General features: G+C 64.9%; 27 protein-coding genes, 1 tRNA gene and 1 pseudogene. 4 read left to right on the top strand and 25 right to left on the bottom strand.

Annotated elements, in window-relative coordinates:
- The coding region (locus BM372_RS20135; RefSeq protein WP_143111526.1) for an AAA family ATPase at positions 1–945 on the top strand (945 nt) is incomplete at its 5' end.
- Positions 946–1,949: 1,004 nt separating this feature from the next.
- Here the strand turns inward: BM372_RS20135 and BM372_RS21320 are convergent.
- From BM372_RS21320 to BM372_RS20095, 8 genes and pseudogenes are all read right to left on the bottom strand, one after another.
- Positions 1,950–2,276 (bottom strand): annotated as a pseudogene (locus tag BM372_RS21320) (ParA family protein); the annotation flags it as partial.
- A 27-nt stretch (positions 2,277–2,303) separates the two neighbouring features.
- Positions 2,304–2,549: a helix-turn-helix domain-containing protein gene (locus BM372_RS20125; RefSeq protein WP_218160900.1), complete on the bottom strand. Its 246-nt coding sequence runs from the start codon at positions 2,547–2,549 to the stop codon at positions 2,304–2,306.
- Positions 2,550–3,151: 602 nt separating this feature from the next.
- Positions 3,152–4,969 carry a glycoside hydrolase family 15 protein gene (locus tag BM372_RS20120; RefSeq protein ID WP_371261770.1) on the bottom strand — a complete coding sequence of 606 codons (1,818 nt, stop codon included), beginning with the start codon at positions 4,967–4,969 and terminating at the stop codon, positions 3,152–3,154.
- 1,022 nt (positions 4,970–5,991) lie between these two features.
- Positions 5,992–7,947, bottom strand: coding sequence for a hypothetical protein (locus tag BM372_RS20115; RefSeq protein ID WP_090957219.1), 1,956 nt, complete (start codon positions 7,945–7,947; stop codon positions 5,992–5,994).
- 36 nt (positions 7,948–7,983) lie between these two features.
- Positions 7,984–9,969 (bottom strand): P-loop NTPase family protein, encoded by a 1,986-nt coding sequence (locus BM372_RS20110; protein ID WP_090957218.1) that lies wholly within the window; start codon positions 9,967–9,969, stop codon positions 7,984–7,986.
- Positions 9,966–10,655 (bottom strand): hypothetical protein, encoded by a 690-nt coding sequence (locus BM372_RS20105; protein WP_090957217.1) that lies wholly within the window; start codon positions 10,653–10,655, stop codon positions 9,966–9,968. Before BM372_RS20105 ends, BM372_RS20110 begins: the two co-directional genes overlap by 4 nt.
- Before the next feature lie 561 nt (positions 10,656–11,216).
- Entirely contained in the window at positions 11,217–12,002 is a 786-nt protein-coding gene (locus BM372_RS20100; RefSeq protein ID WP_090957216.1) for a hypothetical protein, read from the bottom strand.
- Entirely contained in the window at positions 11,999–12,754 is a 756-nt protein-coding gene (locus BM372_RS20095; protein WP_090957215.1) for a hypothetical protein, read from the bottom strand. The genes BM372_RS20100 and BM372_RS20095 overlap by 4 nt, the downstream gene beginning before the upstream one ends.
- A gap of 698 nt (positions 12,755–13,452) precedes the next feature.
- Between BM372_RS20095 and BM372_RS20090 the strand changes: the two genes are divergently transcribed.
- A complete protein-coding gene (locus BM372_RS20090; protein WP_143111524.1) occupies positions 13,453–14,163 on the top strand; it encodes a hypothetical protein in 711 nt (236 codons plus the stop codon).
- A 485-nt stretch (positions 14,164–14,648) separates the two neighbouring features.
- Here BM372_RS20090 and BM372_RS20085 read toward each other — a convergent pair whose 3' ends face one another.
- The 5 genes from BM372_RS20085 to BM372_RS20065 all read right to left on the bottom strand — a co-directional run bounded on the left by BM372_RS20085 (position 14,649) and on the right by BM372_RS20065 (position 22,988).
- Positions 14,649–15,638 (bottom strand): hypothetical protein, encoded by a 990-nt coding sequence (locus BM372_RS20085; RefSeq protein WP_090957213.1) that lies wholly within the window; start codon positions 15,636–15,638, stop codon positions 14,649–14,651.
- Positions 15,635–18,490, bottom strand: coding sequence for a type I-G CRISPR-associated helicase/endonuclease Cas3g (gene cas3u / locus BM372_RS20080; protein ID WP_090957212.1), 2,856 nt, complete (start codon positions 18,488–18,490; stop codon positions 15,635–15,637). Before cas3u ends, BM372_RS20085 begins: the two co-directional genes overlap by 4 nt.
- The gene (gene csb2, locus BM372_RS20075; protein WP_090957211.1) at positions 18,487–20,058 is read right to left on the bottom strand and encodes a type I-G CRISPR-associated protein Csb2; all 1,572 of its coding nucleotides are present in this window, start codon (positions 20,056–20,058) and stop codon (positions 18,487–18,489) included. Before csb2 ends, cas3u begins: the two co-directional genes overlap by 4 nt.
- A gap of 4 nt (positions 20,059–20,062) precedes the next feature.
- Positions 20,063–21,277 carry a type I-G CRISPR-associated RAMP protein Csb1/Cas7g gene (cas7u, locus tag BM372_RS20070; RefSeq protein ID WP_218160898.1) on the bottom strand — a complete coding sequence of 405 codons (1,215 nt, stop codon included), beginning with the start codon at positions 21,275–21,277 and terminating at the stop codon, positions 20,063–20,065.
- 1,629 nt (positions 21,278–22,906) lie between these two features.
- Positions 22,907–22,988 (bottom strand) — tRNA-Leu (locus BM372_RS20065).
- Positions 22,989–23,193: 205 nt separating this feature from the next.
- On the opposite strand from BM372_RS20065, the gene BM372_RS20060 reads away from it, so the two are divergent.
- Positions 23,194–23,799, top strand: coding sequence for an ANTAR domain-containing response regulator (locus BM372_RS20060; RefSeq protein WP_090957209.1), 606 nt, complete (start codon positions 23,194–23,196; stop codon positions 23,797–23,799).
- 103 nt (positions 23,800–23,902) lie between these two features.
- Here BM372_RS20060 and pyk read toward each other — a convergent pair whose 3' ends face one another.
- The 11 genes from pyk to hisI all read right to left on the bottom strand — a co-directional run bounded on the left by pyk (position 23,903) and on the right by hisI (position 39,592).
- On the bottom strand, positions 23,903–25,402 hold the full coding sequence (gene pyk / locus BM372_RS20055) for a pyruvate kinase (RefSeq protein ID WP_090957208.1): 1,500 nt from the start codon (positions 25,400–25,402) through the stop codon (positions 23,903–23,905).
- A gap of 117 nt (positions 25,403–25,519) precedes the next feature.
- Positions 25,520–26,977 carry a glutamate synthase subunit beta gene (locus BM372_RS20050; protein WP_090957207.1) on the bottom strand — a complete coding sequence of 486 codons (1,458 nt, stop codon included), beginning with the start codon at positions 26,975–26,977 and terminating at the stop codon, positions 25,520–25,522.
- Positions 26,970–31,586 carry a glutamate synthase large subunit gene (gltB, locus tag BM372_RS20045; RefSeq protein WP_090957206.1) on the bottom strand — a complete coding sequence of 1,539 codons (4,617 nt, stop codon included), beginning with the start codon at positions 31,584–31,586 and terminating at the stop codon, positions 26,970–26,972. Before gltB ends, BM372_RS20050 begins: the two co-directional genes overlap by 8 nt.
- Positions 31,587–31,851: 265 nt before the next feature.
- Positions 31,852–33,159, bottom strand: coding sequence for a prolipoprotein diacylglyceryl transferase (gene lgt, locus BM372_RS20040; protein WP_090957205.1), 1,308 nt, complete (start codon positions 33,157–33,159; stop codon positions 31,852–31,854).
- 3 nt (positions 33,160–33,162) lie between these two features.
- Positions 33,163–34,017, bottom strand: coding sequence for a tryptophan synthase subunit alpha (gene trpA / locus BM372_RS20035; protein WP_090957204.1), 855 nt, complete (start codon positions 34,015–34,017; stop codon positions 33,163–33,165).
- Entirely contained in the window at positions 34,014–35,387 is a 1,374-nt protein-coding gene (trpB, locus tag BM372_RS20030) for a tryptophan synthase subunit beta (RefSeq protein ID WP_090957203.1), read from the bottom strand. The genes trpA and trpB overlap by 4 nt, the downstream gene beginning before the upstream one ends.
- Positions 35,388–35,511: 124 nt before the next feature.
- A complete protein-coding gene (gene trpC, locus BM372_RS20025; RefSeq protein ID WP_090957202.1) occupies positions 35,512–36,330 on the bottom strand; it encodes an indole-3-glycerol phosphate synthase TrpC in 819 nt (272 codons plus the stop codon).
- A gap of 2 nt (positions 36,331–36,332) precedes the next feature.
- On the bottom strand, positions 36,333–36,620 hold the full coding sequence (locus BM372_RS20020) for an HGxxPAAW family protein (RefSeq protein WP_090957201.1): 288 nt from the start codon (positions 36,618–36,620) through the stop codon (positions 36,333–36,335).
- 85 nt (positions 36,621–36,705) lie between these two features.
- Positions 36,706–37,350 carry a Trp biosynthesis-associated membrane protein gene (locus tag BM372_RS20015; RefSeq protein WP_090957200.1) on the bottom strand — a complete coding sequence of 215 codons (645 nt, stop codon included), beginning with the start codon at positions 37,348–37,350 and terminating at the stop codon, positions 36,706–36,708.
- Positions 37,350–38,927, bottom strand: a complete 1,578-nt coding sequence (locus tag BM372_RS20010) for an anthranilate synthase component I (protein ID WP_090957199.1) — start codon at positions 38,925–38,927, stop codon at positions 37,350–37,352. Before BM372_RS20010 ends, BM372_RS20015 begins: the two co-directional genes overlap by 1 nt.
- 152 nt (positions 38,928–39,079) lie before the next feature.
- Positions 39,080–39,592, bottom strand: a complete 513-nt coding sequence (gene hisI, locus BM372_RS20005; protein ID WP_090957198.1) for a phosphoribosyl-AMP cyclohydrolase — start codon at positions 39,590–39,592, stop codon at positions 39,080–39,082.
- Positions 39,593–39,738: 146 nt separating this feature from the next.
- On the opposite strand from hisI, the gene BM372_RS20000 reads away from it, so the two are divergent.
- Positions 39,739–40,383 (top strand): TIGR03085 family metal-binding protein, encoded by a 645-nt coding sequence (locus BM372_RS20000; RefSeq protein ID WP_090957197.1) that lies wholly within the window; start codon positions 39,739–39,741, stop codon positions 40,381–40,383.
- An 85-nt stretch (positions 40,384–40,468) separates the two neighbouring features.
- Here the strand turns inward: BM372_RS20000 and BM372_RS19995 are convergent.
- Positions 40,469–40,781, bottom strand: a 313-nt coding sequence (locus BM372_RS19995; protein WP_143111523.1) for an IS30 family transposase, incomplete at its 5' end; no start/stop codon positions are given.

Raw genomic sequence — 40,781 nt, 5'->3', positions numbered from 1 at the left:
GTCGGCCAGGACGAGGCCATCAAGGCCCTGTCCCAGGCGATCCGGCGCACCCGTGCAGGGCTGAAGGACCCCAAGCGTCCCGGCGGCTCGTTCATCTTCGCCGGCCCCACCGGCGTCGGCAAGACCGAGCTGGCCAAGGCACTCGCGGAGTTCCTGTTCGGCGAGGAAGATGCGCTGATCACGCTGGATATGTCCGAGTACTCGGAGAAGCACACCGTGTCGCGGCTCTTCGGCGCCCCTCCGGGCTACGTGGGCTACGAGGAGGGCGGGCAGCTGACCGAAAAGGTCCGCCGTCGTCCGTTCTCGGTGGTCCTGTTCGACGAGGTGGAGAAGGCACACGCCGACCTCTTCAACTCGCTGCTGCAGATCCTCGAAGACGGCCGCCTGACCGACTCCCAGGGCCGCGTGGTCGACTTCAAGAACACCGTGATCATCATGACCACCAACCTTGGCACCCGGGACATCTCCAAGAGCGTTGCCACCGGCTTCCAGTCGGGCACGGACACGAAGACCGGCTACAGCCGGATGCGCGCCCGCGTCACCGAGGAGCTCAAGCAGCACTTCCGCCCCGAGTTCCTCAACCGTGTTGACGACGTCGTGGTGTTCCCGCAGCTGACCCAGGACGAGATCATCGAGATCGTGGACATGTTCGTCGGCCGGCTCGAGAAGCGCCTCAAGGACAAGGACATGGGCATCGAGCTCACCCCGGCGGCCAAGGTGCTCCTGGCGACCCGCGGCTACGACCCCGCCATGGGCGCCCGCCCGCTGCGCCGCACCATCCAGCGCGAGATCGAGGACCAGCTCTCCGAGAAGATCCTCTTCGGTGAGCTGCACTCCGGAGACATCGTGGTGGTGGACGTCGACGGTGAGGGCGTTATCGCGAAGTTCACCTTCGCCGGCAACACCAAGCCGCGCATCCCGGACGCACTGCCCGCCGCGGGCTGAAACATCGACGACAGGTCGAAAACGCGCAACTGGGTATCCATGGCGAGTCACTTGGCTGTCAGGTTGTCCCTGACACTCTGCCCATCTCCTTCTAATCGCACTTCGAGTCGCGGGGTCTTGCGAGCAGACCTCCTGGGACGGCTTAGCGATACTAGTCAGTTGTCCTTGAGCCGGCGGCCCGCGACCCGCGGGAAGATTTTCACCCAGAACGGGTACATCGCACCCTCGTTGTGTTCGGCTTCGCGGCGAACCGTCTCGGCTTCAATGGCTTCGCCACGAAGTGACTCCAGGTGTTATCGCCTTCGGCGTAGCTGGTAGCCCGGTACGCGGCCCGCGCCCGATTCCGCAGCGGGGCGGGGATACTCACCGTCATATTCGCTGTTTCGGTTTCTTTGGGTTCTGCCCTCTTTGGCGTCTCCGGCCGGTGTCCGGGGAGCATCCGTGCCAGCGGCGCCTCGGCGGACGGCGCTGCAGTGCGTCGCGGGGGCAATCCGAGTGCGGGTCGGCTGGGTGTCGGTTCGGCGCTCACGCGTTGACCCCCTGAGATTCTGCCGTGGAGGTCTTCGGCCACGCTGGAAGCAGACTTTGGTCCGGCAATTGCCGGCCTTCGCTTCACCGCGCAGGACCTCCCACCCTTTCGGTCCCTTGCTGAGCTCCCGTTCGAGCTCGTGGGCCAGCAATCCACGCTCACGGCACGCTTGGGCCGTGGCCTCCGAGTGGCGGATGCTCATCGGAAACAACACTTCGTCTATGCCAAAATCTGCGGTGAGGTGGTCACGGGTGACCTTATGAACCTGCTTGGAATTGGTACCGGTACCGACAAGGACGACACCCAGCAGGTTCAGGGAGGGAATGAGGCCGATGATGCTGTCCACGCGTGCCGCGACGGCGGCGACACCCTTACGGCTGGACATATCTGTCTTCAGCGGCACCGGTGCGTAGCGGGCAGCAGCTACCGCGGCAGCCTGCAGAGGCTCATTTCCGGGCGGCAGTCTCCAGCAGGACTAGATCGTACTCCCCCGCCACACCGGCAAGCAGTTTGCCCAGGGCCAGCTGCGCAGCGTCACGGTCCTTCTGGGCCTTGCCTCCAAGAAATGCCGCAGCATCGTCAAGATGAGGGCGGCCGGCAATGACATCAAGGTGGCTCGGACGCCGGTCAGCAGGTCGGGTTCTCCCCCGAAACATAGCGAAGCGGCCAGACTTCTGCCGCCGTCTCCCTGGTCGGCGTAGCCGAGGTCCTCGGCTAAGTTTCCTTGAGGGTCGAGATCTACGAGAAGCGCACTCGATCCGCCCTCGGCGAGGAGTCCACCTACGTTGGCCACCAAGCTGGTCTTGAAGACCCCTACTCTCCGTGTTGCCTATATGAGGTATCGGTAGACCGTGGCGCGGGAGACTCCGAGCATCTTGCCGATGTCGGAGGCGCTTATTCCTTTTCCTTTGAGTTCTTTGGCCCTGGCAGCGGCAGCGTCGTCTATTTTGCGGGGCCTTCCGCCGTGGCGGTTATGGGCTGCGGCCGCGGCGAGTCCTGCTCTGGTGCGTTCGACCATGGTGTCGCGCTCCAGCTGCGCGAATGCGGCCATGATCGTCAGCATGGCCGTGCCCATGGGTCCGGTTGTGTCCAGTCCTCGAAGCCCGTGGCCGAAGGACCAGGGCCTCTCAGTAATTGATCCTTTTGAGAGCAATGTCAAACATGGACACCCGTCACGGACGGATGGCACGTAGAAACAGTAGAACCCGGGGTGGCTTGTGAATTCGTCGAATATCCGGCGCCAAGGCTTCGAAGCCTCCCGTCAACGATCGTGCGCAGGACAGCCCGTCGTGGTTTTTCCCTGTGCCCGGGGGACTCCTGCATGGGCGATGCATCGACCCGGTCCCTCGCAAGAAGCGAAAACGGCCATGGCCAAACCACGAAGAACTGGACCGGCACTATAAACGCCTGGTCAAAACCATCGGCTCTGAAGGCTTCACCGACGCCCCAGCATCACTGTGTCCGTAACCCAATCGAATGCGGATTTCATCAGTGCCATTCGGGGTCTGAGGAGGATCGGTACGGAAATTCACGTTTAGGGGTCACGGCTGTTGAATTAGTGGCATGGCGGCCGATTTCCTAAGCGATGAGCAGGCGCTGGGGTGACAGGAGGGCAGCGCAGTGCTGAAGCAGCAGGCCGGGCCGCGTCACGGTTCGCCCGGTCGGGAGCTTCAGCTATCAGGTGGTGCGGTGTGCCGGGGTGAACTGCGTCGCGCGGTCGGCCTCTTCGGCGCGGATGAGGTGCACGAGCGCGTTGATGAGGGCGAGGTGGGTGAACGCCTGTGGGAAGTTGCCGAGGTGACGGCCGCTCCCCGGATCCAGCTCCTCGGCGTACAGCCCCAAGGGACTGGCGTGGGACAGCAGACGTTCGCACAGTGCCTTGGCGCGTACCACCTCTCCAATCTCGACGAGGGCTGAGACGAGCCAGAAAGAGCAGGTCGTGAAGGTCCCCTCGTCGCCGGCGAGGCCGTCGTCGGTCTGCTCAGGGCGGTAGCGCAGGACGAGCCCGTCCTGCGTGAGTTCATCGGCGATCGCCAGGACGGTGGAACGCACGCGTTGATCGTTGGCGGGCAGGAACCGGACGAGCGGGACAAGCAGAAGCGAGGCATCGAGGTTCGTCGTGCCGTAGGACTGGACGAACACACCACGGTCGTCGAGACCGTTGCGGCAGATGTCCTCGTGGATCTCCTCGGCGATCATGTCCCATTTCCGGGCGTCATCGACCTCACCGTGCAGGCGCGCCAGCCGGGCACCACGATCCAGAGCGACCCAGCACATGAGCTTGGAGGAGGTGAAGTGCCGCGGTTCGCCGCGGACCTCCCAGATGCCGCGGTCGGGTTCCCGCCAGTGGGCGACGGCCTGTTCGACCTGGCGGAGCAGGACGGGCCCCAGCGGCTCGGGGAGCTGGTCACGGGACTTGGTGTGGAGGTAGACGGAGTCCAGCATGGTGCCCCAGACATCGTGCTGCCGCTGGTGGGCGGCAGCGTTGCCGATCCGGACGGGGCGGGCCCCGTCGTAGCCGCCGAGCCCCTCGACAATGGACTCGGGAAGGTCCCTTTCGCCACCGATGCCGTACATGATCTGCAGGTCGTCCTCGGCGGCGACGTCGCGGATGAAGGCAAAGAAGTCATCGGCCTCCCGGTCCAGCCCGAGGGTGTACAGGGCCCAGAGCGCGAACGTGGAATCGCGCACCCAGGTGTACCGGTAGTCCCAGTTCCGCTCTCCCCCCGGCGTCTCGGGCAGCGACGTGGTGGACGCCGCGACCAGAGCCCCAGTCGGCGCGTAGGTGAGGCCCTTCAACGTCAGCGCGCTGCGCTGCAGCGCCTCCCGCCACGGATGGTCGGGGAATTCGCCCACGGTGATCCACTGCCGCCAGAACTCGGTGGTCTGCCACTGCTTGTCCGTCGCTTCCTCCCACGTGCGCGGCGGGGGCAGCGACCCCCAGGAGAGCGCGACAAAAGCCTGCTCACCCTCGATCATTCTGCTGCGGAGGACCGCGATGGAGTCCTCGATGCCCAGCCGGCGGTCGGTGCTCAGACGCAGCACCGGATCCCCCTCGCCGCCGCTGACGGTCACGAGCTCCCCGTAGCCGGGACTGGAGAACTCCCACTTCGCCCGCCGCGCGCCGTAACCGAAGACCGGCTCGCACAGCACGGACAGCTCAACCGCGCCGCTGACGCAGCGGACGGTGCGCAGCAGGCAATGCTCTGCCTCGTAGTTCGTCGGCGGGCGGCGGTATCGGCCGGCCCTCTCTTCGGTGTGATGCCACGGACCCATCACCAGGGCATCCCTCACGATCAGCCAGCCCGTCCTGGTCTGCCAAGTGGTCTCCAGAATCAGGCTCCCGGGGAGATAGCGTCGTGCAGTGGGCTCCCGGACGCCGTACGGCGCCACCTTGAAGCCACCCGCGGCGCGGTCCAGCAAAGTGGAGAACACGCTCGGCGAGTCGTGACGCGGCACGCACATCCACTCCACCTGCCCGCTCGATGCGATCAAGCAGTTGGCCTCACAGTCAGACAAAAACCCATAGTCGGCGATCGGCGGGAACGGGCTCGTGCGTGCCCCGGTTCCCCGCCCCTGGGGCACTGATCCGGAGTCGGTCCTCACTACCCCAGTATGCTCCACGGCACCGCAGATGGCATTCCCTCGGACGGTTGTGTTGCTGCCCCGTTCCAGCCAGGCGAGCCCGCCGGGGTGACCGTCATGTCAGTCGCTCATGGTGCACCAATCCTGCGACCGATCTCTTCAGCACGAGGTCCTCGAAACAGCGTCCAATCAAAGTCACCGGGACGTAGTTGCCCTTCGCCTGGATTGAAGGGAAGGATCCTGAAACCTCCCACCTCAGGATCCACTACCCGTCCATGAGCCGCATCCCAGACACCGGACGCGGCCCCTGCCACCCTCAATAAAGCGGATATAAGTGTGGACAATGTCCACACCCTCTTTGGCTGGACAAACACAGGTACAGGGCTTCTCGAACGGTCCCCCGAACCCTTGCCCGGAAGCCATGCGTCGACATCGCTATGGTCATGTCGTCCCTGCTCTCCCGGCCCATGAATAGGTGTAGGCCGCCAACGGCCCACCCAACAAAACCGGAACGAGGAAGCGCAAGAACAGTCACAGCAGGCGGAGGGCCCACAAGCCAGGGACTTGAACCCGTCACCCCACACACCTGAATAGGCCGCCGCGGCGGCCAGGCCACAGCCCGCGAACCAGCCGTCAGATCGACGCGACCACAAGCTTTGTCAACACGTCAAAGCAGAACCGCCTCTGACGAGGGAATCTGTTGTGCCCGAGGTGGGACTCGAACGCGATTCCCGGCCTTGTCATTGCTGGTAAGTGGCGAAAACATGCGGAATCCGCGCCCGTCCGGCGGCTGTACGGGCCAGTCCGGAGCCAAAGGTGTGCACATTGTGCACACTATCTTTTGGCCGCCCTTCGAATCGCCATGAGTTCTCCTCTCGGCAAGCAGGAGAACTCATGGCCCAAAACAGTGGCAAGGTCAAACCAATGGCAAGTCACTTCATCCTGCTTGGGCTCGGTCTGTTCCCGCGCACAACGGCGATGACTGCGCTGGCGATCGCCTGACCTGCGCCATCGCGGCGGTGCGTCACCCAGATCGAATCTCTGATGTTCGGAGTCCCGGATGTGTGATCCGTGAGATCAAGCACAAGAAGTTGCCCAAGCGGTTCGTTGGTGGACTGGTACTCGACGGCCTGAGCAAGATAAGAGTTCTCAAGACTCCGCCTACTTGCGTCCTTAAGTTCCCTCTTGACTTCAGTCACGTAGCGCCGACCGCCGTCAAGAGTGGTGATGACGTCTGCACGACCTCCGGCAATGTTCGAATGCTCCATGCCGACTCGACCTGCAAGTTCCGATGCAGAGAGGAACTGGTGAAAGTGCTTCTGGATGTCCGCTTCCAAAGGGACAGTTTCACCCTCGGAGATAAATTTGGTGTAGGGCTGTGCGTTGTCGCCGATGTAGACGAGGAAGCGCACGGTTTGTCGAACAAGGAATGAGAAGTCCGATTTGGCCATGCCAACAAACGAAGTGTTCTCACCGAGTTCTTGAACAAGGCTCGCCGTCAGCCGATCGATCATGTCATTGGCCGGCCCGACACCAGCAAAACTACCAACAAATGTCTGCTCGGCAGCCTCTTCCAACCTTGCGAGGTCGGTGCCGTGTAATTCACTCAGCACAGCCGATGACGGGCCAAGCAACGCTCGCAGGAAGAAAGGTTCTCTAGGAGATGACTCCTCGGGGGCATCGCTTGGTTGGCGCTGCGCTGCACGGGTGCGATGAACGAGGTCTAACAGCTCGTAGATCTCGGGCGGCAACTCCGGCCGGACTCGCTGCTTGTCGATGTTGATGGCGCGCTCAAGTTGGTGCGCCATGGCCTGACGCTGGGCAATCTCATTCATAAGCCTAGGGCGAATGATCGTCGTGACTGTCTCAAGATTCGTAAACTGGCGGTCCGCCTCGTAGACCTTCATGATCGAGTCGACCGCAACCCAGGTGTCGAGGAAGGCGTCCTCTCCGATCTCAATAGCGGCCACATCCAGTTGCCACGCGAGAGAAACCCACGCAAGCTGCGCCGCTTGGCGCGCAGTAGCCTGGTGCCGACCATGCATGTTTCTGGTAAGAAGAGCCCTGCGATCAGCGATGGTCCGAGCCGCATGCGCCGACGTAGACAGAGCCGTCTTGTCAAGTTCATCGAAGGCAATCAGAGCTGTGCAAGCCTGTGCGAACGCAGCAGCGTCCTCGCGTCCGTCGCCTTGGCGAGAAACCTCGTCGAACCTGTCTCGGGCCTCGCGGACTCCACGAAGGAGCTCGTCCTTGTTCGTCTCCACAAGCGCCACCCGGAGCTGCTGAACGGCGCATTCATAAGCCGCATCCTCACTCCCTCGCTCAGCCAACTCCGCCAACGTAACAGCGAAGCGCCTTCGATCCGCTGGGGTGGTCCAAACGTCCGCCGCAAAGCCAACCGCCCGGGCTAACGGGTCATCGAAGTCCTCCGGATAGTCCCGTATGGGTGCCGTGAGCAGAGCCAGCAACCGGTACGGAGCAACCGTAGTTCGGGCCGCTACTTCGAGGGCAATATCGAGCTGCAGCCCAGCGAGTAGCGGGCGCGACGAGATGGTCGCGGCCTCCGGCAGCAACGCGTCGTGGAGGGTGGCGGCAACGAGCCCCAGGACCCGCTCGTCGTCAAGTAGGACGTCTGCTGTTTCTCGCAGGGCAAGATAACTGTGCTGCTGTCTTAGACCCGCGGTGAAGTCTAGTAACGTAGAGGTGTGCTGATCGGTCCAGACCCCGTTTCGCAGTTCAGAGCTGAAGGCGTAGGCGACGTATGGTGCAACCGGGGCGGCGGCCAATGCGGTTGCCTCTTCGACTATCTCGGCGAAGCTGCCTAGCATTCCCAAGGTTAACGCATTGGGATCGCTCGTCCCTTGAGCGAGGCGCTCGGCGATTGACATCTCCACCTCCCGGAGCGCCGAACATTCGGCGGAGTTCTAAAAAATCGTGGTTCGGTTGGGCCTTGGCTCGATCGTGCCAGCCACCCCTGACACAGATGCCGCCAAGGACCTATCCGCCGTCGTTACAAGGATCTGAAGACCCGGTTCTTCAGCAGCGGCGGTCACCAGGCCTTTGAGGAGTGTCCGGGCATGATCTTCTTGCACTTCCTCGGCTTTCAGGCTGTCCAGCAGGAGTAGTCCAGGATGCCCTGCGATTCCACGTGAGCGCGCCGTGCGCAGCAACGCGACTACCAGGGCGTATCGAAGGCGAAGACGTTCACCAGGACTCTGTGCGCTGAAGCTTGAACGCGCACCTCCACCTTTCGTCACATCCATGGTGCCATTTGCCTTGATTTTGATGCGCTCCAACTCACCGATTCCAAAGGAATGGGCGAGGTCGCGAGTGGCGTCACTCAGGTCTGAATAAAGATCTGCGCTCACTTGTGCAATGTCGTCCTTGAGAATGTCTCCTGCGGCATTGAGCACGGCAACGGACAGCGGCTGTTCGGCTTCCTCTGGTGCCATCGCCCGTAGCGCTTCGACGACAGCGGCGGCTGCCGCAAGCTCGTGTTCCGCTTCTACCCGGTCCGCCATCTGGCGCGCTACCTGAGCCTGAGCGATCCGGTCGTCGACCGAGTTCAGATCCTTCTGTGCTCTATCTAAATCAATGTCCGCCTTACTCCGTGCCGCATCCAAGGCTTTCTCGGCAGCACGAGTCGCCGCAAGAGCTTCGGCGGCCTGAGCTTCACGATCGGCATAGTCGTCTTCAGCGTCACCTTGAAGGTCGGTGTCGCAGACAGCACAGTGATGGTCGTCGTGCTCTCGTAAGCGTCGTTGCGCGCTGATGGCGGTCTCGCATCGCGGGCAGGATTGGGGATCCAAGCCGTGGAAGAGGGCGCTCGCCGCCTTCGACTCGCGGAGACTGTTGAGGGCTTTTTCGTCAGCGACCCGTGCACTTTGGGCCTCACTGAAGGCAACGGCAGCTGCCGCGGCCGCCTTTCTTGCGGCTGCAACGCGAGTGCCCGCGGCAACAGCGAGACTTGTCAGGTGCTTCAGGTTCTCGGCTGGTACCTGATTATTGAGACTCTGGAGACGCGCTTCGGCGTTGGCGTGTCGTACTTGAGCCTCTTGAACTTGTCTGGCAATGGCCGCGTTCGTGTTTCGACCGCGCCGCTGTTCCGATCTGAACTCACTATCGAGACGTTGAGCGAGTGCTCGAACCCGCATCGTGCGAGTCGCCTCAGGCATGTCCAAGAAAACCTGCATCAGCTTGACAGGAAGTTGGTCACCTGCAGTACTGCCGAGAAGCACGGTGTCGGCGCCTGAGGGCGGGTACAGGACCCCGAAGTAGGACGGCCAGCCATGTGACTTGATGGTGCCGGCTTCTTCCTCGCTTCGGGCACGGTTGAAGACCTGCATCTCGTCCAGCCCGAACTGAGTCATGATGAACGTACCGACAAGATCGGCCCATTCGTCACTGCTCTCGGCAATCGCCAGTTCGGTAACGCCTGCTGCGATCGAGTCGTCGCTTACCTTCAGATCGGCGATCGTGGCGGTGAAGATGCGTCCTGTAGTGATGGCGGAAGCTTCGAGCGAGAGACGAAATCCGATTGGCTGGCCGTTGATGTGTACGTCAAGGGAGATCTCCTTGAGCCAGGACAGGACGTCGGCTTGCAGGTTGCGTGGCTCGCCTCTGAGCACGAAAGTAACCAGCTCTAGAATGCTTGTCTTACCTCGCAAGTTGTCGGCTGCAATTACTGTGACGCCGAGGTCAAATACGAATGTCTCATCGAATGAACCGGATTCGACTTCTCCGCCCTTCTCGCCACGAACGCGAAGACGATCAAGCCGGATACTACGATGTCGTCGATTGCTGGTCGCTAAGTTCAACCCGTAATCGTTCAGGATCTGCTCAACAACTTCTTGTGAACAGCCAACCTTGGCAGCAATCCGCTCCAGGATATTGGCGCTTCTGTCGCTCACTGCTGTTCTCCGTGTCCTGTGCTGACCAGCGCGTCCTTCAGTCGGCTTCTCGCGCGGTCCGCGATTCCGGCGATATGAGTTCCGAGGGCGGCGTCCGCATACTCGACTTGAAGGTATTGAATGTCGCGTAGTGCGCTGCCCCGCCGCCCCCCGGCCAGGTCAACCACAAGTCGCGCTCGCTCGACGTAGTACGCAAGATCCGGCACCGTCTCGACTATTGCCCGAGCTGCAGACCGTCCGGCGGCGGTGAGGTAGTAGTCATGCTGACTGGTATGCGCTGCCTTGCCTTGCCTGCGCCGGACCACAAGCCCTGGCGTGCGCAAGACTGCGAGCGCTTCGTCGAGCGGCTCGTAAGCGCCAAAAAGATGGCGCAGCATCTGGTACGAACGGACTTCGGGCTCCTCGCTTTCCAATATCTGGCGAGCAAGGTCCAGGTCATCTGCGTTGCCATCACGTTCAAAGCGGGAGATCAGTTCATCAGCCAGGTAATCCGGGTTTCGAAGCCAGAAGTCGAGCTTCTGGAGCAGGACCTGAGATCGCAAAACGGCTACCGCATTGGCAGGCGCCCCTTCCGGAATTGGGCCCGAGAGATCCTCCGCCGCCGCGTTGATGAGCAGCAGAAGGCGGACTGCGTCTTGATAGACGCTTGTTGTACGACCTGCCGCTACAGTTGCAAAATCCCCCATAAAAGCAATGCTATAGGCCGGTGCCGTGCCAACGAGGAAGGCACCGATTAGGTCGAGTCGTGGCGAACGAGGCCGAGCCACCAAGTTAGGCGTCTTAGGGGTGTATTGAGCAGAAGGGCAGATCACTCGAGCCCGCCGTTGACCAAAGCAATGCAGTGCGGCAAGGACAGCTGTGGATGTTCGGAGGGAATCACCGACCGGAGCTAGCGCGATGGCACGCCGTCGACGCCGCGCCGCGCGTGTTACCAATCGCTCCTGAATAGTCCGACTCGCGTTCCGCACGGCAGCCGAGACGTGGTCCTTGTATCGATCTGATGATGTGCCACATGCCTTCATCCCCTGGCACTCCCTGAGCGTGCGGGACCACCGCCCGGGGCAGCTCGGTACCACGGCCATCAAGCATTGTGCCCAACAAGGCAGAAGCCCGGGCACCGGCGATACCACGCGACACCCAGCCCGGCCTGTTCGTGCATACGGCCTGTGAGCTCGTCGCGCACGCTCTGAGGCGCTTCGGACGTAAAAGAGGCGCCAGAACTCCGACGACCTCTCAGAAATGACTAACTATTCCGACACCGCGTCAGGCTCTGACTTCTTAGCTCTAACCCTGCGCGACGGAGGGGACGCCGCCGCCTGCTCTTTTTCGAGCTCGCGCTTAAGCTCTTGATACTCCCAGAGTTCCCTTTCGTCCTTCGCCTCGCCACTTCGTGTATAGACACTGAGGCTGCCTCCAGCATTCTCAGTCCACTTTTCCTGATTCTTGCGAATTCCTTGGACAGCTTTCGCTAGGTCATGCACTCCATACTCCACCATCCGGAGCCTCGACTTATAGATAGACCAATCGAGGATCGCTTTGGAAGAGATTTGCTTTTTGTAAATATCCTTCTCGCCGAAGTAGGTGATCGTTCCTTCGTGCCTGTCGGGCAGGGTCGAACTGTATCTGTCACTAGCTGAGTCCCAGTGGGTGCGCCATTCTTGTCCGGGAGCCATCACCGGAATCACCTCCGGAAGGTGAACAACCTCCGCACCGTCCTGAGACCTCGTCGGTGCTGGGTTGAGTAGCACCCTCACGTCATAAGCGGCTGTCTGCCCATAGTTTTTGATGACTAGGTCAATGAACTGGGGACTGATGCTCTCTTGCATGGTCATGACGACGTACGGCTGGGATTTATCGAGCTCCAGCTTCTTCGCCTGTATCAACTGAAAGAGTGCAATCGCAGCAGCAATGGCCGCGATCACGAGCGTCGCAGCTGTCGAAACTGCTGAAATCCAGTCAGTGATGCTAGGCGCGTCGTCTTTTACTGCCTCGATAAGCTGCCGAGCAAGGGCCAACCACTCGTCCTCTGTCACTTCGTGCGCTCTCTTACGCCATCAGTTACTTCTACTTCTTCTTCCCGGAAGACTTCTCGCCCAGAGACGTGGCGCCAGATAATGTGGTCGAGTCGCTGCGGTTGGGTCGGGTAAAGCTCAGCTACCTTCTTAATCAGGTCCGCCGCGTCTTTGGGAGTCAGACGCCGTCCACCGAGGTCAGCATGTTCTTCGATAAAGCGGATCACCATGCGGTCGGGCTTCACGGACTGGAAGCCGGCCAGGATGAGCAGGTAGTTGTAGGTGACGCCTGACTGCTGACTCGGCAGATTATGCCACGCTTTTTTCAGCTTGGTGAGGTGTTCATCTGTTGCGTATGCCCGGTGGAGGTCTTCCCTGGTGGTGTAGCCCAGCTTCTTGAGGCCCTCAGCGGCCTGTCGGATCACCTCCGCCTTTAGCGGCGCATTCTTCTTGGTATGTGCCGGCTTGCGGTTATTGACCACTTTGTCAGCCCAGACAGCAGCGCTATCGCCGAAGTCTGCGAAGGTCGCCAGCAGCTCCTCCGCGCCATCCTGCTCTGCGTCACCGCCCTCGGCACGTCGGTACTCGCGGTATTCATTCACCACGTTGATGACGCTGGTGTAGTGAGAACCTGTGGAGAAGATTGAATCAATGATGCAGAGCGCTAAGCTGCCGGGATATCCGTCGGCCGCTATCCATTTGCTTTGATCACCGAAGATGCCCCGGCATATCTCTGTCGACTTTTCCGCTTTGGCGATGAAGTCCGTCGTCATCCTCGGACTGTAGCAAGGAATCGTCGTGGAGGGCGCTGGAGTCCAGGTACCTGTACCGTCGCAGCTCGTCCACCGTCCTCGCGTTCAGGCCGAAGCGTGCTTCTGGATTGACGGAGCAATGCGGTTCACTTCCCCGTGATTCGATTGATGGCGCTCCCCCATCTATCGGACGCGGGTAACGATTCTCCATGTCACTCCTTGGCTATGTCAGATTATGAGGTCGACTTCGACGCTTCTGCCGGGCCGGTGACCGACAGGCTAACAAAGCCATCCACCGCGTGGTCCTCGTCACGATGCGCTACGACAGCCGAACCCGCACCTACGTAGCCAGACGACGTCAAGAAGGAAAAAGCACCAAGAAGGGCGATCTGCGCCGATGGCCGCCGTTCGGCACCCTCTGACCAATGCCAGGTTCAGCAAGCCGACGGGATTGTCCGAGGCGCAACTGCCGATCCCCCAACCTCTGAGATAGTTGTGGCATGTCAGATACAGCAGTGCCGCCCGCAGTCACCTGTAGAAACCAGGCTAACTGCGGCGTACGGGTACACGTTGCGGGCAGTGTAGCTCACGTGAAATGCCTCCAGGCAGTGCTAGGAGCAAGACGAAGCAATACATCCATAGCCAGACTACGGACCCACAGAGAGCGAAACTTCGGCCATGACGCCACGAAGGTGGGGAGCAACAATGCCCTTGCGAAGTTGGTGCTCATCGAAATTTTCGATGCACGCTGCGTGATCTGCGGTGGCTTTCTTGGGGCGTCGCGCCGCACGAGCGAGAGCTCGATCGAGCAGTTGATCAAATCGGCAAGCGCCACATCGATCCCAATCGGCACAATCAACCTCGACCATATGCGTCCGGCTTCAACCGATGGCCCCGACCACCTACTGAACTACGCCCCGGCGCACGAATCCTGCAACAAAGGCCGGGGCAACCGACCTCCAACGGCTGAGCATGAGGCGCGCTTTCGGGACGCCTGGCTCGGCTACGAGTCGAACGGACACGCACAGGTCCTGAGCCGAATGATCGTCGCCGCCCGGGACGTCGAGCTTACTCCCGCCCGCCACGTCTACATGAGCGCAGATACCGAGGAAGACCGTAGTGCAGTGGTGGCAGAACTTGCCGATGACCAGATAACGCTGAGATTCGAGGTCCGACCATGTTCGCGCGGCCACAACTTCCACGTTCACCCCAACGATCCAGACTTCTGCATCAAGCGCGGCCAGGAACACGAGTGTCAGATCGACACCTGCCGTTTCTTCTCGCGAGCAGACCACTGCTGGCTGGAGGGTGGGATGAGGCGCGACTCTACCTATCCCTTCACAGTGTTCGTAGATGGATTCGGACGCGGTCACTCTCTTGAGCTCGCTCGGTTCCTGGAAGCCTTCGTCGCCATCGACGACGAAGCGTAGACTCGCCGACCACGCCGTTTCCCTGAGACTTCCCGTGGCCCCTGAACGGGCAACCCCGAGGCTACTTGCCCCTGCGCCCATTCTTGGCCGCCTATGGATGGCCGCTAACACTCGAACTTTCCCCGGCTTTTGGTTGGCGGAATCCGCAGGCAGCGCAGGCTTCAACGTCGCCTCAGGTCATCTGAGCGCGGAGGGCTCGGCCGCACGCCCCATCGGTACGACCACATGCCACCTCAATGAAGGGCACCGGCCGAAGCCGGTGCCGGCGCTCGGCCCACATCCCGGCCGACGAGGCGTATCTTCCTCAATGAAGGGCCCCGGCCGAAGCCGGAACCGGACAAATTTGGCCAGCTGGAGGAAACCCCACTGGACGGGCCTCAATGAAGGGCACCGGCCGAAGCCGGCGCCGGCCTGGACATTCACTGATTAGGGCAGAACTCCTCGTGGGTGACGAGGATGATCGAAGCCCACGCCTGTTAGCTCTCTCATGACCCCACCATGATAAGGTTTCCGCGCTGCGCCCAGCGCTCCGGGGCGGACTCGTTGGATGAACGGAACACTGGGAACACCGCGACTGCGAACACCCCTTGCTCGCGGAGCCACGCCGACGCGCCGCGGTCCTCAACCATGGCGGCCTGCCGTAGCTGGTCCGAGTAGAGGATCGAGCGCAACCGTGTAAGCGGCAACGGGACCGCCATAACGGGCAGGTAGAACGAGCCCCTTAGGTATGAGCCGAAGTGTCCGGCCGTTCCGGAAAGCGTGATCGGGGACTGGCTGCGATGTGCAACGGCTGTCAGCGACAGCCCCCAAAGTGCACACCAGGCTCGTGCTTTGTCTGCAGGGCCGGGAGCCATAAGGCCCGTGGGGGTCCGGTCGGCACTTGGGCTGGCGTCTTCGCTGAAGATGCCGTCTCCTCGGAGCCCGCGGGCGATGGTCTCGACGTCACGCTGTGCGACGCTGCCGGCGAGCAACCGCAAGCGGTTTCCGACGAACTCCTCGCCCCGGTTCCGAGCCTTCATCTCCCATCGTGATGCACCGTGGTCCGGACGGGAATCGCCGCGGTCCGCCGTCCAGTACGCGGGTTCTCCGAGTGCACCGATGAACTCGAGATCGAGACGCTGCTCGGGTTCGATGCGGTCGATCGCGGCGTACCGCAGTCCATACCATTGGCTGATCTCGGGTTCCCGCATGGTCTTGACACGCGGGCTAAACAGCGCAGTGGGGCGGCCGCCGTTGTCGGCGTTCTGCTGGACCCAGGAGTCTGGTTGCGTAGCTGAGTCCGCATGGGCCTTCACGGCCCGTGCCGCCTGTTCCCAGGGCAAGGCTCGCTCCAACCGGGGGTTGGAGTCGAGGTAATCGTTCCACGCGATGCGCGGAGATGCTGCGCCCGAGCGTTCGAGGATCGCTGCCAGCCCGTACGCCGCGAGGTGGTCAAATGCGGTGTTGATCTCTCCGGGCAGCTGGAGCGTCGTCATGAGCCCCTCCTCGAAACGGTGACATCAGCCGCGCGCACGATCGCCTCCAGATACGCGGTGCCCCAGTAGCCCCAGTGCAGGTGGGTCCGGTCGATCAGTTCGTCCCACTCGGCTTCGCCGTAGAGCTCGTGTGCTGCCGCGGAGCGCGATTCGCCAACATCGTGAACTAGGGACGACTCGCCGTCGTCGAACAGCGGGCGACCGTGGCCGTGGCTGGTGCCCGTGAGGCGGGTGACAAGGTCACGGTGTTCCAGTGACGGGTGGTCGCGCAGCCTCTGCCACGCGATCGCGGCCGAGAGCTGCTCATGACGCCACCCTGGGGACAGACCGGACGCCGCACGGGCGCGACGGACGAGGCCCAGATCGTGCATACCGCTCTTGGCGAGCGTCACGCCGGGCGAGGCGTTGCCGTGGGGGCGCAGTGCCCGCTGGAATCGCGGATCGGCCTTTCCTTCATCATGAAGTTTTCCCGCCGCGTTCACCGCGTCGATCATGAACGGCTTGAGGCCCACGACCTCGGCAAGACGAGCGGCCGAGTTACCGACGGCGTGTTGATGCGCGTCGAGCGGGACCGCGCGCCGGGGGGAGGACAGCTGCCGCAGCTCGTCATCAGATGCGAGCCGTGCCGTGGCCGACACGATCAGCCAGAAGTCAGCTGGCTCGGTACCACCCGGGGCGATCGAGACTTGGAGTTTGTCATTCGGCCACCTCTCGATGAGTTCGTGGAACAGCTCCCAGCGCGCCCCGCCCGCGGCTATCGCGGCCTGCGCACGCAGATGTTGCAAGACCGAGGCGGAAACATCTTCGGGGTCTGCTGCACTCGCGACGATCACGCGGAGGTCTTCGATGAAGGTCGTGCCGTTGGGCAGCTCGCGTACGAGCGGGGTTTCAGGGCCGAAACGGAAATCCACACGGCCCGCCTCGCCGCTGCCCGGGAGTTCGGCGACATCGGATGCCAGGTCCGAACCCTCCGGGTCGAAGACGTGCCCGGTGAAGGTCGGCGTGTCGGCGCCGAACAGCACCACGTCCCCGGGCCGAAGCGCGCGGTGCTGGCGGCGATCATCGTCCGTGGCATTCGATGCTGCCAGTTCGCCGTTCCAATGGAACGCCTCATCGCCGCGGATCACGTAGGCGACCGCGAGACGATCGAGCACCTTTTTGGCGTCGCTCAGTGTTGCCGGGAACAGCTCGTGCGGGCGTGGCGGAGCGTCTCGCAGTTGCTGGATTGCGGACGGCACCTCGTGCGGCAGCCCCTGGCGAATGACGACCGAGACGCTCTGGTCGGCATCGAGGTCGTCTTGCAGCCACAGGTCGAGGTTGATCGGGGCGAAGAGCGCCTGCGAGGTGCGTGCCCAGAGGTCAATGTTCCACCATTCCGGCCGGTGGAGGACGGGGCGGTGCAGGCCCGCGGGCGGCGGAGTCGCGCCGCCGCCGCGAGGGTGGAGCGTCCAGGGTGCCAGGCCCGTCGCATCGTCGGCACGCTCGTGCAGCCATCCGCGTGCAGCTTCGAGGTCGTCCCATCGATAAGGGGCGATGCCTTTCGATTTCGCGTCGAGCGTCGCCTCCGGCGCGATGACCACGCAGGGTGCGCTCGGCCGCCTGCCGGAGCGGTTAAGTCGGCCCGCACGCTGTGCGATCGCGCTGCCAGGCGCGAGCTCGGTGATCAGCCCCCCGAAGTCCATGTCGAGACCGACCTCGATGGTCTGCGTCGCGACGAGTACGTCGATCTCGGGATCGCCGTCCTGCTGGAACAGTCGTGGATGTTCATGCCGGATTCGGGCAACGTCATAGGAGCGCATGCGTCCGACGAGTTGCAGCACAGTCGGCCGCGCTCCGCCCCTGACCGCGTGGGATTCAGGCAGTGTCGCGGACTTGAGCCGCTCAGTGATCGCGACTGCGAGCCGCACGGTGTTTATGACGCACCCGATCGTGCCGTCGACCTCGGTCGCCATGGTGAGGATCTCTTCGACGAACACCTCGGCTGCAGCCCGAACGTTAGCGGCCGTGGAAGTGGCGGGAAGCGCTGGGGTCTCATGTATGAGCACGGGTTTCGGCCGGGTGAGGCGTCCGGTGAGCACCGGATCGGCGTCGATGTCCCCGGCGGTCACGCCCACGGCCACCTTGTCCTGGCTGCCTAATGATGTAGCCGACATCTCAACGACCTGCAGCGGCGCGAGGCCCAGGGCAAGCGCGTGCGCCGCGACGTGGTCGTGAACACGCCGCGCAGTCGTCAGGAGCTGGCGGTTCAGGTGCGCCTCGTCGAGGACCGCGACGCTGTCGTAGGCGAGCAGGCCAGCCTCCCGTGGCCGGGCCGCATCGGTGCTGCCGTATCCGCGGAAGAGCAGACGGCTGCCCCACATCTGCGGGGTCGTCGCGATGACCTGACACGCTGCGGGGTCGTCGAGCCAGTCACGGCTCGGCTTCCGGCCTCCGTGGAGCACGCCGACGACAAACGGTGGGGCTTCCCCGGGCTCGTCGACCGGGCACCACGAGCGGAGTGAGCGCAGCGCCGCCCCGACCTCGGCCAGGATGCCGTTACTTGCTTCGCCCAGTGCGTTCGCGATGGCCCCCGCGTGCTCGTGATGGCGATCGACCAGCGCCCGGCGGTCTACCGTCATGACGAGGCGCCGCGGGACGCGTTCTCCGCCGGTCGCCATCGCCGCGACGGCGAAGACGTGCACGTCAACGACGCTGCTCTTGCCCGAGCCGGTGGGAGCATCGATGACATCGGGCCATCGTCCGGAGAACATGACCTGTTCGCACAAGCGGGCTTGCCAGGCAAAGGGGGCATGTCCCTCATTGAGTGCGGTGAAGAACTCGGCGAAGCGCTCCACGGTCAGGTGTATGGTCATTCCCGGACTCCTTCCTGCGGGCGGCCGTCAATAGGTGTGAGCAGGCCGCCGCCGAGGTGTCGGGACTGTCCGATGGCGATGAAGGCGCGACCGCCACCGGGGAGCACACCGAGATCGAGTTCCGCGGTATACGGGGTGACGACGACCCCGGGCTGGGTGCGGTGCACGTAAAGTTCGGGGCGTGGGGGTGCCAGTCGGCGTGCGGCGAGCACGTCGATGCCGCCCACCTTGACGACGGTGGCCGCGAGCGACCGCACGCGCTGATCCCAGTTCAGGCCCTCCATGGTGACATTCAGGTGGTCTCTGAACACGAGCGCGACCGAGTACTTGGCCGCGTCTGATAGCGTCCATGAACCGCCTCGTGGATTGCGGCCGTCGGGGACGGCGGCCGTCGCCGCCCAGGTCCGGCGCGCGTCACTAACGGGCGCAGACCAGAATCGTGTCGTGTCGATTTCGACGGCTCTCCCAAGCTTCAGACTCCGCGTGCCGTGTCTCGTCACTCGGCGAAGCTGGTCGACCGCTCTCGCGATGACCTCGACCTCGCGGGGGTCGGCGTCGCCGGGAACCGCGACCACGAACGCCTGCCCGCCGTCAAGCGCGTTCTTAACTCCGGGTGCCATAGCGTCGTGGGCATCCACGAGCTGTATCGCGACTCGGTTGGCTGGGCGGCGTACTCCGTCGGCATAGGCGCCGGTGAGCAGCAGTGGCACGTCGTCACCGCGGATGCTGATGAGGGCGCGATGTGCGGCAACGCACCATCCGACTCGTTCCTCTTCGCACACCTTCCGGTATTCGGGGACGATCGGGAGGATCCACGCGAGCGTCCACGGAGATCGCCTGTCCGTCACGGCCGAGACCGGGACATATCGGTCGTGACCGAGCGCGTTCATAACGGTCGGTTCCGTGCGCTCGCGCTCATCGGTGTTTGCCTTGTCGGCGCTGCTCGTCGGCGGTTTGCATGCGTTGATCTCATGGAATGCCGAGCGGAGGGCCGCGGTTCGGCCGGGCCGGGGCGCTGCGAGCTCCACGGCGCCGGCCGCGGTCGCGGTGAGGGCTGGCCGGGGCTCTCGGCGATGGGTGAAGGGGCCTGCACCCTCCACGATCCGAAGTCGCACTGGGGAGTCGGCATCCCCAAGATATGGGACGTCGGGGCAGAGATCGCGCAGCCGCTCCCGGACCTGCTTTGGCGGTGATTCCGCCCACACCCACTTGATCGATCCAGCCAGAGCGGCTCCGCCATGGTCGTTCTTCAATGGACGCTTCTTTCCGCGCATCTTGAGGTTCAGCAGGCCGATATCGCGGAAGCTGCCGACTCCGGTGGCCTTTCGTGATGCATTCGGCAGCACCAGGCCGCCTGGGGCGTTGGCTTCGATCCATTCCAGTGCTTCGATGTCGGCATCGCAGGGATGGAGTCGCCCCGCCTGTTCCTGTGCATTCGTGCCCAGCGCGGCAGCGGAGAGCAACGCGGCGTGTAGCCGTGCGGGCGAGGGCCAGGGATCGGCCTCTCCCTCGCTAACGGAGCCGCGGTAGATGCCGAGGGGATACTCAGCGACGATGGCGAAGCTCATTTCATCAGTCTGCGGACTCGTCAACGCGTCCCTCGATCACGACAGGATTGCCACGTACCTCTAGGATTTGACCGTTCCAGTCGACGCCGGCGTGCTCCTTCGCCCCGGCGAATGCTTCCTCCAGGATCGCATCGGCTTCCTCGATGGAGGGCAGGACAACTGCCTGCGTCTCGCCGGCGCGGAGATCGAGCTCGGTCACCGACGGGCCGGCCTCTACGAGGTGGCAGTAGGCGCGGAGGTAGAGTTCGGCGTCCGCGCGGGCGATCCCGTTCAGGGCCAGCGCGGCGAGTACCGCGCGGCAGGCGGCATCGCCTTGGGCATCTGCGCCGAACCGGATCTGGCGGAACGTCGCGAAGCTCAGCACGCGCGAGCGGATGATCGTGCTACAGGCGATTCCGCTGAGCGTGTCGAGCGCCGGCGGGATTCCGCCCAAGCCGAGCGAGGAAGCACTCTCCACCTCTCCTGGCTTGAGCCTCTGGGCAGAGGGCGCGAGTTTCGAATAGGTCGTCGAGCTGAGCTCGCCGCGCTGTGCGTGGGCGAGTTCGGCGAGTGCGTGACCAGGAAGCTGCACGCTCATCCCGACGGGATCGATGCGCGCACCACCCTTACGCGGGGTGTTCCTCACATCGAGTTGTTGATCGGCAAGCACGCCGACGATCTCACTGGTTACTGCGCTGGGCCACCGTCCCTGCCGGGCCCTGCGTGATGAGTCCCACGCGCCGAGTACCAGCGATATCGGGCTTAGATTGAACAGTGGGCGGGCGTTGGCAGGCGAAGCGTTGCGGGCTGCGCGGTAAATTTGGGTCTGGGTCGTCGGTATCCCGTCGACGGTTCCCGCGCGAATGTGACCATCGAACGCTCGGTGCGGGAGGGTAAGGTCGGTGTACTCCTCCGTCTGGCCCTCTCGTGAATAAGTGACGCGGACGCGCGGGATCCTCCGGAGCAGCGGGTGACCGTCGGTGATCGCGTCGGTGAGCGCCTGCTCGATGCGGTTCGCCTGTGACTGTGACGAGTCGATTAGGACCGTCCGCAGCGGCTCTCCATCGATGTAACGGGTGTCGTAGAGGTAAACACTCTCCTTGCTGCGGGCTGAAACGTACTTGGCCGGTGTCACCGTCGCTTGCGCTCCGGCCGCCGCCCGGAGCAGCGTAACGCTGCTCAGCGCGCTGGATCCGCCCGCGCTGACTGCCGCAAGGATGGTCGAATAATCGACGGTCATCAGGATCTCCTTTGTTGCTGTGACTGGGGGGTGCCCATCTGCAGGTTTGACAGTGGGCCGTGCCTTGCCGTCTGTCGTGTGTGACCCTTCGTGTCGTCCTTAAGCGGCACAAGTGCGCGGCTCCGTCACGTCAGCACGCAGATCCGCCCGGTACTCACGCAGGTAGTGGACTGGGCATGGCACCTGGCGGCTTTAAAAGCCGGGCCGTCTTCGCTGGGATTTTCACAGTCCTCAACGCTGCAGACGCGGATCGCCCGTGGTAACGCCATTCGCGCTAACCGCGCGAGCCGACGTTCCTCCGTTTTCTCAGCGTTCTTTTCCGCAATCTCTTGGGGGTGCCGTCTCTCGTAGGCCTTCTTGTTGCAGGCCTTGGAGCAGTAGATTTGGTCTGCCCGGCCCCGGACGAAATCGCTCCCGCAGGCGCAAGTGCGAACGTCCTCGACCCTCCGGTTCTTCTCGCGCCACTCGTCACGAAGACGGTCGTGATCAAAGGATGAGCTTGCCCGTACTGGTCCGAACAGTATTTAGCGTCACTTCTGAGGTGCTCCGGCATCGCGTCCCCGCAATGCGCCCGTGTGCGGTTCATGGCGCAATCATACACCAAACCGAAGGCGGGCGGCCACCCCCACGATCAACCGGTTAATTAATAGAATACGTAATTACGTAGCGAATGGCAAGTCTTAGATCTAAGAAACAACCATCAGAACCATCCGTTCCCCTCGCCCGGCTGCATACTTTCAGGACATGAAGGTTTGGCGTTTGCGCGTCGGCCGGCACGGAGGAATTCGACCGCGGATGAAGTGAGCCGGGCCGCCGTTCTCCTTCGTTCGAACCTACCTCCTGGCCCCCGACGCCGGGACAACCCTGCCGATCGTCAGAGACGAACTCCACGGACCCCTGCACGGACTCACCCCCACCCCTGAGCGCATGACCGCGCCACACCTCACGGACTTCCTCGATGCCGTCCAACAGCGCACGGAAATCCTCGACCGCCCCAACCGTGCCGCAGGAAGCACCCGCCAGACCCGCCACCCACGAAGCGGGCCATCGCAACGACTATGGGCGTCTTGGCCCGGCATCGTTCCCCCCTCGCCCGGCCGGACACCCGTCACCACTACTGGTGACGAATAGAGAGCGCGTACCGACCGCAACCTCGGCGGCTTGGACGCACCCTTCCCGAGTTGCCCTGGTAGTCCACTATCAGGACGATGCCTACCCCCGACAAACACACACTGCGCCTGCCGCTAATAAGTCGGACATAAGTGTTGACAGTGTCAACACCCTTTTGGCAGGACAAACTCACCCGCAGGGGCCGCCGGCACGGCACAAAAGGGCCCATCGATGGCCGCTACTTCGGATTCCCAGGGTCATGTTGTTTCCGCTCCCCCGGCCCATGAATAGGTGTAGGTCACCCACGGCCCACCCCGATAGAACCGGAACGAGGAACGCATAATCCCACCTCAGCAAGCGGAAGTCCCACCAGCCAGGGACTTGAACCCGCCACCCCACACACCTGAATAGGCCACCGCCGCAGCCAGGCAAGAGCCCGCGAACCCACCGTCAGAGGGACGCCACCCAAGTTTTGTACACACGTCAAAGCAAAAACCCCTCTGACGAGGGGATAAGCTGTGCCCGAGGTGGGACTCGAACCCACACACCTTTCGATACCGCATTTTGAGTGCGGCGCGTCTGCCAATTCCGCCACTCGGGCGCGGAGTACACCGGCGTAACAATCAGCTTGCCACAGTGCTGTGAGCAACGCGATCGCTTCCAGTGCGCGAAATTACTCTACATGCAGATAGGCTAAATTCCAGAATCGCGCCAGTGACGCCGCATCGAACCAAACCGGTCCAAGTACATCAGCGGGCACAACCTAAGATGGTCTAGTTCCCGCCGTACCTTTCCAAGGAGTTCCCGTGTCAGATCAGACGGAGTCAACCCCCACTTCCCAGCCGGCGCGCCGCGTTGTTGTCGCCGAGGATGAGACCCTCATCCGCCTGGACATCATCGAGATCCTGCGCGGTGAAGGCTACGACGTCGTCGGCGAGGCGGACAACGGTGAAAAGGCCGTGCAGCTGGCCGAGGAGCTCAAGCCCGACCTCGTCCTGATGGACGTCAAGATGCCCGTCATGGACGGCATCTCGGCCGCGGAGAAGATCGTCAAGGCCCGGATCGCCCCCGTGGTCCTGCTCACCGCGTTCAGCCAGAAGGAACTCGTGGAGCGCGCCCGCGACGCCGGCGCCATGGCCTATGTGGTCAAGCCGTTCACCCCGGCGGACCTCATCCCGGCTTTGGAGATTGCGCTCTCCCGCCACGAGGAGATCAAGGCCCTCGAAAGCGAGGTGACCGACCTGCAGGAGCAGTTCGCCACCCGCAAGCTCGTCGAGCGCGCCAAGAGCCTCCTGACCACCAAGATGGGCCTGACGGAGCCCGAAGCGTTCCGCTGGATCCAGAAGACGTCCATGGACCGCCGCCTCAGCATGCGCGAGGTCGCCGAGACCATCATCAACCAGGTCAACTAGCTCCACCGCTGCCAGCCGCAGCAAAACAACAGCACATAGCAAGGGAGGTTCCCCGCCGCGGCGGGGAACCTCCCTTGTTGTTTGCTTTCGAAGCTTGGAAGAACTAGACCTTGTTGTTCTTCTTCTTCTTTTCGGGCCAGGGGCCCACCTTGTCCTTGGCCACGGCCGCCTCACCCTGGCCACCGAAGTCGGCGAGGTCGCCCACCTTGTGGACCTTCAGCAGGTTGGTCGAACCGGCCTTTCCGGGAGGCGAACCGGCGGCGATAACCACCAGGTCACCATCCTCGACGACGTCCAACTCCAGCAGGCTGCGGTCAACCTGGGCAGTCATCTCGTCGGTGTGGCCCACCATGGGGACCAGGACCGGCTGGATGCCCCATGTCAGGGCGAGCTGGTTCCAGACGTGCTCCACCGGCGTGAAGGCGAAGACCGGCTTGATGGGGCGCAAGCGCGAGAGGCGGCGTGCCGAGTCGCCGGACTGGGTGAAGGTACAGATGTACTTCGCTTCGAGCTGGTCGGCGATCTCGACGGCGGCCCGGGTGATCGCGCCGCCGCGGGTCTTGGGCTTGGTGCCCAGCGGGGGGACGCGCTCCAGGCCGTGCTCTTCGGTGGATTCGATGATCCGGGCCATGGTCTTGACCGTCTCGATCGGGTACTTGCCCACGCTGGTCTCGCCGGAGAGCATAACCGCATCGGCGCCGTCGAGCACGGCGTTGGCGCAGTCGGAGGCCTCGGCACGGGTCGGGCGGGGGTTTTCGATCATGGATTCGAGGACCTGGGTTGCCACGATGACCGGCTTGGCCCAGCGGCGTGCCAGTTCGATGGCGCGCTTCTGCACGATCGGCACTTCCTCGAGGGGAAGTTCCACACCGAGGTCGCCGCGGGCCACCATGATGGCGTCGAAGGCGTCGATGATCTCGTGCAGCTGGTCGACGGCCTGCGGCTTTTCGATCTTGGCGATCACCGGCACGCGGCGGCCTTCTTCGTCCATGATTTCGTGGACGCGCTTGATGTCCGAGGCATCCCGGACGAAGGACAGGGCAACCATGTCCACGCCGCGGCGCATCGCCCAGCGCAGGTCGTCCTCGTCCTTCTCGCTCAGCGCCGGCACGTTGACGGCCACGCCGGGCAGGTTGATTCCCTTGTTGTTGGAGACATACCCGCCCACGATCACCTGGGCGACGACCTTGACCTCGTCGACGTCAATGGCGCGCAGGGCGACCTTGCCGTCGTCGATCAGCAGCGCGTCGCCGGGCTGGACGTCCTCGGTGAGGCTCTTGAGCGTGGTAGAGCAGATTTCCTTGGTGCCGGGAACGTCCTCGGTGGTGATCGTGAACGTGTCACCGACCTCCAGGAGGTGCGGTCCGTCGACAAACCGGCCGAGGCGGATCTTGGGGCCCTGAAGGTCGGCCATGATGGCCACGGCCTTGCCGAGCTGTCCGGCGGCCTTGCGGACGTTTTCGTAGGTGTTGTCGTGCACGGAGTAATCGCCGTGGCTCATGTTCATGCGTGCCACGTCAACGCCGGCTTCCAGCACGGCAAGCGTGTTGTCGAAGCTTGCGATTGCCGGTCCGAACGTGGCCACGATTTTAGCGCGTCTCATATACCTACCCTAGTGGTCTGTTGCATGGATAAAGCTGAAGCGAGTGTGAATCCCGGATGTCCCCAAGGGCTACGGCAGTAGGACCGCGGAGGACCTAAACGAAGCCCTGAACACGGCCTAGAGCACCGCCATTGCGCGGTCCGTCGGCGCCACCGGAGCTGGCAGGATGGTGCTGCCCATCAGGAACTTGTCCACCGCGGCCGCGCAGGCGCGCCCCTCGGCGATGGCCCAGACGATGAGCGACTGTCCGCGGCCGGCGTCGCCGGCGACGAAGATGCCCTCGGTGTTGGTCATGTAGTAACCGTCGCGGGCCACGTTGCCGCGGCCGTCGAATTCGGCGCTGACCTGCTCGGTGATCCCGGCCGGCTCGGCGCCGGTGAAGCCCAGGGACAGGAAGACCAGGTCCGCCGGGATGATCCGCTCGGTGCCGGCCTTCGGGAGGCGCTTGCCGTCGACGAATTCAGTCTCGGCCACCTTGACGCCGGTGAGTTTGCCGTTTTCCCCGACGAACTCAACGGTGGAGGCGAGGTAGGTGCGTTCGCCGCCTTCCTCGTGGGCGCTGGCGACCTCGAACAGGGTGGGGAACGTCGGCCACGGCTGGTGGCCGGCACGCTCGAGCGGCGGCTGCTTGCCGATGGCCAGCGTGGTCACGGACGCAGCCTGGTGCCGGTGCGCGGTGCCTATGCAGTCTGCGCCGGTGTCGCCGCCGCCCAGGATCACCACATGCTTGCCCGCGGCGTTGATCTGGTTCTCCACGCTCTCCCCCGCAACAGCCCGGTTGGACGGCACGAGGTAGTCCATGGCGAAGTGGACGCCTTCAAGTTCACGGCCCGGGATCGGCAGGTCACGCGGGACGGTGGCCCCGGTGGCGATCACGACGGCGTCGTACCGGCGGCGCAGCTGTTCCCACGTCACGTCGGTGCCGACGGCCACGCCGGTGCGGAACCGGGTGCCCTCGGCCTTCATCTGCTCGAGGCGGCGGTCCACCTGCTCTTTTTCCATCTTGAAGTCGGGGATGCCGTAGCGCAGGAGCCCGCCGATTTTGTCGTCGCGCTCATAGACCGCCACGGTGTGGCCCACACGGGTCAGCTGCTGGGCGACGGCGAGGCCCGCCGGGCCGGAGCCGACGACGGCGACTGTCTTGCCGCTCAGTCGGGCCGGCGGCAGCGGGTTGACCCAGCCGTTTTCGAAGGCCTGGTCAATGATTGACACCTCGACCTGCTTGATGGTCACTGCGGGCTGGTTGATGCCCAGGACGCAGGACGCTTCGCAGGGTGCCGGGCACAGCCGGCCGGTGAACTCGGGGAAGTTGTTGGTGGCGTGCAGCCGCTCGATAGCTTCCTCGCCCTTGTCCCGCCAGACGAGGTCGTTCCATTCCGGAATGAGGTTGCCCAGCGGGCAGCCCTGGTGGCAGAACGGGACGCCGCAGTCCATGCAGCGGCCGGCCTGGCTCTTCAGGACGCCCTTTTCCTGGGCCTCATAGACCTCTTTCCAGTCCATGATGCGGACCGGAACGGGACGGCGCGGCTGGGTTTCACGCTGGCGTACTTTCAGAAATCCGCGTGGATCAGCCACCGGTCACCTCCAGGATTCGAGACCAAACTTCTTCGCCGTCGGGGTCCAGGCCCTCTTCGATGGCGTCAAGGCGGGTTTGCAGGACGGCCGCGTAATCGCGCGGCAGCACCTTGGTTATGCGGGCTGCGGTGTCGTCGAAGTTTTCCAGGAGGCGGGCCGCGTGCAGCGACTCCGTTTCCTCGACGTGCTTGACGAGCAGCCCATGGACGATGTCGCGGTCCTCGGCGTCCAGCTCGTGCAGTTGCAGTTCGCCGGACTCGAGGGCCTGCTTGTTGACGCGTTCGGTCTGCAGGTCCAGCACGTAGGCCGTTCCGCCGGACATGCCGGCACCGAAGTTGCGGCCGGTCCGGCCGATAATGAGCGTCTGGCCGCCGGTCATGTATTCACAGCCGTGGTCACCGATGCCTTCGACCACCGCGGTGGCACCGGAGTTGCGGACCAGGAAGCGTTCGCCCACCTGGCCGCGCAGGAACAGCTCGCCGCTGGTTGCGCCGTAGCCGATCACGTTGCCGGCGATCACGTTGCGTTCGGCCGGGAAAACGTTGGTGCGGTCCGGCCGGACGATGATCCGGCCGCCGGAAAGCCCCTTGCCCACGTAGTCGTTCGAGTCGCCGAACATCCGCAGCGTGATGCCGGCGGGCAGGAACGCGCCGAGTGACTGCCCGGCGGTGCCATTGAGCGTGATGTCGATGGTGTCCGTGGCCAGGACGTCGGTGCTGAACGTCTTCGTGACCACGTGGCCGAGCATGGTGCCCACCGAGCGGTCCGTGTTGATGACGTCCACCGAGATCTTCACCGGCGTGCGGTCGGTCAGCGCTTCCGCGGCCATGGTGATGAGGCGCTGGTCGAAGTGCTTGTCCAGCTCGTGGTTCTGGCCGGTGAGGTTGCGCAGCGGGGCGTCGTCGTCGAACTCGAGGCCGTGCAGGATCGGATCCAGGTCCAGTCCTTCGGCCTTCCAGTGGCGGATCGCGTCGCGGGAGTCGAGCATTTCGGCGTGGCCGATCGCCTCCTCGATGCTGCGGAAACCCAGCTCCGCGAGGATTTCGCGGACTTCCTCGGCAAGGAATTCGAAGAAGTTCACCACGAATTCCGGCTTGCCGTTGAACCTGGAGCGCAGCTCGGGGTTCTGGGTCGCGACACCCACCGGGCAGGTGTCAAGGTGGCAGACGCGCATCATGATGCAGCCGGAGACCACCAGCGGAGCCGTGGCGAAGCCAAATTCCTCGCCGCCCAGCAGCGCGGCGATGACAACGTCGCGGCCGGTCTTGAGCTGGCCGTCCACCTGCACCACCACGCGGTCGCGCAGGCCGTTGAGCATGAGCGTCTGCTGCGTCTCGGCGAGGCCGAGCTCCCACGGGACACCGGCATGCTTGAGCGAGTTCAGCGGCGAGGCGCCGGTGCCGCCGTCGTGTCCGGAGACCAGGACGACGTCGGCCTTCGCCTTCGTGACGCCGGAGGCCACGGTGCCGATCCCGACCTCGGAGACGAGCTTGACGTGCACGCGGGCCGAGGGGTTGGCGCGCTTGGCGTCGTAGATCAGCTGTGCGAGGTCTTCGATCGAGTAGATGTCGTGGTGCGGGGGCGGCGAGATGAGTCCGACGCCGGGCGTCGAGTGCCGCGTGCGGGCCACCCACGGGTAGACCTTCTGCGCCATCAGCTGGCCGCCCTCGCCGGGCTTGGCACCCTGCGCCATTTTGATCTGGATGTCGTCCGCGTTGGTCAGGTACAGGCTCGTGACGCCAAACCGGCCGGACGCAATCTGCTTGACCGCGGAACGGCGGGTGGGATCGAGCAGGCGGTCCACGTCTTCGCCGCCCTCACCGGTGTTGGACTTGCCGCCCAGCCGGTTCATGGCGATCGCGAGGGTCTCGTGGGCTTCCTGCGAGATGGAGCCGTAACTCATGGCGCCGGTGGAGAAGCGCTTGACGATGCTGGAGACGGGCTCCACTTCCTCAAGCGGCACCGCCGGGCGCAGGCCGGCCTTGAACTTCAGCAGACCACGCAGGGTCATGAGGTTCTCGGACTGGTCGTCAACGCCGCGGGTGTAGGCCTTGAAGATGTCATAGCGGCGTTCACGCGTGGCGTGCTGAAGCCGGAAGACCGTCTCCGGGTTGAACAGGTGCGGTTCACCGTCCCGGCGCCACTGGTATTCGCCGCCGCCGAGCAGGGGCTGGTGCGGCAGTTCGATGCCGTTTTCGGGATAGGCCATCCGGTGCCGGGCCAGGACTTCGGCGGCAATGACATCGAGGCCGACGCCGCCGAGCTGGGAATGCGTGCCGGAGAAGTACTCGTCCACGAGCTCCTGGCCCAGGCCGAGGGCTTCGAAGGTCTGGGCGCCCGTGTAGGAAGCCACGGTGGAAATGCCCATCTTGGACATGATCTTCAGGACACCCTTGCCCAGGCCCTTGATCAGGTTGTAGACGCCGTCCTGCGGGGTGACGCCCACGACATCGCCGGAGGCGATGAGCTGTTCGACGGATTCCATGGCCAGGTACGGGTTCACGGCGGAGGCACCATAGCCGATGAGCACGGCAACGTGGTGCGTCTCACGGACGTCGCCCGCCTCCACCACGAGCGCGGTCTTGGTGCGGTTGGCACTCCGGAGCAGGTGGTGGTGCACGGCGCTGACCAGCAGCAACGACGGGATCGGCGCCCACTGGGCGTTCGAGTCGCGGTCGGAGAGCACGACGTACTGGACGCCGCGGTTGATGGCGCCGGAAACCTGCTCGCAGATTTCGGTGAGTCGGGCGCGGAGCGCGTGCTCGCCGCCTTCGGGGCGGTACAGCCCGCGGACCTTCATGGCGACCCGATCGCCGTCGGCGCTCTCGATGTTCGCGATCTTGGCGAGCTGGTCGTTGTTGATGACGGGGAACGGCAGCGAGACCTGCGGCTGGCGGACCTGCTTGGTGTCCAGCAGGTTCCCGTTCGGGCCGATCGCGCACATCAGGGAGGTGACGAGCTCTTCACGGATGGCATCCAGCGGCGGGTTGGTGACCTGCGCGAAGGACTGCACGAAGTAGTCGAAGAGCAGCCGCGGGCGCTTGGACAGGACGGCCACGGGCGTGTCGGAGCCCATGGCACCGAGGGGTTCGGCGCCGGTGCGGGCCATCGGGCCGAGCAGGATCTTCAGTTCCTCGGTGGTGTAGCCGAAGGTGCGCTGGCGGATGTTGACCGAGGCGGCGGTGTGGACGACGTGCTCGCGTTCGGGCAGGTCCGCCAGGTCGATCAGGTTGTCCTTGAGCCATTCGGCCCAGGGGTTCGCGGCGGCGACCTCGGCCTTGACCTCGGCGTCGTCGATGATCCGGCCGGCTTCGGTGTCCACCAGGAACATCTTGCCCGGCGAGACGCGGCCCTTCTTGACCACCTTGGAGGCTTCGACGTCGATCACGCCAACCTCGGAGGCGAAGACGATCAGGCCGTCCTCCGTGATCCAGTACCGGCCCGGGCGCAGTCCGTTGCGGTCCAGCGTCGCGCCGACCAGGTTGCCGTCGGTGAAGGACACGGCCGCGGGGCCGTCCCACGGCTCCATCAGCATGGAGTGGTACTCGTAGAAGGCGCGGCGCGCCGGATCCATGGTGGCGTGGTTTTCCCACGCCTCCGGGATCATCATCATGATCGAGTGCGTGATGGGCCGGCCGGAGAGCCAGAGCAGCTCGGCGACCTCGTCAAACGAGGCCGAGTCCGAGGCGCCCGGGGTGCAGATGGGGTACAGCTCCTCCGGCGAGTCCCCGAGCAGCGGGCTGACGAGTTGCGACTGCCGTGCCCTCATCCAGTTGCGGTTGCCCTTGACCGTGTTGATCTCGCCGTTGTGCGCGATGGTGCGGAACGGCTGGGCCAGTGGCCAGGACGGGAACGTGTTGGTGGAGAAGCGCGAGTGCACGATCGCGAGCTTGGTCTTGAACCGCTTGTCCGAAAGGTCCGGATAGAACGGTTCCAGCTGCGCCGTGGTGAGCATGCCCTTGTAGACGATGGTCCGGGAGGACAGCGACGGGAAGTAAACGCCGAACTTGTTCTGGGCGCGCTTGCGGATCCGCCAGGCGCGGGAATCGAGCTCGTTGCGCTCGAGGGTTTCCCCGGTGCTGGAGGCGAAGAACGGCTGGGAGAAATGCGGCATGCAGGCCCGGGCCATGGCCCCCACCAGGTCCGCGACGATCGGCACTTCGCGCCAGCCAAGGACGGTCAGGCCCTCGTCCGCGGCGAGGCCCTCGATGCCCGCCCGTGCAGCGTCGGATTCGCGCTGCTCGGCCGGCAGGAACGCCGTTCCGACGACGTACTGGCCCGGGGCGGGAAGTTCGAAGTCGGTGACTGCGCGGAAGAATTCGTCCGGGACCTGCATGAGGAGGCCGGCGCCGTCGCCGGTTCCCTCATCGGCGCCCACGGCGCCGCGGTGCTCGAGGTTGCGCAAGGCGGTCAGGGCCGCGTCGACGATGTCGTAGCCCGGCTCGCCGCGGAGCGTGGCGATGATGGCCAGGCCGCAGGCGTCCTTCTCGTTTTCCGGGTTGTAGAGTCCGGCCGCGGCCGGCATCGCCGCAAAGCGGGTGAAGGGTGACGTGACGGCCGACGGCTGGTCCGGTTCGGACCAGCTGGGGCTGTTTAGAGTTTGGGTCATGGGAGACGTCCTTCCTCCTGATCGTGCGTATGGGAGGGACAACATTGGCCCCACTCGGCACGCCGGTGTGAGGGGCGCAACAGAGTGTTTTTCTAACTGGAATTGTAGGCCAGCCCGGCCTCCCGTACTAACAGTTACGCAGGCGCTGACCCGGGCTTGCGCGGACAGCTGCTATCTGCTGTCCGCATCAATCCCTCTTGCCACGACGTTGTGGTGACGGGCCCTGCGAGCGGTAGCTCCGCAACCCGGATTGCCGGCACTGGGGCTACTTGTCGCCCTCAGCCTCCGACGCGGTTCCAGGGGCCTGGCGGCCGGAGATTCCGACTGCCGAAGCTCCGGCGGCGGGCTTGGTGCCGCCGTCTGAGTCCTTCTCCGCGACTGCCCCCGCTGCTGCGGGCACGGCTGCGGGACCTGATCCGCTTTGGTTACCCGGAAGATTATCACGGGATTCACTATCTGAGACAGGCGAGTCCGAATGGCGGATAGTTGTCGCGCCCGCGGCGCCCTCCGCGGGGACCGCGGCGGCTTCCTTCTCGTCCGCGTGGTTCGCAGTGGCGAGGCCGGCGCTATGGTCAGCACGGTCGGCGTCGTCCGCGTTACCGTCCGCACGGTCTGCGCGGCCGGCAGAGACCGCCTCGCCCTCAGGAGTTTTCCCTGTCTCTGTCCCTGCCGGTGAACGGCCGGGGAGGAACGGGGTGTCCGGTTCCGAGGGCTTGCGCAGTCCGAGGAGGACGAAGGCGATCACGGCGCCGGCCAGGACGAAGATGCTGGTCCAGACGTTGAGCCTCGTGGTGATCCCGAACAGGCTGATCTGCTCGGCCTCGTCGATCCGCATGGCCTCGATCCAGACCCGGCCCAGCGTGTAATAGATGGCATAGAGGCAGAAGAGGCGGCCGCGCCGGAAGCTGAACTTCCGGTCCAGGGCCAGCAGGATGAAGACGCCGGCGAGGTTCCACAAGGACTCGTAGAGGAACGTCGGGTGGAACAGCGTGTCGGCGGGCATGCCGGCCGGGAAGTTGGGATTGTTGGGATCGACCTGCAGTCCCCACGGCAGTGTGGTGGGGCCGCCGAAGAGCTCCTGGTTGAAGTAGTTCCCCCACCGGCCGATCGCCTGGGCCAGCAGCAGGCCGGGAGCGGCCGCGTCCAGGAAGGCGCTCAGCTTCACTCCGGCACGCCGGCAGCCGATCCAGGCGCCCAGTGCACCGAGCACCACGGCACCCCAGATGCCCAGGCCGCCGCGCTGGATCTGCGGGATCAGGGACAGGTCACCGGTGCCGTCGAAACCGGGGCCGAAGTAGGCATCCGGCGAAGAGACCACGTGGTACAGCCGTCCGCCGATGATGCCGAACGGGATGGCCCAGATGGCGATGTCCCAGACGCTGCCCTCGGGGGCGCCGCGGCGCGCCCAGCGGACAGAGGTGAGCCAAAGTCCGGCAATGATGCCGGCCAGGATGCACAGGGCGTAGGCGTGGATGCGCAGTGACCCCCACGGCAGCGGGATGTCGAAACCGGACCAGCTGGGGCTCGGAATGCTCGCGGGAATCATCGCCGCCGCGTGGAGGACTGACTGCATTGCTTACGCTTCTTCCCTGGTAAGGCCGGTGCTGAGGTCTTTCGTCAAGGACGCTACCGCATCCACGCCGCCGTCCCGGATGGCCGCGACGAGGGCGGTCCCGACAATCACGCCGTCGGCGTACTCGGCAATCTCGCGGACGTGGCCGGCGTTGGAGACGCCCAGGCCCACGCAGACGCGCTCGGCGCCCGCAGCATGCGCGGCGGCGACGACGTCCTTGGCAGCGGAGCTGACCGAGGTCCGGGCGCCGGTGACGCCCATGATGGAGACGGCGTACACGAAGCCGCGGCTCGCATCCACGGTGCGCTTCATGCGTTCGGGCGAGGAGGAAGGAGCCACCAGGAACACGCGGTCCAGGCCGTACTTGTCGGAGGCGGCCATCCATTCGGCAGCTTCATCCGGGATGAGATCGGGCGTGATCAGCCCGGCTCCCCCGGCCTCGGCCAGGCGGCGGGAGAACTCGTCCACGCCCATCCGGACCACGGGGTTCCAGTAGGTCATGACCAGCACGGCGGCGTCGGTCTTGCTGGTGATGCCGCGGACGACGTCGAAGACCTCCCGGACGCGGAAGCCCTTGGCGAGGGCTTCGGTGGTGGCCGCCTGGATGACCTGGCCGTCCATGACCGGGTCCGAGTACGGGATGCCGATCTCGATGAGGTCGGCGCCGTTCTCGGCCAGGGCGATGCCGGCGGCGATGGTGTCCGCGACGCTCGGGTAGCCGGCCGGCAGGTAACCGATCAGTGCTGCCCGGCCCTGGGCGCGGGCGCGGTCAATGGCAGCTGCCGACTTGCTGGTGTGCTGCGCGGCGCTTGTCTGCTGAGCGGCGGCCTGGTTGGCGCCGTCCTGGCTGGTGCTCACAGCTGTTCCCCCTCTTTGCCGATTTCGGCTTCCGGTGAATCCTTTTGCAGCAGGTCGAACCATTCGGCGGCCGTGGCCACGTCCTTGTCGCCGCGGCCGGAGAGGTTCACGATCACGATCTTCTCTGACGCTTTGCCGGCAGCGTCGGTGGCGCCTTCGGCGCCTTCCGCGGCGAGCCGCTGGCCCACCTTGATGGCCCCGGCGAGGGCGTGCGCGGACTCGATGGCGGGAATGATGCCCTCGGTGCGGCAGAGGAGGCGGAAGGCCTCCATGGCTTCACTGTCCGTGATGGGCTCGTAGCTGACCCTGCCGATGTCCGCAAGGTAGGAGTGCTCGGGGCCGACGCCGGGGTAGTCCAGGCCTGCCGAGATCGAGTGGGATTCGATGGTCTGGCCGTCGTCGTCCTGCATGAGGTAGGACCGCGCGCCGTGCAGCACGCCGGGCTTGCCGAGCGTGATGGTGGCCGCGTGGCGTCCGGTTTCGACGCCGTCGCCGCCGGCTTCGAAGCCGTAGATCCGGACCGAGGGGTCATCGAGGAAGCCGTGGAAGATGCCGATCGCGTTGGAGCCGCCGCCGATGCAGGCGCAGACGGCGTCCGGGAGCCGGCCGGTCTGGTCCAGGATCTGCGCCCGGGCTTCCTCGCCGATCACTTCGTGGAAGTAGCGGACCATGGCCGGGAACGGGTGCGCGCCGGCCGCGGTGCCCAGCAGGTAGTGCGTGTTGCCCACGTTCGCGACCCAGTCGCGCAGGGCCTCGTTGATGGCGTCCTTGAGCGTCTGGGACCCGTTGGTCACGGGGATGACAGTGGCGCCGAGGAGTTCCATCCGGGCCACGTTCAGGGCCTGCCGGCGGCAGTCCTCTGCGCCCATGTAGACGACGCATTCCAGGCCGAGCAGCGCTGCGGCCGTCGCGCTGGCAACGCCGTGCTGGCCGGCGCCGGTTTCGGCGATGACACGGGTCTTGCCCATGCGCTTGGCCAGCAGTGCCTGGCCCAGGACGTTGTTGATCTTGTGCGAGCCGGTGTGGTTGAGGTCTTCTCGCTTGAGGAAGACCCGCACGCCGCCGGCGTGTTCGGCGAAGCGCTTGGCCTCGGTCAGCAGCGAGGGCCGGCCGGAGTAGTTCTTGTTCAGGTCGGCGATCTGGGCGGTGAATTCCGGGTCGGCTTTGGCCTTCTCGAAGGTGTCCTCAAGCTCGTCCAGGGCCGCAATGAGCGACTCGGGCATCCACCGGCCGCCGTAGTTCCCGAAGTAGGGTCCCGGGGCGTGCCGCAGGGAGGGCCCGCTCTGCGTGGGATGTTCCTGGGGGCGGCCGCCCTGCAGGAACGCGTCCACTGCGCTTTCGTCTGAGCCGGCTGCTGGCGCATCGACCATCAGTCTCACCATCCTGTTCCACTGCTAGCTTTGGGGATCTGCACACCAGATCCGCTCATTGTCCGGGCGTCTGCGGGCCCGGTGCCGCTCGCGGCCCGGACGCAAAGGCCAGGACCGGCCTGCCTCAGGCGCGTGCGGCGATCGCCGTTGCGCCGGCGGCCATGAATTCGGCGATCCGCTCGCGGGGCGTCGCGTCGCTGACCAGCGCCTCGCCCACCAGGATCGCATTGGCTCCGCCGGCCGCGTAGTGCCTGACGTCCTCGACGTCGCGCACCCCGGACTCGGCGATCATGAGTGCACCGGCGGGAATGCCGCCGGCCAGCTCCGAGAAGACGGAACGGTCGACGTCGAGCGTCTTGAGGTTGCGCACGTTGACGCCGATGATCCGCGCTTCGGCGGCCACGGCGCGCTCGATTTCCTCGGCGGTGTGCGTCTCGACGAGCACGTTCATGCCGAGTTCGCGGCTGAGGGCCGCGAACTCGCGCAGCTGTGCGTCGGAGAGCGAGGCCACGATCAGCAGGATCAGGTCAGCGCCGTGTGCCCGGGCTTCCCAGATCTGGTACTCGTCGATCATGAAGTCCTTGCGCAGCAGCGGAATGTCCACCGCGGCACGGACGGCGTCGAGATCGGCCAGCGAGCCGCCGAAGCGGCGCTCCTCGGTGAGGACACTAATCACGGCCGCCCCGCCGTCGGCGTACTGTGCGGCGAGCGACGCCGGATCGGCAATGTCCGCGAGCCGGCCCTTGGACGGGCTGCGGCGTTTGACCTCGGCGATGACCTTGAGCTGGTCCCGGGGATCGGAATTCCCGCCCAGCGCCGCCCAGGCATCGCGGGCGGGCGCAGCGGCGGCGGCCCGCTCCCTCAATTCCGCGAGCGGAACCAGACGCTGGCGCGCCTCCATATCCTCCCGGACACCGGCATTGATGTCGTCGAGAACGCTCACGCTCAGTGGCCGGAGTTCTTCAGCTTGCTGCCGCCGACGCCGTAACCGGCCTTGCGCATGACCCAGCCGGCCAGCAGGCCGAGCACCATGATGGCGGCGCCCGCAACGAAGATGGGGGTATTGGCGATAACGAACGCGATGGCCGCAATGAGGGCGCCGACCAGCATCACGATCACGCAGGTCCACGCGGCCGGGCTGTTGCCGTGACCGGGCGCCTCGCTGTGGTCGACGTCGTCGTAAACGCCCTTCGGCGTAACGGACGTGGATGCGGAAACAGTGGCTTTGGTCATTGAAATCTCCTCAGGATAAATACTGCTTACATTCTGCCATTTTTTGGGCGTCGTGTTGGCCGCGTTGCTTGGCCGCGCCCGCGGGTCAGGTGGGGTCGTCACCGCGGGACAGCCGGTCCCAGCTCTCAATCTCGTCCGCGGGCGCGGCCTGCGCCGCCGCCCCGTCGGCTGCGGGTCCGGCGGCGGCCGCGTCATATTTCGTGCGAGTCTTCCAGTAACGGCCGGCCGGTACGATCGCCAGGGCGCTCATCCCCAGGAGGGAGCCGGCGATGACGGCGAGGACCGGAAACACTGTCACGTCCACCTGGACGCTGCTTCCGCTGATTCCGGTGGCCGCCGCGATCGATCCCTGCGCCGCGGACAACGGGTCCGCCAGCACCACGGCTGCGGCGCCGACGATGCCCGCAGCTGCGAGGAGAATGATGGCGGTGATGAGCCAGCGGGCCACGCGGCCGGCGATGGACGCCGCCAGGCCGCCGGCCAGGGCCACAAGGGCCAGGGCGGTGACGGTGGTCGCGGCCTTGCTCCCGGGAACCTGCAGGCCATCCTGGCTGGCCACGGCCGCGCCGAGCTGCGTGGGGTCCAGGTGCACGATCAGCCAGGTCTGGGTGGTGGTTCCGAATGCGGCGAGGGCCAGGGCAGCGATCACCAGGACCAGGGTGGACTTGCGGGCCCAGGCGGGGACGGCGCGCCGGGTGGTGGACTTGACGGTGGCTTCCGGCTCCCCCATCAGTTGTCCTCCGCGGCGTGGGGCGCCGCGTCGGTGACTGCGTCGGCCGTGATGTTGTGCAGCGAGCCGGCGGTGTGGACGGCCCGCAGCGGGGCGGCGGCCTTGTTCACCGTCTCTTGGGCCTCGGCAGGGTTCACCGAATCAGCCACAATTCCGCCGCCGGCTTGGACGTACGCGCGGCCTTCGCGAAGCAGGGCTGAACGGATCGCGATCGCCATGTCCATGTCGCCGGCGAAGTCCAGATACCCCACCACGCCGCCGTAGATCCCGCGTCGGTGCGGTTCAAGCTCGTCCAGCAGGCGCAACGCCCGCGGCTTCGGGGCGCCGGAAAGCGTGCCCGCCGGGAAGGTGGCCTTGAGGACGTCGTAGGCCTTGGCGGCCGGGGAGAGTGTGCCGACCACCGTGGACACGAGGTGCATGATGTGGCTGAAGCGTTCGACTTCCATGAACTGTGTGACGTCGACCGATCCCGCGACGCAGACCTTGGAGAGGTCGTTGCGGGACAGATCGACCAGCATCAGGTGCTCGGCGCGTTCTTTCTGGTCCGCCAGCAGCTCCTCGGCCAGGGCCTTGTCGGCCTCGACTGTCTTGCCGCGCGGCCGTGACCCGGCGATGGGGTGCGTGATGACTTCGTCACCGGTGACGGTGACCAGAGCTTCCGGTGAGGAGCCGACGATCGTGTACTCGCGGCCTGCGGCGTCCTCGAAGCTGAAGAGGTACATGTAGGGGCTGGGGTTCGTGTTGCGCAGGACCCGGTAAACATCCAGGGGGTCCGCGCCGCACTCCATTTCGAAGCGGCGGGAGATCACCACCTGGAAGACCTCGCCATCCACAATTGCCTCCTTGCCGCGGTCCAGGGCGGCGAGGTACTCGGACTCGTCCCAGCGTTCCTGCACGCTTGACGCGAAATCGAGGGCGGCGGTTTCCAGGACGGAAACGGGCTGCTCCACGGGGCTGCTGATCTTTTCCAACAGGGCCTTCACGCGGGCGACGGCGTCATGCCAAGCCTCGTCGACCCGCTCGGAGCTGTTGTCGAAATTAATGGCGTTGGCGATCAGCAGGACGGTGCCGTCCATGTTGTCGTGCACGGCCATGTCCGTCACGAGGTTCAGTGCCATCTCCGGAAGCTCGAGGTCGTCCTCCGGCGGGCTGGTCAGTTTTTCCCAGTGCCGAACGGTTTCCCAGCCGAGGAAGCCCACCAGGCCGGAGGTGAACGGCGGCAGGCCGTCGAAGCGTTTGGTGCGAAGTGCCGCAACGCTGTCACGGATGGCGTCAACGGGGTTACCGTCCAGCGGCACACCGACGGGCGGCTCCCCCAGCCAGTGCGCCTGGCCGTCCTTGGTGGTCAGCGTGGCCCGGGAGCGGGATCCTATGAACGAGTAGCGGGACCAGGAGCCGCCCACCGCGGCCGATTCCATCAGGAACGTGCCGGGCTGGCCTTGGGCAAGCTTGCGGTAGAGCCCGATCGGAGTTTCGGCGTCGGCCAGCACCTTGAGCCGGACGGGGATGACGCGGCTGTGGCCTGCGAGTTCACGGAACTCTTCGAGGCCAGGGCTGATGATTCCTAGGTCCTGCATGGCTTTGCTTTCCGCCTGTTCTTTAGTGGGGCCGTCAGCGGATCCGGTGGTGGGATCCTGCGGGCGGTCCGGTTCGTGAAGTTTGGGAGCGCCGAGGTGCTCTGCCGGTTTCCGTGGCCGGTTTCCTTTTCCGGTTTACTTTTCCGGGGCGCTTAGCTTCCGTGGCCGACTACGGCGTCAAGTTCGCGGCCGTCGAAGCAGGTCCGGGTTCCCGTGTGGCAGGCCGCGCCGACCTGGTCGACCCGGACCAGCAGGGCATCGCCGTCGCAGTCCATTGCCAGCGACTTGACCCACTGCACGTGCCCGGACGTGTCTCCCTTGCGCCAGTACTCCTGGCGGGACCGCGAATAGAACGTCACGCGTCCGCTCGTCAGGGTGCGGTGCAGCGCCTCGTCGTCCATCCAGCCGAGCATCAGGACTTCGTGGGTGTCGAACTGCTGGACGATGGCGGCCACCAAACCGGCACTGTCGCGCTTGAGCGCGTCCGCCAGCGCGGCAGTGAGCGGGCTCGCCGACGACTCCGAACGCGGCGGCGTAGCGGGTTCCGTCGCCGTGTCGGCCGCGGCACTGGTGGGTGCGGCGGCCGGGGCGGCGTTGGCGGGAACGGCGCCGGAAAGGACCGTGCCGGAAGGGACGGTGGTGGCGGGGGCGGGCTGCTCAGACATCAGACCAAGTCTAGTGCCTCTGGCCAGGCGGCCAGCCTGCGGGTCAGCCTCGCTGCTTAACCTGTTTGCTTAACACTGGCCCGCGGCCGGTTCCGGCGGCGATTCCAGTGCCCACGCAAGGCCGTCTCGTGCTAGTTTCACAAGTGATGCATTTCGTCGAACCGTCCCGAGAAGTCCTGGCCGAAACCCTGCTTGCCGCCGGCCCTGATGCCACCACGCTCTGCGCTGGTTGGCGTACCCGCGATCTTGCCGCGCACTTGTACCTGCGCGAGCGCAAGGTCGCCGTCGGACTCGGCTTGATCATCAAACGCCTCTCCAAGGCCTCGGACCAGGCCACGGCCGAACTGGCCGGCAAGCTGAAGACGCCCGAGGAGTACGCGGCCCTGGTCAACACCTTCCGCTCCGGCCCCCCGGCGCTGTCCCCGCTGCGGATCAAAGCCCTGGACGAGAGCTCCAACCTGATCGAGTATTTCGTCCACACCGAGGATGTCCGCCGGGCCGTTGACCGCTGGGCGCCGCGCGCCCTGGATGAGGCCTACTCGGATGCGCTGTGGGATGAGCTCGTCAAGCGGGCAGCCATCCTGTACCGCGGTGTGGATCTGGGCATTGTGCTGGTCAGCCCCTCCGGCCCGCGGCATGTCGCCAAGCGCGCCCCCGTATCGGTTGCCATCGTCGGTGAACCCGGGGAACTTCTCATGCACGCCCACGGCCGCACCCGCCACGCTCTCGTAACCTTCGAAGGCCAGCCGGACGCCGTCGCGCTCCTGCAGTCCGCCGAAGTCGGCCTCTAGCAACGTCGGCCTCTAGCAACGCGGGGTCACTTACGGCCCAATAATTAGGGCGGTTTCTAGTGGTCGTTGCAACACGTTTGGCGGCTTAGGTCGTTAGTAGTAGATCACGCAGGCGCTCGGCTGGGGTATCCCAGTCGAGCGTTTTGCGTGGGCGGCCGTTGAGTTTCTGGGCGACGAGCTCGAGATCCTCTGGCCCGTAGGCGGACAGGTCGGTGCCTTTGGGGAAGTACTGGCGCAGCAGTCCGTTCGTGTTTTCGTTCGAGCCGCGCTGCCAGGGGCTGGCCGGGTCGCAGAAGTAGACGTCCATGTCCGTGGCGAGGCTGAAGGATTTGTGGGCGGCCATTTCCGCTCCCTGGTCCCAGGTCAGGGACCCCCGCAGGTGCGCTGGCAGGGCTTTC

The sequence above is a fragment of the Arthrobacter sp. ov118 genome (assembly GCF_900116495.1).
Lineage (GTDB): Bacteria > Actinomycetota > Actinomycetes > Actinomycetales > Micrococcaceae > Arthrobacter.
This window is presented reverse-complemented; position numbering and strand designations above follow the sequence as displayed.

Excerpts from the sequence above, each read along its gene's own strand:
- BM372_RS20095 (WP_090957215.1), bottom strand. The coding sequence starts at position 12,754 with ATGACGACGGACTTCATCGCCAAAGCGGAAAAGTCGACAGAGATATGC.
- trpB (WP_090957203.1), bottom strand. The coding sequence starts at position 35,387 with ATGGTCGATGCGCCAGCAGCCGGCTCAGACGAAAGCGCAGTGGACGCG.
- BM372_RS20015 (WP_090957200.1), bottom strand. The coding sequence starts at position 37,350 with ATGGGGGAGCCGGAAGCCACCGTCAAGTCCACCACCCGGCGCGCCGTC.
- BM372_RS20085 (WP_090957213.1), bottom strand. The coding sequence starts at position 15,638 with ATGACGACGCTCCAGCTGCCCGGAGAGATCAACACCGCATTTGACCAC.
- cas3u (WP_090957212.1), bottom strand. The coding sequence starts at position 18,490 with ATGACCATACACCTGACCGTGGAGCGCTTCGCCGAGTTCTTCACCGCA.
- csb2 (WP_090957211.1), bottom strand. The coding sequence starts at position 20,058 with ATGAGCTTCGCCATCGTCGCTGAGTATCCCCTCGGCATCTACCGCGGC.
- BM372_RS20020 (WP_090957201.1), bottom strand. The coding sequence starts at position 36,620 with ATGACCAAAGCCACTGTTTCCGCATCCACGTCCGTTACGCCGAAGGGC.
- lgt (WP_090957205.1), bottom strand. The coding sequence starts at position 33,159 with ATGCAGTCAGTCCTCCACGCGGCGGCGATGATTCCCGCGAGCATTCCG.
- BM372_RS20000 (WP_090957197.1), top strand. The coding sequence starts at position 39,739 with ATGCATTTCGTCGAACCGTCCCGAGAAGTCCTGGCCGAAACCCTGCTT.
- BM372_RS20125 (WP_218160900.1), bottom strand. The coding sequence starts at position 2,549 with ATGGGCACGGCCATGCTGACGATCATGGCCGCATTCGCGCAGCTGGAG.
- cas7u (WP_218160898.1), bottom strand. The coding sequence starts at position 21,277 with ATGACCGTCGATTATTCGACCATCCTTGCGGCAGTCAGCGCGGGCGGA.
- hisI (WP_090957198.1), bottom strand. The coding sequence starts at position 39,592 with ATGTCTGAGCAGCCCGCCCCCGCCACCACCGTCCCTTCCGGCACGGTC.
- BM372_RS20010 (WP_090957199.1), bottom strand. The coding sequence starts at position 38,927 with ATGCAGGACCTAGGAATCATCAGCCCTGGCCTCGAAGAGTTCCGTGAA.
- gltB (WP_090957206.1), bottom strand. The coding sequence starts at position 31,586 with ATGACCCAAACTCTAAACAGCCCCAGCTGGTCCGAACCGGACCAGCCG.
- BM372_RS20105 (WP_090957217.1), bottom strand. The coding sequence starts at position 10,655 with ATGGGGGATTTTGCAACTGTAGCGGCAGGTCGTACAACAAGCGTCTAT.
- BM372_RS20115 (WP_090957219.1), bottom strand. The coding sequence starts at position 7,947 with ATGTCAATCGCCGAGCGCCTCGCTCAAGGGACGAGCGATCCCAATGCG.
- pyk (WP_090957208.1), bottom strand. The coding sequence starts at position 25,402 with ATGAGACGCGCTAAAATCGTGGCCACGTTCGGACCGGCAATCGCAAGC.